A 57,671-nucleotide genomic window follows, 5' to 3' on the forward strand; every position below is an offset into this window, starting at 1 on the left:
CCCATGAGGCCTTAAATGCGTTTATTCAAAATTTCGGATACGACAAAGGCGCTTATCTCACCACTAAAGATATTTATTCGGATGGTCAATGGCATTACCTGTTGCAGAAAGAATTGGACGAAAAGCGTCCGATTCTGTATGGTGGATTGACAGCCAAAGATGCGGGGCATCAATTTGTATTGGATGGGTATAATCAGAGTTTTTATTATCATGTAAACTGGGGTTGGAGTGGTTATTCCAATGGTTACTATTTATTATCCAGTCTGGAGCCAAACTGGCAAGGTATCGGAGGAAATAAAGAAGGAGCCGGTTATTCTTTCAATCAAGATGCGATTATCGGATTACAGAAACCCCAAGAAGGTTCTACTGAAAATTATGAAATCATTTATACCGAAAGAAGAGGAATTGACGTCTGTGGGCTTTTTACCGATGTCGATATCATTAAACGAAACACCCCTTTTACCCTTCATTTCTCTGCGATATACGAATATTCACTTCGTGATTTTGAAGGTTATTTTGGCGCATTACTTATCGGTGAAGACGGAAGTGGGAAAGAACTATTATCCTATTTTAAAAGCGCACTCCCCGGTGGCCAGGCTGTTCATTTGAGTGAAGGACTTTCTATAACGATCAAGTCGGAGGCGGTAAAAGGAGATGTTATTTTGTTTTGTTATAGTCAGGACGGTCGTTCGTGGACGCCTATCCGTGGGCCACAGGGAAGTGTGAATCAGCTTCCAGTCAATGTAAGTCTGACAGCTAATGATACCCCTGAATTGGCACTGGCTCCTGATGTTTTCTTGTCGCCGACGATTGTTGAGTCTGAATTCCAGATACGCACAGAAAACGGAGCACGATTACAGCGTGTTATGATTTACAGCATTTCCGGACAACTGGCAAAAGATCTGAAATTCAATCAGACCGATGATTATACAACCGTTCAGGTGATGGATCTTAAACCGGGGATCTATATTGTTTCCGTACAGACATCGACCGGTAACCGTCAGTTTAAAATTGTCAAGAAATAAAGCATATGATTAACCGTATTTGTTTATATCTGTTTTTAGCTGTTTTGGGGATGGCGTGCTCTTCCAGCAAGCAAAATCAGGCCAAAGGAGAACCTGTGGATGAATTCAGAGGCAATCATGTCAGCATACGCGATTTACCCCCTGTCTTGATCTATAAAACCAAGCAAGATTACAGCCGGAATGTGCCGGTTATCATGAATCCGGATAAGAGTCTGATTGTCTCTTATCCGGCACCAACCGATTTGTGTCCGGGTGGACAGTGCAAGTACCCGACTCCATTAGCTGACGGATTTTGGCTCGACAACCGGGGGATTGGTAAAAACGTGGCTTTCCTTTCATATACCTATGAAGAATATGCAGCCATGTCGGTTCCTCCCTCTGTTGAAGTGATGATGAATCAGATCATCGACCGCAATCCGCTTACCGCGTTGTATCATTGCGGGTTAAAGAATACATTTACCCATACGGTTGAAGAACTGAACGAACTCATCAAAAGCGGCGCTTATAAAGAGAAACAGGATTTGCTGAAATAATACTATTTTTAAGACTAATTAACCTCTTGCTTCTTGTTTATTTACGATCTATTCGTAGATTTGTATCTGTCATCATAGAACAGTATCATGGAAAAACTAACAATACAGGAAGAAGAGGTTATGCGTATCATCTGGGATGTCGCTCCATGTTTTATCAAAGACATTCTCGCGCAGTATGATGATCCCAAGCCTCCGTATACGACAATCGCATCAGTCGTAAAAAATCTGGAACGCAAGAAATATGTCAAACTGAAAAGGTATGGCAATACGTATGAATATACTCCACTGATAGAGAAAGGGGAATATAAACGGACGTTTATGAGTGGGGTAGTGAGCAACTACTTTGCCGACTCTTATAAAGAAATGGTATCTTTCTTTGCCAAGGATCAAAAGATCTCTGCCGATGAGCTGAAAGAGATCATCGCTATGATTGAGAAAGGAAAAGAGTAACCTAACATCTACATCATTATGAATCCGGAGTTTGCCTACTTTTTGAAGGTGAATACAGCCTTTGTACTCTTTTATGCCTTCTATCGGTTGTTTTTTTACAAAGACACCTTTTTCAAACTACGCCGTTTTATCTTGTTATCGTTTTTTGTGATCGCTTTTCTCTATCCGCTCCTTAATATACAGGAGTGGGTCAGCGAACAGGAGCCTATAGCGGAGGCGATTCAGTTGTATACGATGATGTTGCCCGAGGTGGATGTACGTGCAGAGGGAATGGTCGGAATAAGTTGGTTTTCAGTCTTCCGGATATTATCGGTGAGTCTCTTCTTTATTGTTGTTATTATTCTGTTGGTTCGATTCTTCTTTCAGTTGAGTTGTATTATCAGACTGGCCTATAAAAGCCAACAGGGATATATTCAACAGATACCGATTCGTTTATTGCCAAAACCGGCAGGGCCATTTTCGTTTTTCCGATTGATCTTTATACATCCGCAAAGCCATTCGGAGAAAGAGACCGAAGAGATACTTATCCATGAATATACCCATGTATCGCAGTGGCACTCTGTCGACGTTGTCCTTTGTGAACTGGTCAGCATTTTTTGCTGGTATAACCCTTTTGTTTGGCTATTGAAACGGGAAGTTCGTCATAATCTGGAGTATCTGGCCGACAACAAAGTGCTCGAATCGGGTTACGACAGCAAAAGCTATCAGTATCATTTGCTCGGACTGGCGCATCAACCGCAAAGTGGCGGTCTGTACAATCGTTTCAATATGCTGCATCTGAAAAACCGGATTTTGATGATGAATAAGAAGCGGACACACGGTTTGTCGCGAACAAAATACCTGGTGTTTATCCCACTTGCCGGCATGTTAATGTTGTTGAGCAATATGGAAGCGGTAGCTCGTATTACGAAAAATCTGAGCCGGAATGTGACGGCAATAACTGACGATCCGGCAGTTTCCGATATCTCCCAATCAGGAGTAGATGATAACAACACAATCTCGATGGAATACTTTACCGTTGTCGATCAGATGCCCCGATTTCCGGGAGGTGACCAGAAATTGTTGGATTACATCAGCCAGCATATCCGTTATCCGGAAGAGGCTATCCGGGAGCGTATCTCGGGTATAGCCGTCTGTTCTTTTATTGTCGCTAAAGATGGAACGATTCACAACACTGAAATAGTTCGTAGCGTATCTCCTACCTTGGATGCGGAAGCACTTCGGGTGGTTCAAAGTATGCCTGTGTGGGAACCGGGAGTGCATAAAGGCGAAGCTGTGGCTGTCAAATACACCGTACCGATCAATTTCAGATTGCCTGAAAAGAAAGAAACCGAAGCGGATACCGATCAAGTATTTACCGTTGTAGAATCGATGCCGCAATTTCCCGGAGGTGATCAAGAATTACTGAGGTTCATCTCCAGATCGATTAAATATCCGCGATTCGCTCAGGAGCATGGCATTCAGGGAAGAGTTGTTTGCTCTTTCATTGTTCATAAGAGTGGTAAAATCAAGGATTTTGAGATCGTCCGGAGTGTTGATGCGGAGCTCGATCAAGAAGCCTTAAGAGTGTTAAGTCTGATGCCCGAGTGGGAACCCGGCAGACAAAGAGGGAAAGCGGTGTCTGTCAAATATACGGTACCGATTATGTTTCGTTTACAATAAAAAAGCCGGTTAGTACAATAGACTAACCGGCTCTCTTTTCACTTCTACCTGAACAGTTATGAATACTATTCTTTCATTTTATAGCTGATATATGCAAACCGTTTACTATCGGGCGCCCAGGAATTCACGTTGATCGTGCCTTGTCCACCAAAAAGTTCAACGATCGTTTTAGAAGCACCGCCTTCAGCCGGCATTAACCGAAGTTTTACATTTTTATTTGCCGGATGGTCACCTGGTTTCACATCGTCTTTATTGTAGGAGATATAAACGACCTGTTTGCCGTCCGGTGAAATATGTGGAAACCATGAGTTCAGCGTTTCATCATGTGTCATCTGTGTCTGTTCGGAGCCATCTGCTTTCATCCGCCAGGCCTGCATCAGTCCGCTACGAACAGAATTAAACCAGATATATTTTCCGCAAGGCGAATATTCCGGACCATCGTCTAATCCTTCGGCAGTAGTCAGACGAACCTCTTCTCCGCCTTCAGCCGGAATGACATAGACATCGAAATTTCCGTCTCGTTGTGCACAATAGGCCAGTTGTTTTTTATCCGGACTCCAGCCGTGTAGATAACTGGGAGCCAAAGGCGTCACCAAAGTGGGAGTTCCCCCTTCAAAAGGGAACGTATAGATGCGGGATTTACCATCCTCTTTTGTTCCATGGCTGATGGCAATATGTTTACCATCCGAACTGATTACATGGTCGTTGTTGCAACGTGTAGCAAATCCGGTATTGATTTCTATAGGCTCTCCCGGTGAATCGGGAGATACTTTATACAGTTTTCCTCCACTATTATAAACGAGCCATTTCCCGTCAGGTGTCCAGTTAGGCGCCTCTATGTGGTAGGGGAACTCTTTAATAACAACATGTTTACCGGTGGTCGTATCATATATTTCCAGATAGCTGATCACATTTGTCCGTTGCGCAAATGTTGTAGTAGCCATCAGGAAAAGGCCTAAAATAAGAGAAGTTGTCTTTTTCATGATCTACAATTGTTATGTTTAATTCTTAGTTGTTAGTCGTTTTAATCGCATTAAAGCTTCCACATAATAATAATCGGCATAGGTCAAAGGGACATCCACTTCACTGTTTCCCGGCAGATGGCCTGTGCAATGCATAATCGTGAAATAACGATTTGTGCCCGGTTCGGCCAAATAATCCGGAGAAGAGAGTGAGCGAATCTGCTCTTCGGCAAAAGCGAGGCATTGCGCACCGAAATCACCAGTGATCAACTGACTCAATTCGATCAAAGCCGAAGCCATAATCGCAGCAGCAGACGCATCACGATAGGTGTTAGGAATGTCCGGGCTATCAAAATCCCAGTAAGGTACTTTGTCTTCCGGCATACGCGGATGATTCATCAGGAAGAGCGCGATATTACGTGCTTGTTCGAAATATTCCGGTTTGCCTGTTTCACGCGCCATCACCACATAGCCATACAGTCCCCAGGCTTGTCCACGAGCCCATGCCGACTCATGGCTATACCCCTGATGTGTATGTTGCGCGTGCGGAGCCCCCGTGATTGTATCGTAGGAAACAACATGATAACTGCTATAATCAGGACGAAAATGATGATTCATCGTTTTTTTAGCATGCGAATCTGCGATTTCATAAAATTGCTGATCGCCGGTTTCCTTTGACATGACGGTGAAAAATTCCAGATTCATCATATTATCAATAATCACCGGGTATTGCCAGACCTCTTTATTGAAATCCCAGGATCTGATCGCACATACAGTCGAATTATAGCGGGTTGCCAACGAATGAGCGCCTGTAATCATAATTTCTTTATACTGCGGATTTTGGGTAATTCGGTAGCCATTCCCATAACTGCAATAGAGCATAAAACCCAAGTCATGCGTATTGGTCATGTTTTTAGCCGGTTCTACCCGGTCGGTATACATCTCTGCATATTTCTTCAGTTCAGGAGTCGAGCTGTTTTCATACAGATACCATAATTCTCCGGGGAAAAATCCACTGCACCACCAGCCGTAATCGCTGGTTTGTAATGTTCCGTCAGGTTTTATGGTTCGCGGGAAACGTCCCTCTTCCCCTTCCAGTTCTTTCGCCATGAGTACAGATTGCTGGGTGGCGACACTCAGGCCGCGTTCGATCACGTCTGATAGTGGTTCTTTCTTCTCTTCGCCGGTGGAACAAGCTGTAACTATTAACGTGACAGCAACGATAAAAGTGGTCGATAGTTTCATGATATCTAAAGGATAAATTGTGTTTGCGCAAACATACGGATATTTTTTTTATTCTTTATTCATCAGTTAAGTATAAATGTATCAAACGACAAAGAGATGTTTTCTATCTTTACTTCAATGTGCGATTACCAGCTCAACTGTTTAAAGCGCAGCATTATCATTTTGTTATTAAAAACAAACGATTACTGACATAAATCACAAAAAACACCTATTCTATTAACTCGTACTTTGTCTCTTTTTACTCAACCAGGCACCGTTTTGAATCATTTTAGGCCAAACATCGACTATTTATTCCGATTTATTCCTGTTCATCTTTCCAATTTCCCCTGAAGATTTTAAAAATGGTGCAGATGACTTCGGAAGAACATCTAAATGGTTCGGGTCAATCATCAGCATCATTTTTTTTAGGGGTCGAAAACGGGTGAAAAAACGGGCGAAAAAACGGAAATTTCTCTCCAGAAGGAGAATTTTGTCAGATCGTAAAAATAGGCAAGATAAAATGAAAATCAAGCTATCTCTTAAAAATAAACTCCAAATCCTGCCCGTATTTTCAACGGTGCTTGTGGCCTATTTCAAATAGACGAATCTCGGAGGGGGTCAAATGACAAAGTGTAAAAACTGACAGATTGTAACCTTGCTTATTGATGTTGGTTTGTCTTGATTCTTTTAGGGAGGCTCACGGATAAATCACCATTTTTATGTAAGTTTGAGCCATTATTTATCGTTTGATCTAAAATACAGAAACAACATGGCACAATCCGGAAGATTACTCTCGCTTGATGTGATGCGGGGAATTACGATTGCAGGAATGATTATGGTCAACAACCCCGGTTCGTGGGGAACGGTGTACGCCCCTTTACGACATGCCCAATGGGACGGATTAACTCCGACCGACCTTGTTTTTCCTTTCTTTATGTTTATAATGGGCGTATCGATGTTTTTCTCCTTACGCAAATACGACTTCAAACTCTCCAGGGAGAGCGTCTTTAAAGTGGTCAAAAGAACGGTATTGATTTTTCTCGTCGGACTGGGGCTGAATCTTTTCGGGCTCCTACTCAATAACGGATCGTTGGAGAACTTAAGGATTCTGGGTGTTATGCAACGCCTGGCGCTGGCATATGGTGTCGGTTCGTTGATAGGTCTTGCGGTCAATCACAAATATCTGTTGCATATTGCCGCGGGAATTTTGGTTTTCTACTGGGCTTTATTGGGATTGACCGACAGTACTATCTTGTCGGAGCAAAACATCATCGCATGGGTCGACCGTACCTTATTCGGCGCTTCTCATATGTATAAAGATACCATGGCCGATGGCACCCGTATCGCTTTTGATCCGGAAGGTTTTTTGAGTACGATAGGGAGTGTGGCGCATGTGTTGATTGGTTTTTATGTCGGAAAAATGATCATGGATAGTAAAAAGAACAATGAACTGATCATTCGCAACCTGTTTATTTTGGGTACAATCCTTTTGTTTGGAGGCTTGTTACTCCATTACGGATGTCCGATCAATAAAAAAATATGGAGCAGTACGTTTGTGTTGACAACCTGCGGATTAGGTTCCCTGTTTTTAGCGTTACTGATCTGGATTATCGATATCAACGGGAAAAAGAGATGGACCTTGTTTTTCGAATCGTTCGGCATCAATCCACTTTATTTGTATGTACAGGCCTCGTTGTTGGCTACTTTATTCAGTAAGATCGGGTTCTCCGGATTGATGTATAACTCTGTTTTCCAACCGGCGTTTGGAAATTATCTCGGTTCGTTGGTCTGGGCGGTGTTCTTTGTTGTTGTGAACTGGATACCCGGTTATTTCCTTTATAAGAAACAGATTTATATCAAACTCTGATACTATTTTTATACAGGTCTAAAAATCAGATATATGGCAGAACCTTTTAAGAATATGTACAATGAGCAGTTTTTCGATATATTAACGAAAGACTTCATGCTCGTTATCCCCGACTTTGACGCCCGCGCGTTTGTGGCTCAAGTTATGGATGAAGAATGGGAAAACAGAGAACTCAAACAGCGTACTGCACACATTGCAACAGTTCTGAAAAAGTTTATGCCGGCAGATTACAAAGAGGCAATCGCAAAAATACTCGAACTGCTGGATCGTATAGAATCCAGATATCCGCATTGTTCGAAAATAGATGATACGAAGTACGGCTTACTGTTAGAGTATGGGGGGATTTTGGATAATTATGTCGAACAGTATGGACTGGACGATTACGAGACCTCTGTTGAGGCGATAGAGCGCATCACCCAGTTTACAAGCTGCGAATTTGTGACTCATGCATTTATCGTCAAATACCCGGACAAAATGATGGCGCAAATGTTGGCTTGGTCGAAGCATGCGCATTGGGGAGTCAGGCGACTTGCTTCAGAAGGTTGTCGGCCACGCCTTCCTTGGGCAATGGCTTTGCCGAATCTGAAAAAAAATCCTGCGCCGATCATTCCTATATTGGAAAATCTTAAAAACGATCCGGCACGATTTGTGCGACTGAGTGTTGCCAATAATCTGAATGATATTGCAAAAGACAATCCCCAAGTGGTGATTGATTGGGTGAAAAAATGGCAAGGAGAGTCGGATGCAGTCGATTGGATCATTAAGCATGGCTGCCGAACACTCTTAAAACAAGGTCATCCGGAAGTGATGGCGTTGTTCGGTTTGGCTGCTGTAAAGGATGTCCGTATTGAAGATTTTCAGATTTTAACACCTGAAGTGAAGGTCGGTCATTCGTTGGAGTTCCGTTTTAGCCTACTGAATAATAGTGATAAAAAAGCGAAAATACGACTGGAATACGGGTTGTATTACCAAAAGGCGAATGGTACATTGTCGAAAAAAGTCTGTAAAATCAGTGAAAAAGATTACACAGCAAATTCGACTACACAGATTATCCGAAAACACTCTTTTAAAGTAGTGACAACGCGAAAACTTCATCCCGGACTTCATCAGGTTGCTGTTATAATCAACGGGAATGAATTTGAAAAATATGCTTTTAAACTGGTTGAATGACTATGGTAAGAAGAAAGCTGTCCGAATCTAATCGGACAGCTTTTATTCTAATCAATTTTTCCATTTAAGTTCAGGCTAATTCGAATAAGGGCGCTTACATGATACTAAACACGCGACAAGTTGAAATTGTTTAACAAACGACGAAATCTTAGTACATTTTTTGGCTAAGTAGAGAAAAAAAACGACTTTTGTCTGTATGATGAATCAACCTTTAGCAGAACGATTACGTCCGAAAACCTTGGATGATTATATCGGACAGAAACATCTGGTAGGTGAAGGAGCGGTATTGCGTAGAATGATTGAAGGCGGACGGATACCTTCGTTTATCTTATGGGGACCTCCTGGCGTTGGAAAAACAACATTGGCACAGATTATCGCCAATAAACTGGATGCTCCCTTTTATACCCTCAGTGCGATCAGTTCGGGAGTGAAAGATGTACGGGAGGTTATCGAGAAGTCGAAAAATAACCGTTTTTTCAATACCGTTTCTCCCATTCTTTTTATTGATGAGATTCACCGTTTCAGCAAATCTCAACAAGACTCTTTATTGAATGCCGTGGAGAGGGGAGTGGTTACTTTAATCGGAGCGACAACAGAGAACCCTTCTTTCGAAGTGATCCGGCCATTATTATCCCGCTGTCAGGTGTATGTCTTGAAGTCGTTGGATAAGAATGACCTATTGACTTTATTGCATAAAGCGATTACGGAAGATATTGTCTTAAAAGAGAAGGCTATTCAGCTGACTGAGACGACCGCCCTTTTACGTTATTCGGGAGGGGATGCCCGGAAGCTACTCAATATCCTTGAACTGGTCGTCTCGGCCGAGGAAGGAAGCCAGATCGAGATTACGGATGAGAAGGTTGTTGAACGGTTACAGGAAAATCCTGCGGCTTATGATAAAGGGGGTGAGATGCATTATGATATTATTTCAGCCTTTATCAAATCTATTCGCGGAAGTGATCCGGATGCAGCCATCTACTGGCTGGCCAGGATGGTCGAAGGGGGCGAAGATCCGGAATTTATTGCCCGCCGCCTGTTGATCTCTGCTGCCGAAGATATCGGGTTGGCCAATCCGAATGCGCTGTTATTGGCCAATGCCTGTTTTGAAGCGCTCAAAAAAATCGGTTGGCCCGAAGGACGTATTATTCTCGCCGAGACAACTGTCTATCTGGCAACAAGCCCGAAAAGTAACTCGGCCTATCTGGCTATAGACGAAGCGATTGCTGCGGTTTCAAATACAGGTAATCTGCCTGTCCCCTTGCATTTACGGAATGCACCTACCAAATTGATGAAAGAACTGGACTATGGAAAAGAATATAAATATGCACATAGCTATGAAGGGAATTTTGTCAAACAAGATTTCTTACCTCCGGAAATCGCTCATGAACGGTTTTGGAAAGGGCAGCAAAACCCGGCTGAAAGTAAGTTGGTTGAATCTATGAAGCGATTGTGGGGAGAGCGCTACGAATGATAAAATGATTTATATCGATTGATTTTTCTTTCAAAAAGATTGTCGGTGGTGGATAAATATGTACATTTGCTGCCTATTTCAACAATAATAATATTCTAAAAAAGACATGGGTATGAAGAAGCACAATTTTTATGCAGGTCCTTCTATATTGAGTGAATATACGATAAAAAACACGGCTATTGCAGTCGAGGATTTTGCGGGTACAGGGTTGTCGATCCTGGAAGTCTCTCACCGAAGCAAAGAATTTGTGGCTGTATCGGATGAAGCACGGGCATTAATCAAAGAGTTGCTGGATATACCTGCTGGCTACGACGTTCTTTTTCTCGGTGGTGGCGCCAGTATGCAATTTTGTATGGCTCCTTTCAATTTATTGAAGAAGAAAGCGTCTTATCTGGATACCGGCACCTGGGCTTCTAACGCCATTAAGGAGGCGAAGTTTTTTGGTGAGATCGATGTGGTCGCCTCATCCAAAGAGGCCAATTATTCCTATATCCCCAAAGGGTATTCAATCGCCGGGGATTCGGATTATTTCCATTTTACATCCAACAATACCATCTATGGAACAGAGATGCGCTATGACCCGGATTTAAAAGTCCGTCTGGTTTGCGATATGTCTTCCGATATCTTCTCTCGTCCGATTGATATCTCTAAATACGATCTGATCTATGCCGGAGCACAAAAGAATCTGGGGCCGGCAGGTGTGACAGTGGTTATTGTCCGCGAAGAGGCGTTAGGTCAGGTCGATCGTCCTATTCCTACCATGCTTGATTATCGTACACATGTGAAGAAAGAGTCGATGTTTAACACACCTCCTGTTTTGCCAATTTTCTCTGTGTTGCAAACATTGAAATGGTATAAAATGCAGGGAGGAGTGGAAGCGTTGGAGCAGAATAATCTTGAAAAAGCAGCTATCCTGTACGATGAAATAGATCGTAACAAGTTGTTTAAAGGAACAGCTGCTACTGAAGACCGTTCCATCATGAATGTCTGCTTTGTGATGAATGAAGCGTATCAAGAACTGGAAGAGGAATTTGCCAAATTTGCGGCAGCAGCCGGAATGGTCGGAATCAAAGGACACCGTTCTGTCGGTGGTTTCCGTGCATCCATCTATAATGCGATGCCTAAAACGAGTGTAGAAGCGTTGGTTCAAACAATGAAAGCGTTTGAAAAACAACATTAATAAATGGCGAGAATTATTCCTTATACACAAGAACCCAAACAAGTGGAGAAAACCGTTTTCTTCACTGCTGTAAATATAGATAAAATGAAAATTTTAATCGCAACAGATAAGCCGTTTGCACCCATTGCTGTGAACGGCATACGAAAAGTGGTCGAAGACGCCGGAATGGAATTATTTCTGTTGGAAAAATATACAGAGAAAAAACAGTTGTTGGAGGCTGTGGCCGATGTTGATGCTATGATCATCCGAAGTGATATCATCGATAACGAAGTGTTTGATGCAGCTAAAAAACTGAAGATCGTTGTTCGGGCTGGTGCCGGTTACGACAATGTTGATCTGGCTGCGGCAACGGCTCACAATGTAATTGTTATGAATACCCCTGGACAAAACTCTAACGCCGTTGCCGAATTGGTTTTTGGAATGTTGGTTTATGGCGTTCGTAATCTCTTTAACGGTACATCCGGAACGGAACTGAAAGGGAAGAAATTGGGCATCTTGGCCTATGGTAATGTGGGGAGAAATGTTGCCCGTATTGCAAAAGGATTTGGTATGGATGTGTATGCCTATGACGCGTTTACCCCTGTCCAGGCGATCGAGAAGGATGGTGTGAAAGCTGTTGCTTCCACAGAAGAGTTATTCAAAATGACCCAGGTTGTGTCATTACATATCCCGGCAACACCGGAAACGAAAGGGTCGATTAACTTCAATCTGATGAACTCAATGCCGAAAGGAGCTGTTGTTATCAATACGGCGCGAAAAGAGGTGATGGATGAAGCCGGATTGGTTCAAATGTTTGAGGAACGTCCTGACTTTAAGTATCTCTCGGATATCAAACCGGGAAATGATCTTGAGTTGAATGAAAAATATCCGGATCGCTATTTCGCCACTCCTAAAAAAATGGGTGCTCAAACAGCAGAAGCAAATATAAACGCAGGAATTGCGGCAGCCGAACAAATTGTTGATTATCTTAAAAACGGGAATACCACCTTTCAGGTAAATAAATAAAATCACCATGAGAATTAAACCTTTCAAAGGAATACGTCCGCCAAAACAATGGATTGAAGAAGTCGCTTCACGTCCCTATGATGTACTAAATTCGGAAGAAGCGCGTGAAGAAGCAAAAGGGAACGAGAAATCGTTGTACCGCATTATCAAACCGGAAATAGATTTCCCGGAAGGAACAGACGAACATGATCCGGCGGTTTATCTGAAAGCGGCAGAGAACTTCAACTTATTCCAGGAGAAAGGTTGGTTAATACAGGATCAGCAGGATCATTATTATGTGTATGCACAGACAATGGAAGGGCGTACACAATATGGTCTGGTGGTTTGTGCCTGTGTGGAAGATTATATGAACGGGAAAATCAAAAAACATGAACTGACCCGTCGCGATAAAGAAGAAGACCGCATGAAACATGTGCGCATAAATAATGCGAATATCGAACCGGTCTTTTTTGCTTACCCCGACAACAGTGAACTGGAGAAGCTTGTCGCCAAATATACCGCCCGTCGTCCGGAATATGATTTCGTAGCAAAATTGGATAGCTTCGGACATACTTTCTGGATCATTGATGAGGAGAAAGATATGATACGGATCACGGAGTTGTTTGAACAAATGCCGGCGCTTTATATTGCTGACGGACACCACCGCTCGGCTGCAGCCGCTCTTGTTGGTGCGGAAAAAGCGCAGCAGAACCCCAACCATAATGGGGATGAAGAGTATAATTACTTTATGGCTGTCTGTTTTCCAGCCGGCCAATTGACGATTATAGACTACAACAGGGTTGTTAAAGACTTGAACGGTTTAAGTGATGAAGATTTTTTGAATAGACTATCCAAGAACTTTATTGTAGAAGAGAAGGGGCAGGAAATATATAAACCGACTGAACTGCATAATTTTTCGCTTTATCTGTCCGGAAAATGGTATTCGCTGACAGCAAAACCGGGCACATACGATGATAATGACCCTATAGGCGTATTGGATGTGACTATATCTTCCAATTTGATTCTGGATGAGTTGTTAGGTATTAAAGATCTCCGGTCGGATAAACGAATCGATTTTGTGGGCGGAATCCGCGGATTAGGTGAACTGAAAAAACGGGTAGACAATGGAGAGATGAAAGTGGCATTAGCGCTTTATCCGGTAACGATGCAGCAGTTGATGAACATAGCCGATACGGGTAATATCATGCCTCCAAAAACGACTTGGTTTGAACCTAAATTACGATCAGGATTAGTCATTCATAAACTGGATTGAGAATATTTACCGGCAGATTACATACAGCCTATGGCTAAAATAAATATTTTTGTATGCCATTAGGAAAATATGATAACTAATAAAAAATAGGTTGTATGACACATGATGAAATTGCGTGTATTCTTGAACAGGAAGCTGTAGCTATCCGGAATATACCTGTAACAGACCAATTTGATAAAGCGATATCCCTGATCGTTGAATCCGTACATACACAAGGTGGTAAGTTGATTACCAGCGGAATGGGAAAAGCCGGGCAAATAGCTACGAATATTGCTACCACATTTAGTTCTACCGGCACACCGGCTGTATTTCTGCATCCCAGTGAAGCGCAACATGGCGACTTAGGTATTGTCAGAACAAAGGACGTGATGTTGCTGATATCTAACTCAGGTAAGACCCGTGAATTAATTGAATTGATCGAACTTACCCGTGGGTTAGTTCCTGAAATGAATTTTATCGTTATCACAGCCAATCCAAGTAGTCCGTTGGCCTCCGAGGCGAATGTATGCCTTGAAACCGGAGCACCTGAAGAAGTTTGTCCGTTAGGATTAACCCCAACTACCTCTACGACAACGATGACAGTGATCGGCGATATTCTGGTTGTCGGAACAATGAAAAAAATAGGTTTCAATAACAAAGATTACGCCCTCCGCCATCATGGGGGATATCTGGGTTCAAAAAGCCGGGCACAAAGTAAAAACGAATAGTAGCAGAAAACAGTATGCGCAAAGTCATCGGTGTAGGTGAAACCATTCTGGATATTATTTTTAAAGAGAACCAACCTCATAGAGCGGTGCCGGGAGGTTCTGTCTTTAACGGATTCGTCTCACTAAGCCGCTTGGGGCTTCCATTGGCTTTTATCAGCGAATTGGGTGATGACCGCGTAGGAAAGATTATCCGCACATTTATGGAAGAGAACAATCTGACAACAGAGTATGTCAATTGCTTCCCTATTGGGAAAAGTCCGCTCTCATTAGCTTTCCTGGATGAAGAGCACAATGCGCAATATACCTTCTACAAAGATTATCCCTCTCAACGGCTGGATATGGACTTTCCTGAAATCAATGAAGATGATCTATTAATTTTCGGATCCTATTATGCACTAAATCCGGTTTTACGTCCGCGTATAGTTGAACTATTGCAATATGCCAAAGAGCGCAAGGCGATCCTTTACTATGACCCGAATTTCCGCAAAGCACATATGCATGAAGCGATCTCTCTGATGCCTACTGTATTGGAAAACCTGGAACTGGCCGACATTGTCAGAGGATCGGATGAGGATTTTTCCAATCTATTCGGCCATATGCCTATAACTAAAGTCTATAATGATCATATCCGCTACTACTGTCCAAACTTCATTGCAACACATGGAGCAGAAGGAGTTAACCTTTTTACAAAAGAAACGCATAAACATTTTGATGTCGACCGGATTCAGCCGGTAAGTACTATTGGAGCCGGAGATAATTTCAATGCGGGTATTCTCTATGGACTCCTGAAATACGGTATTGGACATGCAGCACTTACGACAATGATAGAGGAAACATGGGATAAGATCATTCGCTGCGGGATCGATTTGGCGTCTGAGGTCTGTCAGAGTTATGACAATTACATTTCAAAGGAATTTGCGTCACAATACCTTCAGTAATATTAAATATCATTAACTGACCGTCCTGGAATGATTGAATTTATTTATCTTTGTGTTTGTTGTGTATTCATCATTAAATACAATGTTTAGAAATATTTTCTTTCTCATTTCCAGTGCAATTCTGTCTGCCGGTTGTTCGGATGATAAACCGAATATTCTTGCGCTTTGTGAGCGTGATGATATAGGAAATTATATTATTAAGTGGGAAACAGAACCTGTGATGACCGGTTCGATGAAGATATATGTCTCCGACTCTCCGGATGTTTTTCCAAATACGAACCCGGTTGTTTATGCCCGTATAGAAGATGGTATTGCACGTTACGTGACTCAGGATAATTTTACCCGTAAATATTTCCAGCTTTCCCTGAATGAGAAATACCATCAGGTGGTCGGTTCCCGGTTTATTGAAATGGAGAGAGTGCAGAACTTGCGTGATCTCGGCGGGTATGCTGATAAACGTCAAAAAAATATACGCTGGGGAAAGATATACCGATCTGGTGATTTGACCACTTTGACCCAATGGGATGAAATGCGACTGACACAACTTGGGATAAAAACGATTATTGATCTTCGAGATGACGACGAAGTCGCTCTTTACGGACCAACAAAATATACCGAAGCCAATGTCATTCGAATTCCTATTGTCGGGAATAATTTGGAACAAATTATCCCACGGATTTACGAAGAACGTATGCGTAAGAGGGATGCACTTATCTATATGCAGGATTTATATCTCAGATATATCCATACCAATATAACTGCTTTTAGGCAGATCTTTGAATTATTTGAAGATCAATCGAATTATCCGATTCTCTTTAGTTGTCAATTGGGAAAAGATCAGAGTGGTATTGTTGCCGCTTTGTTGTTGGCTGCATTAGGTGTGACGGAAGAATCGATCATCCGCGACTATGTGGCATCGAACGATTATATTGATGTTTCGTTACTGCCTTATTCCATACAGGATATGTCGACCGAAACACAGGAGACAGTGACAATTCTCTTATCATCGACCGAATCATTGATGAATTTTACGATACAAAGTATTAACCGGGAATATGGCTCATTGGATCACTATTTAACTGAAGAATTACAACTGACAGATAAAAAGCGAGAAGCCCTGAAAGAGATATTACTTAATTAACACCGTAATACAGGATTATTTACCTACCTTTGTGCCCTTACAATAATTTATAATTTATTTTTTGAAAACATTTGAAGAGTTAGGAGTTGCCTCCTCCATATTACAGGCAATTCAGGAAATGGGTTACGAATCACCCATGCCCGTACAAGAAGAAGTGATTCCTTTGTTACTGGGTGAAGATAACGATGTAATAGCACTGGCACAGACCGGTACAGGTAAAACCGCCGCTTTTGGCATCCCCATTCTACAAAAAATAGAAGTTGATAAAAAATACCCACAGGCTCTTATTCTTTGTCCTACCAGGGAGTTGTGTCTGCAAATTGCAGACGATCTCAACGATTATTCCAAATATATCGATGATCTGAAAGTACTTCCTGTCTACGGTGGTTCAAGTATTGATAGCCAGATAAAGTCTTTGAAACGGGGAGTTCATGTCGTGGTGGCTACTCCCGGACGTTTACTCGACTTAATGAATCGTAAGACGGTCGATCTTGGTAAAATCAGAAACGTCATTCTTGATGAAGCGGATGAAATGCTGAATATGGGTTTCACGGAAAGTATTAACGCCATTCTTGCCGAAGTGCCGGCTTCAAGAAATATGTTACTGTTTTCCGCCACGATGCCGCAAGGCATAGCCAATATTACCCGTAAATACATGAAATCTCCTAAGGAGATTGTGATCGGAAAGAAAAACGAGGGGAATAAAAATATCAAGCATATCTACTATATGGTCAGGGCACAGGATAAATACCTGGCATTAAAACGTATTGCTGACTTTTATCCCAATATCTACGGAATTATTTTCTGCAGAACCCGTAAAGAGACCCAGGAGATTGCCGACAAGCTGATACAGGACGGCTATAATGCCGATTCATTGCATGGTGAATTGAGTCAGGCGCAAAGAGATTATGTCATGCAGAAATTCCGGATTAAGAACCTGCAATTATTGGTTGCTACCGACGTGGCTGCCCGTGGTCTTGATGTGGATGATTTGAGCCATGTGATCAACTATGGACTTCCTGATGACACCGAGTCTTATACACATCGCAGTGGACGTACAGGCCGTGCCGGAAAAACCGGTATCTCGATCTCCATCTGTCATGTCAAAGAAAAAGGGAAAATACGGGAGATCGAACGAATCATCAATAAAACCTTTGAAAAAGGAGAAATGCCCAGTGGCAAGGATATTTGTGAGAAACAATTATTCAGCCTGGTCTCTCAGATTGAGAAAGTGAAAGTCGATGAAGAAGAAATTGCTTCCATCATGCCTTCTATTTTCAGAAAACTCGAATGGCTTGATAAAGAAGATATCATTAAACGTGTCGTGTCCCTGGAATTCAACCGTATAATCGATTACTACAAAGATGCGGATGAAATTGAAGTTGTTGATGAACGTTCGGCACGTATGGAGCGGGATGATCGGAAAAACGGAAAAAGTTCAAATCGTCGTAATAATGAAGCTGAACCGGGATTTACCCGTTTCTTTATCAATTTCGGGAAGAGTGACGGCTTATTCCCCAATCAACTAATCGAACTGGTCAATAAATGCGTTCCAGGCAAAGTCCGTATTGGAAAGATAGATCTGTATGAGAACTTCTCTTTCTTTGAAGTAGAGTCCGAGGAGAGTAAACGGGTGATGACTCGGATGAATGGATTCGAACTCGAAGGACGTAAAATCTCTGTCGAACCTGCTCAAGGGGGATCTTCAAACGGCAGAAACAAACGGAAAGAGGGGCGTTCGACTTACGGCGGAAAACGTAAAGATGAAGGAGGAGATGCGCCTTTCTACAATCGATTCGACAAACAAAAACGGAACAGCGATAAACCTTGGAGACGTTCTTCTTCTGAAAGAAATAGCCGAAAAAGACGATAATATATAAGGAGAGGCTTACAAAGAGAGACGTTCTTTCAATAGCTTATATCCTGAATTACTTGCCTTGAGACTCATACCATTTTTTAATTTAACATGGTATGAGTCTTTTCTGAATAACTCAACACGTAAAATATATTCGGTGTTCACGATTGATGAACGATGAATACGAACAAATGATTCTGCCGGAAGATGTGTCTCGTAATATTTCATCGTTTGCTCCTTAATATATTGTCCCGAATGGGTAAAAAAAGTGACGTAATCCCCACTTGCCTGAATACAGCATAATTCATTCAAATGAATGATATGAATACGTGCACCGTCTTTGATTGAAATTTTATCCAATACCGCCTTGTGCTCAGCTTCTTGTGCCATGATCCTTTCAGTCTTTTCAACTTCAAGTTTTTCGTTCTTCAGCAACAGCTGATACCATTGCAATAAAATGATCCAACTCAAAATACCGATTAATAAGCGCAAGGGTAAGCTCTGTCGGAAAATAGACATATCCTCCATATCCAGAAACAATAAAACAGTAAAACTGACTCCCAGACAAATCACCTGCGACAGGATAGCGATTAACACATGTGCCTGCCAGACAGACACAAAATGAATCATGTACCACATGAAAAAACCGGCAGTAGCTAATAGGCTAATGGTGATTACACTATCTGTCAGGGCTATCTGCGAAGGCATATCGGTGTAATACACAAACAATCCCCACTGTACCACAATGACAGCGAATACCAGTAAAATACCTGTCAGTTTTTTGTTGAAAGATTCAGTAAACGGATGTGGCAACATAATTAATTTTTAATTTCAATACCACTGAACGTAATATCACCGCGAATAATTAATTTATGGGTATAGTCAATCTCTTGACTTACCAAACGTTTATCATCAATTCCACTCATTGTCGTATCCGCTTCAATAAACAGATTCCATGTAGAAGGGATAAAAATCTCTATGCCGCCAAACGAAGCATCGATATCGATGAAAGTCAACTCCCCTTCCAACTTTGTCCTGCGTAAATCCAACGAAACGGAACCAAAAGAAACGTCAATATCGGCCCCTTTAAAAAACGGGTCAAGCACAATATGTTTAGTGCCTCCGAAACTCACATCAGAGAAAATAAAGCCATCCTCCGTTTTATAATTATTCTCTTGCTTTTCTTCTCTATGATGGTGGTTGCTTTTATGTCTTTTCCGGGGCACTAATTTCAATAGAATAGCGATCCCTACTAAAATCAGCATCACAGGCCAGAAAGAATATGCCCATTCAAAACCTAAAGAGAGTTCGGGAAGAAGAAAATAAAAACCGACTCCTATTAGAATGAATCCACCTACGATATTGCGTTTGATCAGCATCACTGATCCAAGAACCACTAACAACATTTGCCATGAAACAATAACCCCCACAATAAACGGATCAAATAAACCCATTTCGCGTCCCATAAGCAAGAGGCCGACAACGATAAAAACCAGGGCAGTCACAACAATATTGAGTTTACGATGCCAATGCGGATGTTCAAATCGATTAGATACCATAATTATTTGTATTAAATTTTTACTACAAATATACGTGCATCCCTCGTATACTGCCAACCCAAAACCGCTTGATTTCATAACATTCCCGACCAATACCCGATTATTCCCGTTAAAAACAGAGATTATCCTGAGGCAATTGTCGACAAATAGGCAAAAAAAAGAAACAATAAAGAGAGATTTGAGGTTACTCAAATTAAAAGTCTTACATTTGCGGCCGAATTGGTTTTAATATCCTGCTGTCGCGGATATAAATTAAAAGGGAATCGGGTGAAAATCCCGGACAGTCCCGCTGCTGTGAAGCTCTGTTAATATCCTGAAAAACACCTTGGCCACTGGGCAAATTGCGAAAAGCAATTTGCAATGGACAATTGACAATTGATAATTGACAATTAAATCTCCCGGGAAGGCATTCAGGATTGGAGTCAGTCAGAAGACCTGCCATTCAATCTAAGGCTGTTTTTCTCGTGGGTTAGAAATATAGTTCACTTAATTATAATAAAAAGCGATTTTGATCGCCGGTTAGTATGGATTGGATAAATGATTTATTATGGGGAGAGGGAATTGCACATTCCATCCTTATCCTTGCTGTGACAATCGCAGTAGGCATTCAATTGGGTAAAATAAAATTGTTTGGAGTCTCTTTAGGAGTGACACTCGTTCTTTTTGTCGGTATTCTGTTAGGCCATTTCGGATTTCAGATAAATTCTCAGATACTCCATTTCTTCAAAGAGTTCGGTTTGATTCTCTTTGTTTTTTCTGTCGGTATGCAGGTAGGACCTGGTTTCTTCTCTTCTTTCAAAAAAGGAGGGATTACATTGAATCTGTTAGCCACAGCCATTGTCCTTTTAGGAGCCGTAACGACAGTCATTATCCATTTTACAACAGGTATTCCAATGGCTACTATGGTCGGGATTATGTCGGGGGCGGTGACCAACACTCCTGGTCTGGGTGCTGCTCAACAAGCATATACTGATCTGTTTCATGCCCCTGATGAAACCATTGCATTAGGATACGCCGTCGCCTATCCGTTAGGCGTAGTCGGTATCATTCTTTCCCTCTTATGTATACGATACATTTTCCGTATCCGTTTTGAAAAAGAGACTACAGAGATCGAAAAAGAAGAAAACAATCAGACACATGGTGCCACTCCGATCTCGCTCGTTGTTAAAAACCCGGCTATTTTCAATAAAAGTATCGGAGAACTTTGTACTTTACTCAAACACCGTGAGTTTGTCATCTCACGTATTATGTATAAAGCGAATAACCTGATCGAGATAGCCAAAGCAGAAACCATCCTGCACGAAGAAGACCGTATCTTTATTATCACTACCGAAGAGGATGCCGAAACCATAAAAACATTTATCGGTGAGGAGATTCAAATGGATCGTAAACAATGGATCCCTGCTGATACACAATTTATCAGCCGACGTATTCTGGTCACCAAACCCGAACTGAACGGGAAAAAACTGGGAGACCTGCAACTAAGGCGTCTTCATGGTATCAATATCACACGCCTTAACCGGTCGGGAGTAGACCTGGTAGCTACCCCGGGATTGAACCTGCAGGTCGGCGACCGTTTAACCGTTGTCGGAAGTGAGGTCGCTGTCAATAAAGTAGCTACCCTGTTAGGAAACTCTTTAAAACATCTGAACGAACCCAACCTGATCACCATCTTTATCGGTATCGCATTAGGGGTTATTCTGGGTAGTATCCCTATCCAATTCCCGGGAATCCCACAACCCGTCAAATTAGGGTTGGCAGGAGGACCATTGATTGTCGCTATCCTGATCAGTCGTTTTGGATACCATTACAAACTGATTACCTATACCACCCAAAGTGCCAATCTTATGCTTCGCGAAGTAGGGATAACGATCTTCCTGGCTTGTGTCGGCTTGGGGGCAGGAGAGGGCTTTGTAGACACCATCATTAACAAAGGAGGGTATACCTGGGTCGGATACGGATTCATCATTACGACCTTACCTTTGTTGATTATAGGTAGTATAGGGCGTTATTTTTTCAAAATCAATTATTTCACCCTGATGGGATTGTTAGCCGGAAGTACGACCGATCCTCCGGCACTGGCTTATTCGAATGCAACAGCCGGAAACGATTATCCGGCCGTAGGATATGCAACGGTCTATCCCATCACCATGTTTTTGCGCGTATTGACAGCCCAACTATTGATCCTCCTTTTTTATGCATAAAAAGGAGGATTACCACATCTTGATCTGAATATTGCGTGAATTAATTACCGGATAAAGTAAATACTGAGGTTCCAGTCGACGCTGTAAGTGATTGTATTCATAATTAACCCCTACGCCCAGACCGAAATTCTCATTAATCTTAAATTCAGCCGCTCCTCCTACATTGGTGTGATAATAAAACGGGTTCATCATCAAATGGGGATTCTTGCGTTCATCACCATAATGCGTATAAGTACCCCAGCCGCGTAAAGTCATCCAATCCGTCAGTTCATAGCCCAGACGCAACTCCGCACCTCCGAAAAGTTCAGGACTGGAATTAAACGGGGTATAAAAACGACCCGCAAAACCGCCCCCGTAAACCGTCAGATCACCTGTTTTCCATAGCATTCCCGAACTGATAGTCGTTACCCCTCCGGCACCAGGCCAGGTCTGCTGCTGTCCTGTGGTAAGCCATGTTGTACGCTCCGTCAAAGTAACCATCGATGTCTCATGAAAATCGAACGCCATAGGAGAAACGCGGCGCAGCATCGGCGCATATACGTTGAAGAACGGCTGATAAGCCCCCGATAAGACACGCATATCCATCGGACGATCCATCACAGACGTCTCGAAAATATCCGGACTATATGCCCGAAGCATAGAATCCATGCGGAGATTCATCGAAGGAGTATAGGTTGGAATCGCAGGTTCGGGAAGATGGAAGTTAAAAATCTTTTTAGGAGGAATAAACAGATCCTTCCCCTCGTGATTTATTGTCATGGTCGAGCCCGACTGAGCCTGTACAACAAACATACAACATAAAAACAGTACAACCAACCAATATCTTTTCATAGCAACCTCCTGTTTTTTGTCGCAATTTACAGGATATAACCGAAATACACAAGTGTCATCAAGTACGGGAACAGATATTCTCATTTGCACTCTGTTAAAAAAACACCTTTGGATTCGTCCGAAGATGCCGCGTTTCGTCTGTAAATTCTCGTCAAAAAACAACAGATGCAGAAGCGTTAATTTTATTAGATATGTCTATCAATGCACTCCGTAACACTCCTAATTCGCTTTTTGTGAATTGTGCGGGTTTTCCGTTTACGATGTTACCGTTTAAGCGTTGATAAAACCACTGAGGGCTTTTTTTGAAGTACGTTTTAGCAAGATAGGATACGGATATGACAGGCAATACGGCATTTAATTTGTCGCGTATCAATTCCGCATTTGTATCCCTCACACTTTCAAGTGCTGCAACTGCAACTGCATTTGCATCCTTGTCACAGAGCAACCGTATTTCTTCCTGAATCGTTTCAAATTCTTTATCGGTTTTCGCTTGAACATATTTTTCTTTTAATGCATCTATTTTATCTCTCATACTTATTTGTTTTACAGCCTCCTAAAGGCGTATTTTACATCTGTTTTAAAATCTCTATGAGCTTATCAATTTCATCGTTTAAAAAGCTAAGGGTTTTTTGTGCTCCTTCACGCCCTTTGAGTTCGTTAAAGAGCGCGAGGTAAAAAAGCAACTCCTTTTCGTACTTTCTTCTTTCTTTTGTTTTCTGTTTCATCCATTGCTTTTTGACTACACAAATATAATAACAATTATGTTATTAATAAGCCATTTCAGCAACTATTTTCATGCTTTATAACACAAAACGTCCCGGCCTTCACAAGGCCGGACGTTTAGTGCGGGAACAATCTGTGTGATCTTTACATTTTCTTCCATTTGAAACTAATATAACTCACATTAAATCACGATCGCATAGAAATAAAAACATGATTTTAATGTGAGTTTGATATAAAAGATGAGTTTCAAATGGAAGAGTACTTGAAGATATTTAGAGGTTAGTGCCCTTTTATCTATTGGCTAAGGCCGATCTCCGATTGCCGGGGTGCCTTCAGCCTGTCTTTCTATCTCTTGCCGGGGTGCTTCAGCCCCCGGTTGACAATTTCATGAACACAGTTCATTCCTATGTGGGCTTTAGCCCCCAACTAATCATCAGGGGTTGAAACCCACATAGGATTTTTATTATTTATTCTTCACTGTCCGGGGGCTGAAGCGCCCCGGCAATAGATATAAAACTGCTATCTGGAATGATCAAATCTTACACAATCTGTCAGTTTTAACAATTTGTCATTTGACCCCCTTTGTGACTTCCCTATTTGGAGGCAACTACAGACCTCTCCGAAGAAATCGCAAGGATTTGGGATTTATTTTTAGGAGAGGTGTTGATTATCATGTTTTCCTTCCGGTTTTTGTGAGTCTGAAAAAATCACCCTTTTGGAGAGAAATTTTCGTTTTTTTGCCCATTTTTTCGCTCGTTTTCGACCCTCTAAAAATTCATCTGCATGACTGAGTGAAACTATTTAGATGTTTCTCCAAGGTTATCTGCATGATTAAAAAAATCATTTAGATAAATTCAACGTGTGATGCAGAAGAAATAGGCAAACACCAGCACCGTTTTGGTAAAAAAGCAAGAAAAGACCACCTGTTTGATCCAAATCTGCCAAAATGCGAGTTCGTGGAAAATGAACTTTTGTTTATTTATGTCACAAATATACTGTTTTTGACGACAAAATAACAGAATCAATAAGCCGTGCGAATCGATCGTTTAAACTGTACCGCTAACAGCAAAATGATACGGTATTTTTTATCGATTTATCCTGGATATGATCAAAAGTCATTATATTTATGAACTTTAAATCTATCTAATCATGAGAAAACTAGTATGCATGGCCCTGTGGATAATGACATCCACAACTATTATGCTGGCACAGGGCAGCCAGATTTTTGAGACGCGTACCATCAAAAGTTCCATTCTTAATGCAGAACGCAATTATGCTGTCTATCTCCCTCAGGGATACGATCAAACCGATCAGAGTTATCCTGTATTATACCTCTTGCATGGAGGAGGGGATGATCATACGGGATGGGTACAATTCGGGCAAGTACAACACATTGCCGACAAAACAATCGCTGAAGGAAAGGCCGGGCCTATGATTATTGTTATGCCCGATGCCAATACGGGTAAACGTGGTTATTTTAATGATATACAAGGGGATTTCAACTACGAAGATTTTATCTTCCAGGAACTGATCCCGCACATTGAAAAAACATATCGTGTACGTTCGGAAAGACGATACCGTGCAGTTGCCGGGCTATCCATGGGAGGGGGAGGAACCATTTTCTATGCCCTGCGTCATCCCGAACTCTTTGCAGCAGCAGCTCCCTTAAGTGCATCTACCGGTAGCTGGGATATCGAGCAAGTCAAAACCCGTTTTGCCAATGCCCAACCGAAGCTAAATAACAAACAGATCGAGGCGTATTTCAAAAATAATAACATTGAAAGCGTTCTCGATGCAGCATCAAAAGAGAATCTCGAACAGATCAAACGGATACGCTGGTACATCAGCTGTGGAGATGACGACTTCCTTTATGAAGGCAATAGTATGATGCACATCCTGTTCAAAAAGAGAGAAATCCCTCACGAATATAGAGTTAAAGACGGTGCACATACTTGGACGTATTGGCGTATGGAACTCCCACTTGTATTGGAGTTTGTAGCCAAATCATTTATGCAACATTGATCAAAGTAACCCTCATTTTTCTTCTTATATAGGACTAAAAAACATTCATCTCTTTCCCCTCTCTTTTGTGGAGAGGGGACGGGGGAGAGGTTTAAAGTCGATTTCCAGCTGTCGCGGTCCTTCCGGTCCGACTTTTTCCCCATGACTGATCGATAATCCCATTAACCGGATTTTCTTTTCACTCTCCGTCTGCATCAATAACTCCTTGGATGTGCTCCAGAACACCTGAAAATCTACGACAAAAACCGGCAATGTACGACTGCGTGTAATGACCTCAAAATCGGCATATTTTACTTTCAATGTAATTGTGCGTCCACGGAATCCATCTGCTTCAACCCGCTCCCATACCCTGCGCGCAATATGATACAACTCTACATTCAGCGTTGTCGATTTCTCCAGATCTTTCTCAAAGGTATTCTCTGCACCAACAGATTTACGGATACGGTCCGGAATAACTTTCCGTTCATCGATACCTCTTGCATGATCATAGTACATCCGTCCCGCCTTACCGAAAAGGCGTGTTAAGCCATCCAGGCTCATCCGTTTCAAATCAACGCCCCTGTGAATCCCATTCAGATGCATCTTCTCTGCCGTGACCTTGCCTACGCCAAAGAAACGCTCGATCTCCAGTCTCTCTACAAAAGCTTCCGACTCTTCGGGACGAATCACAAATAAACCATTCGGTTTATTGTAATCGGAAGCTATTTTAGCCAAAAACTTGTTCGTCGCAACACCCGCAGAAGCTGTCAAACCGGTCTGCTCTAATATACGGGTTTTAATCTCCTGTGCTATACGTGTTGCCGAACGGATACCCTTATGATTCTCCGTCACATCCAAAAAAGCCTCATCCAATGAAAGGGGTTCCACTAAATCGGTGTATTCCAAAAAAATAGCCATGATCTGAGAGGAGACTTCTTCGTAAACCTCAAAACGCGGAGAGACAAAAATCAAATGCGGACATTTTCGCAAAGCTGTCGTAGAGGGCATCGCCGAACGAACCCCATAACGCCGTGCTTCATAACTTGCAGCCGCTACAACACCACGCGCTTCGCCATACCCTACGGCCAATGCTTTCCCCCGGTATTCGGGGTGATCCCGCTGCTCCACTGAAGCATAGAAGGCATCCATATCGACGTGAATAATCTTGCGCATACTTACAAAGGTAATTCATTTTAAAGCAAAAACATTCAATCTGTATTTCCCGATGATGCGCTACCTGCTTTAGTTTCTAAAATGATTTACTATTTTTGTATGCAAAACAACTCAATGAATTTTCCCTGGAGTACCCGGACTGCGTTATTATTGGGTGATGATCGGTTGGCCGAATTGTCACAGAAGAATGTATTGGTCGTTGGTTTGGGCGGAGTAGGGGCTTATGCAGCGGAATTAATATGCAGAGCCGGAGTTGGGCAGATGACCATCGTGGATGGTGATACGGTACAAATAAGTAATCTGAATCGACAGATTCCGGCTTTACATTCTACGTTGGAGCAGCCGAAAGCGGATGTTATGGCCAATCGTTTATTGGATATCAATCCGGAGTTGCGTTTGACCTCCTTGAATGAATTTCTGCGCGATGAGCGTACTGAAGAGGTCTTGTCGGAACAAAAATATGACTTTGTCGTAGATGCAATCGACTCGTTAAGTCCTAAAGTATTCTTGTTGTACCATGCCGTACAGAAAGGAATTCCGGTTGTTTCATCCATGGGGGCGGGAGCAAAGGTCGACCCTTCGGCTGTTGCGTTGGCGGATATTTCCAAATCATACAACTGTGCGCTGGCGAAGGTGGTCAGGAAACGATTACGGGCAAAAGGGATTCATAAAGGAGTACCGGTTGTTTTTTCAACAGAAATGGCTAATCCCCATGCGGTAGTGGAGGTAGACAATGAAGTGTGTAAACGTACAATGACAGGTACAGTGTCGTATATGCCGGCTATCTTTGGCTGTTTTCTGGCATCGTATGTCATACAACACATCTAATAACGTAATATACAATAACAATGATTCAAACGAAAGGTATCACAAAAAGTTTCGGTGCGTTACAAGTACTGAAAGGAATTGATTTGTCTATCAATAAAAGTGAGGTTGTGGCCATCGTCGGTCCGAGTGGTGCCGGAAAAACAACGTTGCTTCAGATTATTGGGACTTTAGATAGCCCGGATAGTGGTTCGTTGATGATCAATCAGACAGAGACGAGCCGGTTGAACGATAAAGACCTGGCAGCCTTTCGGAATAAGAATATTGGTTTTGTTTTTCAGTTTCATCAGTTATTACCCGAATTTACAGCACTCGAAAATGTCATGATCCCAGCGTTGATCGGAAAAGAGAAACCGGCGGTTGCCGAGAAACGCGCCAAAGAGATGTTGGATTTTATGAAACTGTCGGATCGAATGGAACATAAGCCGGCAGAGTTGTCCGGTGGTGAAAAGCAACGTGTGGCTGTTGCCCGAGCCTTAATTAATCAGCCGGCTGTTATTTTGGCCGACGAACCTTCGGGTAGCCTGGATACAAAAAATAAAGAGGAGTTGCATGCGCTGTTTTTTGAACTTCGTGATCAGATGAAACAGACATTTGTGATTGTGACACATGATGAGCAGTTGGCGATGCATACCGACCGGGTGATTCACCTGAAAGACGGAGTGGTCATCGATTTATAATACATAAAAACGTTTCGGGATATGGGACAGAATGAGCGGGTAACCTTTGGGAGTAAATTGGGTGTTATATTGGCCACTGTGGGTAGCGCCGTGGGGCTAGGGAATATCTGGCGTTTCCCTTATATGCTTGGCGAGAACGGTGGTGCTGCCTTTTTATTGGTTTATTTTATCTGTATTCTTATTCTCGGGTTGCCGGTTATGCTCACGGAGTTTTTTATAGGAAGACATACCCATCGAAATGCGGCTGGGGCATTTAAGGCAATGGTACCCGGTACGAAATGGAGCCTGATCGGTTATAATGGTGTTTTAGCCGCTTTTCTGATTCTCGGGTTTTATTGTGTGATCGCCGGGTGGACATTGGAATATATCTGGCAATCGGTTACAGGTGGTATGCATGGGAAGGGTGCCGACCAGTTCAAACTCGAATTTGAGACCTTTTCGACGGGAGTCGTGCGACCGATCGCATGGACAATCCTGTTTTTAGGTCTCACGCATGTTATTATTGTTTCGGGCGTGAAGAACGGTATCGAAAGGGCCTCAAAAGTGATGATGCCTTTACTGTTTTTGATTATGGCTGTTTTATGTATTCGTTCGGTGACTTTAGACAATGCAGCGGAAGGACTTGCCTTTTTATTCAAACCCGATTTTACGAAACTCGACTCTTCTGTCATCCTGAGTGGGATGGGGCAGGCGTTCTTTTCATTGAGTATCGGGATGGGGTGTTTGATCACTTACTCTTCTTATTTCAATAAACAGACCAATTTGCAGACCACTGCTTTGCAGGTCACTGTTTTGGATACATTGGTAGCGGTATTGGCAGGGGTGATGATTTTCCCAGCGGTCTTTAGTTTTGGTATTGCTCCGACGGCGGGGCCGGAATTGGTTTTTATTACCTTGCCTAATGTGTTCGGGCAATTGCCTTTCGGATCACTATGGTCGTTTATCTTTTTTGTTTTACTTGGTCTGGCGGCGTTGACATCTACGATCTCTTTGCATGAGGTGGCCACTGCTTATGTGCATGAAGAACATCATATGTCGAGAGGTAAAGCGGCATTACTTGTCTCGTTGGGCGTCTTGATTTTAGGGACAATCAGTTCGTTGTCTTTTGGTGTTCTGAAGACGTATACGGTTATGGGGCTTACTTTCTTTGATTTATTGGATTATGTGACGGCAAAAATAATGCTTCCTTTAGGCGGAATGATGATTTGTGTGTTTGTCGGTTTACGTGTGGACAGGAAAATCCTTAAAGCGGAGTTGACTAATGAAGGAACAATCCCTTTCTATTTCTTTAATACTTACGCTTTTTTCATGAAGTACATCGCTCCCATAGCTATCGGCGTGATTTTTTTGAATGAGTTGGGTCTGATCAAGTGGATGAAAGGATTCTTCTAAAAAACTTAATCCAACCATGGTTCAGGATTTAATTTTGTCCGTTCTTTCCATATCTGGAAATGGAGGATGGTGGTATTGTTATCTTCGGTATCGGTATATATTTTGCCAATGGACTGACGTGTTTTAACCTGGTCTCCGGCTTTAACGTATACCTGGCTTAAATTGCTATAGACCGTCAGATAATTACCATGTCGGATGATGACGGAGTTGTTGTATCCCGGTACGACAAAGACACGGGTGACGACTCCGTTGAAAACCGTTTGGGCATCAGTGCCCGGAGTTGTTTGAATATCAATCCCATTATTATTCGTGCGGACATAACGTAGCTCCTGATGTTGTTGTTCGCCGAAATGAGCTACAATCAGATAATGGCCGGTCAGTGGGAAAGGAAGACGTCCTTTGTTACTGGCAAAATCGGCGGCCAGTTGGCGTTCTGCTTTTGTCATGGCGTACCCTCCGGTGACATCGGCCACACGTTCCTCTTCACGCGGTGCTGTGGGTGTTTCTTTACCTTCCTCTGCTGCTTTCTGGGCGGCACGTCTGGCTCGTTCACGTTCTGCTTTGGCTTCCGCCTCTGCATCAGCGATCTCTTTGGCGATCTGACTTTCTATCTGTCGGTTCAGGGCATCTGCCTGTTTTTTCTTTTGATTCAATTCGGCTCTCAGGTCTTTTTGTTTTTTATCCAGTTCCTGAACTTCTTTCTTCTGGTTGCGTTCTTCGTCTTGTAACTTCTTGTTTTCTTCTTCGCGTTCATTTAATAATGACTGCTTCTCTTTTCTTGTTTGTTGAATCTCCTGTTGTTTGGCAAGTATCTCTTTACGTTTATCGATAATGTCGTAGGATTGTTTTTTTTGCCAATCGGCATATTCCCGCAGGTAACGCATCCGGCGGAATGATTGTGAAAAATTATCAGCAGAAAGAATGAAAAGAAGTTTGTCTTGTGAGTTACGGCGTTTGTAGATATGTTGTGCCGAAGTTTTATAATTCTCTTGTTTATTTTTTAGTTCTTTCTCCAGTTGTCCGATATCTTTTTGCAACTGGTAGATCTCTTTGTCGATCGCATTGATTTCCTGACTCAGTAGGTTGATCACTTTTTTTCGAGCCAGTAGTTGCTGTGAGAGCAGATTGAGCCTGTTTAATGAGTTGCGTGCGGTTTGGGCGGTAATCTGGAGCATCTGGTTCGTCATTTCAATGTCGGCAAGAGCCTGTTTCCGCTGTTGTTCCAGCTGCTGTAGGGTCGCAGATTGTTGTCCGAAAACGATCAGTGTCGGTAAAATAAGTATAACAATCCACAAAAACCTCCTCATTGACTATCTGTTTTTATTGAAAGCACGAATAATCTCCGCAAAGGTAATACGTTTATATTTATCAGGAATAGAAAAATCCATATTCACTGGAATATTCGTCTGTATTCGGGCAAAATTGAGTTGAATATGCCCTTTTGACAACCCTTCGGATAATACTTGTATAACCATTAACATCGGAAAAGGTTGTCCGTCGGTTATCCTGAAATCGGCGTATTCCCATTGTATCGCATGCCGCTCTTTCGCATCGGTCACAAAGGTAGACAACAGTTTTTCTTCACCGTCGACGGTAAAGGTATATGTTAAATCCATCGCATCTTTGGTGCGGACTTCGGCTGTTGAGCCTTCTTGTTGCAATTGAAACTGACGATATTGAACCGGGGAAATCGTCTGTTGTCCGGGCAAGAACAGGTGATTGATGAAAAGCGCCTGTAGATTGTAAAAGTTGAAATCGATCGGCGTTTGCCCTTTCAGGTTGGCATAACTTTCATCTACAAAACGTTTGTTTATCCGGTCGATAATCCGGATATGTTCTTGATCCAGGATGATTCGTGCGACTTCTACCCCCAGAAAAGGTTGTATGGAAAAGATCAGCGCACTGTCTTTAACGATTTTCAGGTCGACGCGTGAACTCATTTCCGAACCTGAAAAATGAAGTTGGGCATTCACCCGTGCGGAGAGTGTTTGGAAATGAAATGCTTTTTCTTTCATTGCATCAAAAAACTCCGCATGTTCTTTGGCTGTTCCTATGTCAACGGTTCCTACTTTTTTTGTTGTCTTACAACCGGCTAGGAATATCACAGCCAGTCCGAATGATAAGATTATTTGAATACTTCTTCTTCTCATTATTCTTTGACTTCTTCTATATATCTTTCTTCTGCAATTTTGCGATCGAGCACCTCACTCTCTTTACCTAACTCTTTTGCTTTTTTCCATTGCAATACGGCTTCTTCTTTTTCTCCTGTCATAAAGAGGATATCTCCGTAGTGGTCGACTAACTCACTGCTGTTTGTCTTATCATTCTCAATCGCCCGTTTGATATAGATTTTAGCCAACGAATAATCACCTTGCACAAAGAAGATCCAACCATAAGTATCCAGGTAAGTGGCGTTGTTCGGCTCCATTTGTATGGTTTGGGCACTCATTCGCTCTGCCTTCTTCAACTCTTTTTTATCAAGCGACAGAAAGTAGCTGTAGTTATTCAATACGGCAATATTCTTTTCGTTAAACTTTAGGGCCTCGTCATACGTTTCATAGGCTTTATCCATCTGTCCCATCTGATAATAGATATCACCTATTTGCCCGTAGAAATCGGACTTAAGCGCAGGATTCTCAGTCGGAATGATTGCTATTCCGGCATAATAGGTATCTAACGCTTTCTGGTACTCTTCTTGTTGGTAGTAGGCAATACCCAGATAAAAATAATATTCGGGTGAATCAGGGAATAATTCCATACACGTTTGACAAATCCGGATCACTTCCGGAATATCTTCAGAACGCAAAGCCATATTCAATAGTTGTTGCCAGGCAGAAGCATTTCCCGGCTCCATTTCCGTTACCAGCTGGAACTGAAATTTGGCCTCTTCACTTTTTCCTTGCGAGTTCAATAGATTTCCATACATCATTTTCAGATCGGTATCTTCCGGATGTTGCTCCAATAGGATCTCAAATAGCGAGTTACCACTACCCAACTCTTGTTGTGTCTGTTGTAATCTGACCAGATAACGGGATAAAATATTCAGTTTGGTCTCGATATCCAGATTCTCGTTCACCAACGCGTTGTGTATTTGTGTCTCGGCTAAACTCTTATCTCCAATAACCTCATAATAATTGGCCATAGAGACAATATAATAGGGATTGGCCGGATCAATTTCTTTGGCCTTATTATAGCAGACTAAGGCTTTTTCTGGCGCATTGTTTTCCAGATGCAAGTCGCCCATCATAATCTGATAGCGCGATTCCATGGGGTATTTTACGGCCAGTTTTTCGATCTCCTTAAACGCATTCTCTTTTTCGTCTAAACGAATGAACAGCTGAAACTTTTGCATGGTCAACGATTCATTCATCCCCATAATCGATTCCAGCGTATCGAATGCTTCGATCGCTTTCACAATTTCACCGGATTGAGCCAGTGATTCCGCCAGATAATAGTTCAATTCATATTTTCCGGGATATTGTTTGACTAATTCTTCAAACTCTTCGGCCGCTTCTCCATACATTCCCATATTACGTGAAATACTGGCCAGCGCCATCCGGTATGTATAATTGGCCGGATCATGAGATACCGCTTGTCGCAACATCTCTATCGATTTCTCCGGACGATTCAGTTGAAGATAAAAAGAGGATAGTTCGAAAAGAACAGGAGCCGCTGTCGAGTCAATGGCCAGGCAATGAGTAAACGCATCAAAAGCTGCGTCATATTTTTCGGCAGCTTTCAGATTCAATCCCTCATAAAAGAAGTAATCGAACTTGCGTTGTTCTTTAGCGGATAGTTTCCCCAGATCAGCCGGTGTCTCTTTTTCTATCCCTGTTGCGTAAACAGGGTTTATTGAGAGACAAAATAAGGCAATAATGAAATATTTATATGTATGAATCATTCTGAAAGAATCTCTCTACTTTTTTCCTGTATGACCGAATCCGCCTGCACCTCGCTCTGTCTCATCTAAGATCTCTACCTGTTCCCACTGTACGTGACTGTGCGTGGTAATGACCATCTGACAAATCCGTTCGCCATCATTCACGGTGAACGCTTCAGCTGATAGATTCACAAGAATAATACCGATCTCTCCCCGGTAATCCGCATCGATGGTACCGGGAGTATTCAGTAAAGAAATACCGTGTTTGAGGGCTAAGCCGCTGCGCGGACGCATTTGAGCTTCGTAGCCTTCCGGAAGTGAAAGGTATAAACCGGTAGGGATCAGTTTGCGTTCCAACGGTTTTAAAACGACCGGTTCAGATAAATTGGCACGGATATCCATACCGGCCGACAAAGGGGTCGCATACTCTGGCAACGGATGATGCGATTTATTGACAATCTTAACTTTCATAGGTTATTATTCTATTTCTCTATAGCTATTTTGAATACGAAGATAGTACAAATATTAATTCTTCCAGTCTCCGTTCTTTTTTATTAACTCAACTAAACGTTCTACAGCTTCTTCCTCGGGGATGTTTTTCAGGATACATCTTTTCCCTTTGTATAGGCTGATACGTCCTCTTCCTGCACCCACATACCCATAGTCGGCATCGGCCATTTCTCCCGGGCCGTTTACAATACATCCCATAATGCCTATTTTCAACCCTTTGAGGTGTGACGTTGCTTTTTTCACTTTGGCAATAGTCTCCTGTAGGTTGAATAAGGTTCTGCCACAACCGGGGCAGGAGATGTATTCCGTTTTACTGATCCGGACACGAGCCGCTTGTAGAATACCAAACATACAACTATCGATGAATCTGTTTTTGCTTTTTTCGTTGTATAACATAAGCCCATCCCCAAAACCATCCAACAATAACGTGCCTAAATCGATTCCCGCTTTAATCTGTAACGATTCCATATCTGTTTCGTGGTAATCTCTCTGGAGAATAACCGGTACGTCACAACCGGCAATCATCAACTTATGCATCGCCGCGCGTTGTTCTCCCACTCCGTTTATATGGTGCGTACTGAGTACGACTACAGCCGATTGGTCGTTTTTCAACAGTTCCAGCATCTGGTCGTTCAGATCGGCCAACGTTAATCGGATAAATTTAAGTGCGGCATGAAAAGCAGCCATTTCTTTGAACTCAGAAGCGATAAAGAAAGGATATACATTCGGACTGTTTTTCCAAAAAGCAGCGTCAACCAGTAAAGACAGATTATCCGGCAGATTATCCGGATCTTCCTGTCCGATGTAGATATAATCAGGCAGACAGGAATGATCGAATTCGTAGTCGTCGTTTGTCCGGTCGGAGATCACCACAGGAGGCTGCCCTCCACCGATATTTTTTACTTTCCGGCTTTTTCTGCGACTGGGTTTGATGGGATCGTATCCGGGAAATGATTCGGCAATAATAGGGGAATGACCTTCACGTTCACGGATATAATTGACCAGTTTACGGGCAACAGGCATTTCCGCCTCCGGCTCTTCGCTTAAGGAGACCCGGATGGTATCCCCAATCCCATCCGACAGTAAAGCACCGATCCCAACAGCACTTTTTATACGCCCGTCTTCTCCGTCTCCTGCTTCAGTCACGCCCAGATGAAGTGGGAATGGCATCCCTTCCGTAGCCATCGTTTGAATCAGTAAACGGACTGTTTGCACCATAATCACCGTATTGGACGCTTTAATCGAAATCACAACATCCGTAAAATCCTCCTCCACACAGATCCGAAGAAATTCCATACACGAAGCAACCATGCCTTCGGGTGTATCTCCATACCGGCTCATAATCCGATCGGATAGTGAACCGTGATTGACTCCGATACGGATTGCTGTTCCCTGTTTTTTACAGATATTCAGGAACGGCACAAAACGCGCTCTGATCTTTTCGATCTCTTCACAATACTCATCATCGGTATATTCCAGTAGGTCGAACGTTTTCACGCGATCGACATAATTCCCCGGATTGATACGCACCTTATCCACCGTTGTTGCAGCCACATCGGCCGCTTTTGGGTTGAAATGGATATCCGCAACAAGCGGAGTGATGAATCTTCGCTGATTAAGCCCTTCCCTGATCGTCTTGAGATTATGCGCTTCGCGTTCTCCTTGCGCTGTAAAACGAATATATTCGGCACCAGCCTCTATCATCCGTATCGCTTGGTGTATAGCCGCTTCGGTATCCATCGTCGACACATTCGCCATCGACTGGATACGTATGGGGTATTTGCCTCCCATGGGTGTATGACCTATATGGACAATGGATGAGAGACGTCGTTTGTAATTGAACATGGAACTAATTATTGTCAAGAAACACTCTTCTTTATTTGCATCAAAGGTACCTAAAAAAGGAGAATAATGAGTAAATGACTTAGTCTTTTGAGTGTTTAGCGTATTAAGGATGTGTATAAAGTAAAGGTGTATCAAAAGCCTCTTTTAATATCTCTTGATTGGAAGTATAATACATGATATAGAATTTTCCATCCATTTGCTGGAGGGGTATTTTTTCTCCTTCGCACCAATAATAATCGGTTGAATCGTCAGTTGCTTTATTCAGATAATCATCATTCTCTTTACTGCAAGCCGAGGCAAAGATGAGTAACAGAAAGAATAAGGGCTTTAATCGTTGTTTCATTTTTATAAAGTTTTATTCTGTTAATCATTAAATAGATAAGAATATGCAATTGTTAATCTCAATCAAAACCAGTTCCACCTACCGTACTCGGTTCAGCTGCTTCAAACAGTCCACTGCTGTAAAACAGGTTTGCCATTTGCAGAGAATTTCCTTTCGATTGGTTGGTGCAAACCAGAATAAACCAATCTGGGGAAAATCGATCTCTGCCTATGATCTCCACCCCATTTACTTTGGCCAACTTTTTTAATTGTTTTAGTTTGGTACCGCTTTTAAACTTGACAAAGAACTTTTCTGTAACGCCTATCTCCATATTTTTCAATCGTTCATTAATCAGATAGTAATTTCCCCAGTAAATCGTAGAAGCTAATATATCGGCACATTTTTCATAGTCTCCTTCAATGGTTTCCGTCTTGAAATTGGTGTATTTCCACGCAGCCGGACCACTCATGTCACAACTGTAACTCGAATGGTTTTTCCATTCAAAGCTATCCTTCGCTTCAAGTGTGACTCCCACTTTGGCAAATGCTTCTTTTAATCGTTCTTGATCAGCCGTGTAATACATCACATAGAATCTATCTTTTATAGGTAGAAGAGGAATCTGTCTATCTCCGCCCCAGTAATAATCTGTAGAATCATCTGTTGCCCTCTCCAGATAATCTTCATTCTCTTTCTCACAGGCTGGTAGAAGGATTAATAACAATAGGGATAGGATGCTTAAGCGCGTTTTCATTTTTAAGAGTTTTAAATTGTAGATAATCTATTCTCAAATAGGGATCGTATGTCGCACACACCTTACGTTCTATTTTAGAAAACTAAATTTGATCTGGTAATTGATTGGTTTTGAAACAAAAATATTTTTCTTTTTTTTAATGTGCAAGTTTTATAGAATAAAAATTAGGATAGCTTTTATTGAAGTGTAGAATGAATTTGTTTGTTCTTCCTCTCTTGTGGATAGAGGATTTTTATCTTTTATTTAATTGCCATGAGTTTTGATATAAAACATGAGGTTTAAATGGAAAAAATGTGAAGATGTAAACGTAGCGACCAGTACTATCTTGGCTCCTCTCCTGGCCAGGAGAGGGGTACCGCCGTTTGCGGGGGTGGAGAGGTTGTGTTTTGGGGTTAAATATCTATTGCTAAAATACTTGCAACACTATCAACCACTCCACCGCTGCGGGGCAGCGGTCCCCCTCGCCTGTCCAGGCAAGGAGTAGAGAATGTCCACTTGCTAATTTTGAAATCTTCCAATCTTACACCAATTAAAGATTATTTTATATCACGTTAATGTAAGTATTCCATGAACGAACCCAAACAAAACCCATCACGTCGCTGTCGGTTTATTTGAGGCATTAGAAACACTTTTTTGTTAGAGGTACCTCTAAATTGTTTTACACCTACCTCTAAACGGATTTAGACGTACCTCTAAATTATTTTAGACGTACCTCTAACAGAAAACGGAGGTAGGTGTAACAAAAAAACAGTCCGAATGATGTTTTTATAGCCTTAGGATGATGTTGAAAAAGGATGTGATTATTGCAGATTGTTTTATTGTATCCGGATACTCACAGAAGCCTCCTGTAAATGATCCGTATTTACTTTTACGTTAAGCGTACCTTTTTCTCCATTATTTTGAACGACTACAAGCGCTTTCCCGTTAAACAGATGTCTTTCCGGTTTTTTCAGACTGATGGAATCATTCTGATCGCCATTGTCTGTGCCGGCGATAAAGCCGTTGCCTTCGACAGAGAAACGCAGGAGTTGGTTGGCGTGCGGTACCAGATTGCCGTCTTTATCTACCGCTTCAACGGTGATGAAGGAGAGGTCGGTTCCGTCTGCCTGAATGGTCGAACGGTCGGGGGTTAATACCAAGCGATCGACCTCGCCTGCCGTATGTATCTCGCGGGTCATAATCTCTTGACCGTTTTTGCGGGATACCGCCTTCAGTGTTCCGGGAGTAAACGGTACGCGCCAGGAGACGTGGAAAGCCGTGTCGGTTTTACTTTTTGTGCCTAAACTTTTCCCGTTGAGAAATAGTTCGACCTCGTCGGCTTGGTTGTAATACGCCCAGATGTCCACTTCTTCTCCTTCCGACCAGTTCCAATGGGGGAAGAGATGAAGGGTCGTTTGCTCGGTCCATTCACTTTGATACATATAGTATACATCTTTGGGGAATCCGGCCAGATCGACCACTCCAAAGAAACTGCTGCGGCTTGGCCAGCCATAAGGGGTTGGTTCGCCCAGGTAATCGAAACCGGTCCAAATGAATAATCCGGAGACATGGGGGAGGCGTTTTACTTCACGCCAGGTCGTTTCATGCGTTGATCCCCAGGGTACATGACAATTGTCGTAAGCCGAACAAACATGTACCGGCAGATCGAATGGGATATCCCACCGGTCGGGTCGAATATAGGTCTGATCGGAAGGCATTTCGTAATATCCTCTGGTCATTAAACCGGAAGTCGATTCACTTACGATAAAGTTTTTACCGGGGAAATTTTCAGGAAATGGCTCGAATGATTCGTGGTGATAGTTGAAGCCATAAACATCCAGAACGTTTGCCCGGAAAAGGTGATTGCCCGGACTGACTTCATTATTCCCAGCTGTAACTACCCGGGTGGTATCTAGTCCTTTTACAATGTTAGTAAGCGTATGGGTGATCAGCGATTGTACCGACATTGTTGTATCTTCAAGCAGTGCCGGGTCAATGGCATGCCCGGCGTTCAGGATCAGATTGGCTTCTTGCAGGCTTAATGTGTCGGCAGCTGCATGGGTCCATTGTTCGAGTACTTCATTTCCGATGCTCCACATAAAGAGCGACGCATGATTCCGATCGCGTAAGATCTGATCTTTCAGATCGCGTTCATGCCATGCATCAAAGTATTGGGCATAATCGTAACGGGATTTGCGGCGACGCCACATATCAAAGGTCTCATCCTGTACCAGTATGCCCATCCTGTCACAAATCGCCAGAAGCTCGGGTGCAGGTGGATTATGGCTGGTACGAATTGCATTGACGCCCATCGCTTTCATGATTTCCATTTGTCGTTCAAGGGCACGTTCGTTGATTGCCGCTCCCAAACAACCCAGATCGTGATGCATACATACACCAAGTATTTTAGTCGGTTTCCCGTTTAAATAGAATCCCGTTTCCGGATCCCAGTGAAAACTCCTTACCCCAAAGGTAGTTTCATAGGTGTCGGTCAATTGATTGTTTACTTTCACTTCTGTCACAGCCGTATATAAGTGTGGATTCTCCAGACTCCATAGTATGGGGTTTTTAATCGCTGTGTTTTGTTTCAATAATGTCGTTTCACCTTGAGGGAGTTGGATGGTGTTTATACATTGTGCAACAACCTGTCCGGATTGGTTTTTTATTGATGTTTTCAGTTCGGCTTCGGTTGGTTCCGCGAGGTTTTTAAGTGTTGTTTCGATATGTACCACTGCCTTTTCAACATCGATCTCGGGTGTAGTGATATAGGTACCCCAATGATCGACATGTCTTTTCCCGGTTTTCACTAACCAGACATTCCGGTAAATACCAGAGCCGGAATACCAGCGCGAATTGGGCTGCTCTGAATTATTTGCCTGTACCACCAACACATTTTCTTTTGATCCGAAATGCAGATAAGGGGTTAAATCATAACGAAAAGAGATATACCCGTTCGGACGGAATCCTAATAAATGTCCATTTATCCACACTTTGCTGTTGCAGTAAACGCCATCGAAATCGATATAGATCATTTTCTCTTTATCGGCTTCAGCCAGTTTGAAATGTTTGCGGTACCATCCGTTTCCGCCGGGGAGTGCACCTCCTCCGGGAGTAGCAGGGTAGGAGGCCGAAAAATCAGCTTCAATACTCCAGTCGTGCGGCAGGTCTAATATACGCCAGTCTGAATCATCCAGTTCAGGCGCAGATGGTTCGGTTGGCTCTTCGATTAAAGCGAAACGCCAATCAACATTCAATAAGATGCGTTCGCGCCCTTCTCTGTTGGCCGTGTTGCAGGCCGTAGATAATCCGAGAAAAAGAGAGGCTGTAAGCGCAAATTTCAGTAATGTCACTAATTTCATGATTGTGGAATGTTTATGGGATGCAATTGATAAAAGTCTGTTAGAACGTTTCTGTCGGATCAGGGATTACTTTTTCCATAATAAGCTGATGCCGGCATTGAACCCCGTTCTCAAAAATCGGTTCTTTGTAGTGATGTACGAAGTAGTTGTATTCAACATTTTTCAGGTCAAACCCTTCCTGCTGGTAGAGCATAAATGGACCGGGAGCGGAAGTGCCGGTACGGATAATCAACCGGGTGATATATGCTGTCGCAGCCCATTGATTGGTTATGTATCGTAACAGTTTACGGGCAATTCCCCGGCGCTGAAAAGATTCGTCTACGGCCAGATTCATAATTTCAGCTGTTTTCTCTGATTGTTTTTGAACGACAATAACCCCAACTGTTTGCCCATTGAGTGTGGCAACAAAGCAGTCTGAATTTTTTAGGTATCCATCCACTTTCTCTTGCTCGGGATCTGCCAGTAGAAGTAGCGGATAAGGGTATGATGTTGCCGGTTTGATTTCGACCTCTTTATGCGCCACGATTTCGATCAGGTTGCCGTCCGGATCCAGTACGCTTCCCTCATAGAATCCGTCTCCCGTAAAGCGAGGTGTTGAGGGAATAGACAGACCTGCTTCACTGAACTTGTCGATCAGGTGATCTACCGCTTCCTTGGAACAGACCGAGAAAGCGATATGGGTAAAGCCAATACGATTGTCGGGAAAAGAGGCCGTGATATCCGTTCGTTGCATGATCTCCAATGCAATACCGTTGTCGAATGTGATGAAATACGAGGCAAATCCTTTTGTCGGATTGACATATTTCTCGTTGCTTTTTCCGTTGAACCAGGTGATGTAAAATGTTCTGGAGCGCTCCAGATCGGTAGTCCAGAGCGCGATATGTGTTAGTTGCATAAAAAATCAATTACATATTTGGCAACCGGCACACCGGGCCAGTTCACCTCTGAATCGTTTTTCCACCAAAGCTTGCAAACGGTCTTTTAACACATCCAGGCGTACATGTTCAACGACATCTGCTGTAAAAGCCACACTGAGCAACATCCGGGCTTCTTCTTTGGGGATTCCTCTGCTCTGCATATAAAACAAGGCGTTTTCGTCGAGTTGTCCGGTAGTCATACCGTGCGAACATTTCACATCATCGGCATAGATCTCCAGTTGAGGTTTGCTATGCATTTGTGCTTCAGCAGTCATACAGAGATTGCGGTTTGTCTGATATGCTTCTGTTTTTTGGGCATCTTGTTCGACCAGTATGCGACCGCTGAATACACCGATGGCCTGATCATCCAGTACATTCTTAAACAGTTCGGTGCTTGTACAATGCGGAACAGCATGCGTAATATGACTATATGTATCTACCTGCTGTTTTTTATCGAGCACCGACATCCCGCAAAGAGTCGTTTCCGCATTTTCTCCGTTCAGGTCTATATAGTAATTGTTTCGTGTCAATCCGTTATTCAATGTAATGCCATTGATCAATACGTTCGAGGAGGCTTCCTGTCTAACGTGTACGGAAGAAAAGCGGGTCGTAGAGATCGTACTCTCTTCCAGGTCGTAATAGTCAAAATATGCACCTTCTGCGGCGAAAATCTCAATGACTTGTGTACTTAGGAATTGAACTTCATCAACACTGTGGTCGCAGACCAGGAGTTTGGCCTCCGAATGTGCTTCCATAATGATCAATATCCGTCGGTTGGCCATGGTATGCACATCGCTTCTGAAAATATTGATCAGTTGTATCGGACGTTCTACTTTGATGTTTTTAGGAACATAGATCACGAATCCGTCTTGAGCCAGCAATGTATTCAAGGCAATAATGCCATCTTTTTCGCTGGATGCCGCTTGGCCATAATAGCGGCCAGCTATATCGGGATGCAGTTCGGCAAACCGCTTCAACCCTCCGGCAAATACGCCTTCCGGTAGATTCCCTTTGGGTTGTCCTCCTTCGTAAAAGGAATCGTTTACAATAAAGTAGAGCGATGTGCTTAGATTGGGCACATCACACCTGAACACATCGTAGGGATTAACTGGTATATCGACACGGTTAATATTAATGCCGTAATCCGTATTAAATGCTTGTGCGACATCGGTGTATTTATAATCTTCGTTTTTAGAGGTCGGAAAACCAAGTTGTTCGAAGTCGGTGAGCGCTTTATCTCTTAATGCATTCATAATAGGTGCACTATGACGACAGACCAGGTCTTTGTGTTTGTTGTAGAGATCAATATATTGTTGTTCTGCTTTCATGTTTCTTAATGATTAATTATGAATGTTTAATGATTAATTGTCTAATGATCAACGTTTTTTAATCATTAAACATTAATCATTCATTATCGTTTTCTTTCAGCCAATCATACCCTTTTTCTTCTAACTCCAGAGCAAGTTCCGGACCGGCTGATTTGACAATACGGCCTTTGTAAAGGACATGGACAATATCGGGTTTGATGTAATCCAATAAGCGTTGGTAATGTGTAATAACGATAGCTGCATTCTGAGGGGTTTTCAATTGATTTACCCCGTTGGCAACGATCCGGAGTGCATCGATGTCGAGGCCGCTATCTGTTTCATCGAGAATGGCTAACGTCGGTTCCAGCATCGCCATCTGAAAAATTTCATTCCGTTTTTTTTCTCCTCCCGAAAAACCTTCATTCACGCTGCGACTGGCCAGTTTATTGTCCATTTCGACGATGGCACGTTTTTCGCGCATCAACTTCAGGAAATCGGTTGCTGACAGTGGAGGAAGGTTTTTATATTTGCGGTGTTCGTTTAATGCCGCACGCATAAAATTAACCATACTGACTCCGGGAATCTCTACCGGATACTGAAAGCTGAGGAAAATACCTTCACGGCTTCGCTCTTCCGGTTCCAGTTCCAACAGATTTTTTCCTTGATACCAGACTTCTCCTTCGGTGACTTCGAAGGCCGGATTGCCAACTAATACACTACTTAACGTACTTTTTCCGGACCCATTTGGTCCCATGATCGCATGGATTTCACCTGCTTTAACGGTGAGGTCGATCCCTTTCAATATCTCTTTGCCATTGATGGTGGCGTGTAAATTCTTTATATCTAATAACATGTTATGTAATTGTTAATGTTTAATGATTAATGATTAATCCCTTTTTTGTAATCAACCATTAACCATTCATCATTCATAATTAAACATTATTTTATCCGACGCTTCCTTCTAAGGAAATACTCAGGAGTTTTTGCGCTTCAACAGCAAACTCCATAGGGAGCTTGTTCATGACTTCTTTGGCGTAACCGTTGACAATCAGACCAACGGCCTCTTCTACAGAGATTCCTCGTTGTTGGCAGTAGAACAGTTGCTCTTCGCTGATTTTGCTGGTTGTTGCTTCATGTTCAACGATAGCCGTCTCGTTTTGTATATCGACATACGGAAAAGTATGCGCACCACTGGTTGAACTTAATAAAAGGCTGTCGCATTGGCTATGGTTACGGGCGCCCGTTGCGCGTGAAGCGACTTTCACCAATCCGCGATAACTGTTTTGACTATGTCCGGCTGAAATTCCTTTGGAAACGATTGTACTTCTGGTATTCTTCCCTAAATGGATCATTTTGGTTCCGGTGTCGGCCTGCTGGTAGTTATTGGTCACAGCAACGGAGTAGAACTCCCCAACAGAGTTGTCTCCGGCAAGTATACAGCTTGGATATTTCCAGGTGACGGCAGAACCGGTCTCTACTTGTGTCCACGAAATTTTACTTCCTTCTCCTTTACATAATCCGCGTTTGGTCACGAAGTTGTATATACCTCCTTTTCCCTCTTTGTCTCCGGGGTACCAGTTCTGAACGGTCGAGTATTTGACCTCGGCACGTTCCATGGCAATGATTTCTACGATAGCAGCATGCAGTTGGTTCTCATCACGCATAGGTGCTGTACATCCTTCCAGATAACTCACATACGATTCATCATCGGCCACAATCAAAGTCCGTTCGAATTGTCCCGTATTGGCCGCATTGATGCGGAAATAGGTGCTTAATTCCATCGGTGCCCGGACTCCTTTGGGGATATACACAAAAGAACCGTCGGAAAAGACAGCCGAGTTGAGAGCGGCAAAAAAGTTGTCGCGGTAGCTGACAACACTTCCCATATATTTTTGTACCAGATCGGGATAATTCTGAACAGCTTCACTGAATGAACAGAAGATAATCCCTTTTTCGGCCAGTACCTCTTTGAAGGTTGTTTTTACGGATACACTATCCATCACAGCATCTACAGCCATTCCTGCCAGTTGTGCCCGTTCATGTAATGGGATGCCCAATTTATCAAATGTTTTTAATAACTCAGGGTCTACCTCGTCCATACTTTTGGGTCCCTCTTTCTTTTTAGGAGCAGCATAATAAATGATCTCCTGATAATCAATAGGGGGAATGTCGAGATGTGCCCATGTGGGCATTTCCAGTGTTTGCCAATGACGAAAGGCGTTTAGTCTGAATTCAAGCAGCCAGTCCGGTTCATTCTTTTTGGCAGATATGATACGGACAGTCTGTTCATCCAATCCGCGGCGAATAGTTTCCGTTTCGATATCAGTAACAAAACCGTATTTATAATCATTCGTTGTTACTTCGTTAATAATGGCATTTGAGTCTTGCATAGTTATACTTTGTTCTACTGAGTCGCTCATTCTCCTAATGCGAATAAGTTATGGGGAAAAACAGTCGGTATAATCTCTTTTATCGGATAATAGAGGCGTGATTCCATTTTCGTATGCATAGGGATCAATGTAGAACTCGTATCTATCAGCTCGAATAAATTGAAACAGAGGCTGGCGAAAAGGGCCATGACGATAACCCCAAAAAAAGCGCCTGCCAGATGGTTCAATACACTCAAGGGAGTCGCACCGATCACTCGGTGAATAATTTCTCCGGCTACTAATATTACGGTAATCACGATGATGAATCCGAGTATATAACTAATAATGGACACCCAGCTTTCGGAGAACCAATCTAAAGCGATGATATATCCTTTTAGCCAGGCTGCCGCTTTCCCACATAAGATAATCCCAATGATCAGGGCAATAAGCGAAATAACCTGTTTGATGATTCCATCAAACAGGCCTTTCATTAATCCTATTACTGCCAGACACAATAATATGATGTCTAACCAGTTCATATTTATAGTGTTTTCTTGATTTCCGTTTCTTCGTATGCTTCAATAATATCGCCGACCTGAATATCGTTGAAATTTTTGATATTCAAACCACAATCTTGTCCGGATACGACCTCTTTCGCATCATCTTTAAAACGTTTCAGCGATTCCAGTTCTCCTGAATGGATCACGATACCGTCGCGGATCAGGCGCACTTTATTGGTACGTTTGATTTTACCTTCCCGTACCATACATCCGGCAATTGTTCCGACTTTGGTAATCTTGAATACCTGAAGTACTTCCACATTGGCAGTAATCTCTTCCCTGATTTCCGGAGAGAGCATCCCTTCCATTGCACTTTTCACCTCTTCAATCGCATCGTAGATGATCGAATACAGACGGATTTCAACTCCGTCCTTTTCTGCATTTCTACGTGCAGCCACTGAAGGACGTACCTGGAATCCGATGATAATTGCATTGGAAGCAGCGGCAAGCACCACATCCGATTCGGAGATTTGTCCGACAGCTTTGTGAATCACATTGACCTGGATCTCTTCGGTCGACAAGCGAATCAAAGAATCCGATAATGCTTCCACAGAACCGTCAACGTCACCTTTAACAATCACATTCAATTCCTGGAAATTTCCAACAGCAATACGGCGGCCGATATCGTCGAGCGTCAACATCTTTTGAGTACGCAGTCCGAGTTCGCGTTGCAATTGTTCACGACGTGTAGCAATTTCGCGAGCCTCCTGATCTGTTTCCAATACATTAAACGTATCACCGGCCTGAGGCGCTCCGTTGAGACCGAGAATAAGTACCGGTTCGGACGGTCCCGCCTTTTCAACCCGTTGATTACGTTCGTTGAACATCGCTTTGATGCGGCCGTAATGTGTTCCGGCCAGTACGATATCACCCATTTTCAAGGTGCCGTTTTCTACCAGTATCGTAGAGACATATCCACGTCCTTTATCCAGTGTCGATTCAATGATCGAGCCGACAGCCCGTTTTTGAGGATTGGCTTTGAGATCGAGTAGATCAGCTTCGAGTAATACTTTCTCCAATAACTCCTCTACGCCGACTCCTTTTTTAGCCGATATTTCCTGACTTTGATACTTACCACCCCAATCTTCAACGAGGTAGTTCATATTGGCCAGTTCCTCTTTAATCTTCTCCGGATTGGCACTTGGTTTGTCGATCTTATTGATCGCAAATACAATAGGAACACCTGCTGCCGAGGCATGATTGATCGCTTCGATCGTTTGTGGCATCACATTGTCGTCTGCTGCTACTATAATGATCGCGAGATCGGTCACTTTGGCTCCACGTGCACGCATCGCCGTAAAGGCTTCGTGACCTGGGGTGTCGAGGAAGGTGATACGTCTGCCGCTGGATAGTTTTACGTTATATGCTCCGATATGCTGCGTGATACCTCCGGCTTCACCGGCGATCACATTGGCATTACGGATGTTGTCGAGTAATGATGTTTTACCATGGTCGACATGTCCCATAACTGTTACAATCGGCGGACGTGCTATCCAATCTTCTTCATTATCTATTTCGTCGTCTTTGATCGCTTCGACAACCTCTGCACTGACATATTCGGTTTTAAAACCGAACTCATCTGCTACAATATTAATTGTCTCTGCATCCAGACGCTGATTGATCGAAACCATGATGCCTATACTCATACAGGTCGCAATAACCTGTGTGACCGGAACGTTCATCATATTGGCCAAGTCATTAGCCGTAACGAATTCGGTCAGTTTAAGTACTTTGCTTTCCTGTTCTTCCTGAGCGAGTAATTCATTTTCGCGTTTGACTGCAGCATCACGTTTATCCCGGCGATATTTAGCACCTTTCCCTTTATTTCCTTTATTGGTCAGACGCGCTAACGTCTCTTTAATTTGCTTTTGAACATCCTCATCGCTGACTTCGGCTTTCACCGGTTTTTTCAGACGCGACTTCCGGTTGTCATCTCTGTTGGCGGCCGGACGCTGGATGTTTGTACCAGGTGTATTATTGATGTCGATACGATCTTTTTTGATCCGTTTCCGTTTTTTCTTGGCATCTCCATCTCCGCCAGCAGCAGGAGTGGTCGAAGATTGTCCGTCTTGTTTCCCTGCAGGATGGCTTTTAAACGGTCCGCCTTGTCCGGCCGGTTTACTGCCGGTCTGTTTATTTTTTTCGTCACGTTCTTTACGCTTCTCTTCTTTGGTCTTTTTCTTAGGCCTTGTCGACTGGTTGATTGAGGTCAGGTCTATCTTACCGGTCACCTTTATATGCGATTCGAACTTTGGCGTTTTTAAACGAAATGGCGTATCATCCTGACGCTCTTCTGCGGTCACTACTTCTTCTGTCGTTGTCGTTGATTTTGAAGTCTCTGTTTCAGGTTTTTCAGCCTCAATAGTTGCTTTCACTTTAGGACTTTCTGCTATATTAATGTTTGCTTTATCTTCTTCTTTCGGAGCAGGTTTTTGTATGGCCGGCTCTTCGGAAACAGGCTTAACCTTGTCGATTTTCTTTTCGACAGGTTGAATCACCTCAGGTTCTTTCTTTTCTTCAACAACAACTTCTTCTTCCTGGATTTTTTTAGGCTGCTCATCTAAGTCGATATGGCCTTTTGTTATGATTTTAGGTTTAAGATCTTCCGGTATTTCCGTTTTGATCTCTTCCTTTTTTTCAGATTTAGGCTGAACAGGTTCTTTTTTAGGAGGGGCTGGGGATGTGATCTGACGGTCTTTTTCCGGTAGATCTTTCCCAAACTCTTTTACGAGCAAAGCATACTCTTCATCACTGATCCGCGTATTGGGATTATCCTCAATCGTGTGACCGTTTTTGTGCAGAAACTCAACAACGGTGTTGATCCCTACGTTTAATTTTCGTTGTACTTGTATTAATTTAATAGGCATATCTAACTTTGTCGTAATACTTATTCGTTTTCTTCGTCTTCAAATTCCGCAGCTAAGATAGCAATAAGATCATCCGCTGTCTGTTCTTCCAGATCGGCACGCTCGATAATTTCATTTCTATCCATTCCCAATACAGCTTTTGCAGTATAACAGCCAATATTTTTCAACGCTTCAATTACCCAAGCATCAATTTCATCTGCAAATTCATCCAAGTAGATATCCTCTTCATCAGCTCCATCGATATCGCGGAATACATCTATGGTATATTCTGTTAGCATACATGCTAATTTGATATTCAATCCTCCTTTACCAATAGCCAAGGAGACTTCTTCCGGGCGGAGGTATACTTCAGCTTTTCGTTCTTCTTCATTGATCCGGATCGAAGAGACTTTAGCCGGACTTAATGCCCGTTGAATGAATAAGGATACGTTTGATGTGTAATTGATTACGTCGATATTTTCGTTACGCAACTCACGAACAATACCATGAATACGTGATCCTTTCATCCCCACACAAGCCCCTACCGGGTCGATTCTGTCATCATAGGATTCTACCGCCACTTTGGCACGTTCACCCGGAATACGGGCAATTGCTTTGATGGTGATTAATCCATCGTTGATCTCAGGTACTTCCAGTTCAAACAACCGCTGAAGGAAGACCTTGTCGGTACGTGAGAGTATAATTTTCGGATTGTTATTGAAATTATCTACCCGTTGTACGATGGCACGCACGGTTTCACCTTTGCGATAGAAGTCGGAAGGTATCTGTTCCGATTTAGGAAGAAGCAACTCGTTTCCTTCATCGTCTAAGAGAAGAATCTCTTTTTTCCATACCTGATAAACGTCGGCTGCAATGATTGTACCGATACGCTCTTTATATTTAGCATATAAATTATCTTTCTGTAATTCAAGTATTTTTGAGGCTAATGTCTGGCGCAGGTTCAAAATGGCTCTACGTCCGAATTTGGCAAAATGGACTTCATCAGTGACCTCTTCTCCCACTTCACAGTCGGCATCGATGGTTCGTGCTTCCGTTAAAGTTAATTGAAGATTCGGATCTTCCAGCTCATCATCAGCGACAACAGTACGGTTTCTCCAGATTTCAAAATCCCCTTTTTCCGGGTTAATAATGACATCATAATTTTCATCAGTACCGAACATTTTGGCGATCACGTTTCGGAAAGATTCTTCCAATACGCTGATCATTGTATCTTTGTCTATGTTTTTCAACTCCTTGAATTCCGCAAGGGTATCAATCATGCTGATAGTTTCCTCTTTCTTGGCCATAGTTTTTTACTTGAATCTTATTAAGTATTTTGTATATTTTATTTCGTCAAAAGTATATGATAACTCTTCCTGTACGATGACTTTTCGTTTTGCTCCTTCAGGTTTTACTTTCTTTTCGATGGAAAGAATCACCCCCGATTCATCAGCCGATTTTAAGACTCCGGTCAGTTTGACACCGCTTTTCAGAAGCATCTCCACTTCATTGCCGACATTTTTCGTGTACTGACGTAACACTTTAAAAGGCGCAGTGATACCGGCAGATCCGACTTCTAATTCAAAGTCTTCTACATCCCGGTCGAGGTGTGCTTCGATGTGGCGACTCAATGCCACACAATCATCTATGTTTACTGCTTCATCATGATCGATCTCAACAATGATCAGGTTGCCAGGTTTTACAACGACATCAACCAAATAGTACTCAGAAGCGATTAATTTCTCTTCTACTATTTTTATAATGTTTTGTTTATCAATCATATACCTATTGTTATAACAGAAGGAGGGGACTATCGCCCCCTCCTCATCTTCTCTTAATCGAGTGCAAATATACAAAAAATCAATGATATTCCAAATCATCGGTAGATTTATATGTATGAAGAGCGAGATCTTTTTAAATTTCCCGGAACACTTTTTGTCAGCATGCTGTCTGTTTTTTTGTTACACCTACCTCTGTTTTTTGTTAGAGGTACCTCTAAATAATTTTAGACGTACCTCTAAACGGATTTAGACGTACCTCTAAATTGTTTTAGACGTACCTCTAACAGAAAAGTGTTCGTTCGATTTCAAATAAACCGACAGGGTGTTGTGAATAAATCATTACGGATTATTGCTTTTTTGCTGTGAATCAGTCGTTAAAATTGTTTGTTCGGCTTCAAAAGGAGTGCGATCGCATCGACAGGTCTCTTCCTGTTGTCTAAAGTTGTTCGCAAGTGAATCAAAAAGAGATTAACAACATCACATTATTTGTTAAAAAAAGGGTAACTCATTGTCGAAAACCGGCTTTCGTTAACAATTTTTGCTATTTTTGTTAACGCTTATGAGGTTTTCACGGCTTTTAGGTTTTTTAGTCTTTTATTTCAACCAATTTTATAAAGAAATTATCTATGTTTCATAATGCAGAAGAGGTATTATTAATAGCTTCCGTTATTCTGTTTTTAAGTATTTTCGCCGGAAAGGCCGGTTTCCGTTTCGGGCTGCCTACGCTGTTGATCTTTCTGGGTGTTGGTATGTTATTCGGGAGTGATGGGTTTGGTATTCAATTCAATGATCCGTCTATCGCTCAGTTTATAGGTATGCTGGCGCTTAGTATTATTCTCTTTTCGGGGGGGATGGATACAAAGATTTCCGAGATTAAACCGATCGCAGCCCAAGGGGTGGTTTTGGCGACGGTCGGGGTTTTGGCGACGACATTTATCACAGGAGGATTTATTTACTGGATGTCATCGTTGTTGGGCGACCATTATCTACGTATGTCATTGCCGGAGTCTCTGTTGTTGGCTGCCGTTATGTCGTCGACCGACTCAGCTTCCGTATTCTCCATTTTACGCAGTAAAGGGGTCTATCTGAAGGAGCGGCTGCGGCCGACGTTGGAACTTGAGAGTGGGAGTAATGACCCGATGGCGTATATGTTGACCTTATTGTTGATCACTTATATCCAAATGGGCGGTATGAATATTGGGGAGGCCATTTTCTCTTTAGTTGTTCAATTGGGTTTAGGTGCTTTAGCGGGATTTGTACTGGGGAAACTGACGGTTGTGATTATGAATAGGATCAATATCGATAATGCATCGTTGTATCCGATCTTATTGATGGCAATCACTTTCTTTACTTTTGCTGCGACCACGTTGTGTAAAGGAAATGGATACCTGGCGGTATATATCGCGGGGCTGGTTGTCGGTAATTCAAAAATTATTCATAAAAAAAGTATCGGAACGTTCTTTGACGGATTTACCTGGTTGTGGCAGATCGTCATGTTCTTGGCGCTGGGACTTCTGGTGAATCCGCACGAATTGCTTCCTGTGGCTCCTATCGGGTTGACTGTCGGGGTGTTCATGATTCTTTTTGCACGTCCGATCAGTGTGTTTCTCTGTCTGATTCCTTTCCGGAATTTTACAACAAAAGCGAAGTTGTATATCTCCTGGGTCGGTCTTCGTGGAGCTGTTCCGATTATTTTTGCCACCTATCCTCTGATCGCCGGAATAGAAGGGGCAAGCATTATTTTCAATGTGGTGTTCTTTATTACCATTTTGTCGTTATTGATTCAGGGCACGACCGTGACTCAGGCTGCGAAATGGCTCGGGTTGGTTGATGAGCCGGAACGTAAAGATGCTTTCGGTATCGATTTGCCAGAAGAGATAAAGAGTGCTATGAGTGAGATCGAGATCACCCCGGCGGTCTTAACGCATGGGAATAAATTGATGCAATTGACATTGCCCGACCATACGCTTGCTGTTATGGTCAAAAGGAATGGGCGTTATTTTATTCCGAAAGGGAATACAGAACTCCAGGAGAATGATAAGTTATTGATGATTTCTGACAACGATGATGCCCTGTTGCAGGCGTATGAATCACTCGGAATCACCGACTATACGATGAAGAAGAATTGATCGATTCCTGTCGAATGCGTAAAAACCTTTGGTCAAATATTCTCATCTTCAATAATTAGCTATATCTTTGCCTTCTATTATTAGGATGACGGGATGTCAAAGGAAGATGTAAAAAAAATCATAGATGTTGAACAGGTACTGCAAGAGAAGGCGCCTTCAATTGCCCGAAAACTTCCTGCTTTTGTTCTCAATTATCTGATCCGTATTCTTCACCAAGATGAGTTGAATTATATTCTCACGCATTATGAAAATGAAGATGGTGTTGATTTTATGAGTAAGTTAATCGACTATTTTGATTTGACCCTGAGTTTACACGGCGAAGAGAATCTGTCGGAAAGCGGAAGGTATCTTTTTGCCTCTAATCACCCATTAGGCGGGTTGGACGGTATTTGCCTTTCTGCTGTTCTGGGAGAGCGGTATAAAGGAAAAATCAAATACCTGGTCAATGATCTGTTGCTTTTTATTCCGAACCTTCGTTCGATATTTATTCCGATAAATAAACATGGCCGACAAGGAAAAGCGAATGCGTTGTTGACGGATGAAGCATTTGCTTCGGAGAATCAGATCATCACTTTCCCGGCCGGGTTATGCTCCAGAAAGATCAGAGGAAAAGTGGTTGATCTGGAATGGAAAAAATCATTTGTTCAAAAAGCGGTAGAGTATCAGCGAGATGTTGTGCCGGTCTATTTTGATGGAAAAAACTCGAACTTTTTTTATCGTCTGGCCAATCTGCGGAAATCGTTGGGCGTAAAGATGAATTATGAAATGCTCTATCTGTCGGACGAAGTATTTAAAAGTAAACATGCCGTATACCAGATTTATTTTGGAAAACCTATTCCATGGCAAACATTCGATACGAGTAAAAAACCAATAGAATGGGCCGAATGGGTCAAAGAAATTGTCTATAAATTGAAAAAATAACACACCATATATGCAGGATATCATTGCACCGATCGCACCGGAAGTTCTCAAGGCGGAGTTGACAAATGAGAAAATGCTCCGCAGTACGAATAAATCAAAAAATGAAATTTATATTGTTACTGCTCATGACTCACCGAATGTGATGCAGGAAATCGGACGTCTGCGTGAGGCCGCTTTCCGTTATTACGGAGGGGGAACGGGGTGTCCGGTCGATATTGACGAGTTTGATACGATGGAAGATGCCTATCGGCAGTTAATCGTCTGGAATCCGGAAGATGAACAGATCTTAGGCGGATATCGTTTTTTATGTGGATCGGATGTCCGGTTGGATAGTGTGGGTAAACCGATACTGGCAACCTCTCATCTGTTTAATTTCTCAGAACAGTTTATCAAAGAGTATCTGCCTTATACGGTAGAACTGGGACGTTCTTTTGTGACGTTGGAGTACCAATCTACCCGTTCAGGAGCAAAAGGTCTGTTTGTTTTAGACAACCTGTGGGATGGCTTGGGAGCCATGTCGGTGATCGATCCGGAACTCAGGTATTATTTCGGAAAAGTGACTATGTATAATACCTATAATACAGAGGCACGCAATATGATCCTTTATTTTCTGAATTTGCATTTCCCGGATCCTGAATGTCTGATCACGCCGATCTGTCCTTTGGAAACAGGTACTGACCTGGAAAAAATGAAAGCGCTTTTTCATTATGACAATTTCAAAGAGAACTACAAGGTGTTAAACCAGGAAGTTCGGAAATTCGGTATCAATGTGCCTCCTTTGGTTAGTGCCTATATGAGCCTTTCTCCTAAAATGCGCACATTCGGTACGGCCGTGAATCATGGTTTTGGTGAAGTGGAAGAGACAGGAATCTTAATCGCTATTGACGAAATCTTGGAAGACAAGAAAAAACGTCATATAGAAACGTATTTGGAAACAGAATATAAAGGAGCTGATCTGTTACGCAAACTATAAGTCGCCGGTTTATTGGTATATTCCGGAATCCTTATTACCTTAGCCTCCATAGTGTCTAAACAATGCAAAACGTATGATTGCAGCTATTCAGATAGGAACAATCGTAGGGACCGTTTTTACCCTTTTATATACCATCACTATCCTCGGATTAATTCTGGTTGTGATTCTGGAAAATCGAAATCCCTTAAAAACACTTTCCTGGGTGATTGTGCTCCTGTTTGCACCGGGTATTGGATTGATCTTTTATTTCTTCTTCGGACAAGATAACCGGAAGCAGCGAATCATCTCGCGCCGTATCTATAAACGCATCATGAAACGTCCGTTGGAAGGACAGCCTTCGCAGGATCGTTGTACGGTGCCCGATCAATATAAACCTTTAACCCATCTGTTGAGTAATAGCAGTCATTCGGCACTGCTTTATGGTAGCCGGCTTACCTCTTATTCGAGCGGTGATGAGAAATTCGACGATTTATTGATAGAAATCGATAAGGCTACCCATCATATCCATCTTCAATACTATATTTTCTGTGATGATGATATCGGAAACAAAGTGAAGGCGGCTTTAATAAAGAAAGCACGTGAAGGGGTAGAGGTGCGTGTGTTATATGATGATGTGGGGAGTTGGAATGTAAAACCTCAATTCTTTAAAGAGATGAAAGAGGCTGGGGTGGAGGTTTTTCCCTTCTTGAAAGTCGTATTTCCAATCTTTACCAGTAAAGTGAATTATCGGAATCACCGTAAAATAGTTGTCATTGACGGTCAGATCGGGTTTATCGGCGGAATGAATATTGCTGACCGTTATTGTAAAGGAACCTCTTGGGGAAATTGGCGAGATACCCATTTTAAGATAGAAGGAAAAGGGGTACATGGACTTCAATCCATTTTTATGATCGACTGGTATGTGATTAGTAAACAGCAGTTGAAAGGAAAGATTTACTATCCGCAGGCCACAATATATACGGAGAATATCATGCAGGTGGCAACCAGTGGGCCAGTCGGTCAGTGGCGGGTATTGTTACAGGCGACTGTTCACATGATTTCTATTGCCAAGAAATACATCTACATTCAAACGCCTTATTTTCTGCCTACGGAAGGATTGAATCAGGTATTGCAAACAGCAGCACTGGGGGGTGTTGATGTGCGTTTAATGCTTCCCAAGCGATCGGATACGCGTACAGCCAACATGGCCAGCCATTCTTATCTGGATGATATGATCAAAGCGGGGGTGAAGGTTTACTTTTATCAATTGGGTTTTTTACACGCTAAGCTGATCGTGAGTGATAATGCATTGACCTGTGTCGGATCAGCCAATATGGATTTTCGAAGTTTTGAGCATAATTTTGAAGTGAATGCCTATCTCTATGATCCGACTTTTGCTGTGCAGATGAAAAAAAGATTTTTCCATGATATGCAATATTGTGAAAGAGTCGTTCCAGCGAAATGGCTTAAACGTCCGATCACCCAACGTTTTGCAGAATCTTTTATGCGTTTGTTTTCTCCGCTTCTTTGATGAAGATACTGAAATTGACAGACCCATACTCTCTATGCTGGGAAAAGTAGGGTAATTCTGAGAAATCATAGGTCTTAGGGTGTTCCATGATCAAAATACCACCTTCGCAAAGCAGGTCTTTTTCAATGATAATCGTTGGTATTTGGGGTAACTCTTTGAGGTTATAAGGGGGGTCGGCAAAAATCAGATCGTAACTTTGAATAGATGCGTGCTGCAAAAAACGAAAAACATCTCCGCGGATTAACAACAAGTCGTCTGTTTTTAACTCCTGAGCGACTTTCTGGATAAAATTGGCGTGGGCATTTTTCATCTCTACGGTTGTCACCTGTCGACATCCCCGGGATAATAATTCAAAAGAGATACTTCCTGTGCCTCCGAAAAGATCTAATGCGTTGAGTCCTTCCAGATCGATCAGATTGCCGATCACATTAAAAATATTTTCTTTGGCAAAGTCGGTCGTAGGTCTTGCGCTGAAAGAGGAGGGGACAGAGAATCGCCTTCTTCCGTATTTGCCGCTTATAATTCGCATACGGATAAAGCAATTAAATCCATGGGAGCATGGGCTACCTCATTGCCTAACAAAAAGGCTTCCGAAGGTATTTCTACCGAATGGATATATTTGATATAGATTTCAAAGACTTTGGTCAATGTGTTGCACAGGTTGGGTTCTCCAAACAGAAACAGTTGGTCTTTGTCCTGATTGAATCCGATTTGTTTCCAAGCATATAATACATAGTATAATATCTCATTTCTCTGTTCCACGGAAAAGCTGTTTACGAAAAGCAATTTACCCTGTTCCACCCCAATGATATCGATCATTTTGTCGTGTAATACGACATACATATTGCGTTGTGGACTCGATAAACTCTCCTTTTTCCAATATGACAATAGAGGGGTAATATGATTGATAAACGTCGGTTTGATGAATGAGCGCGAACAGAATTCAAACACTTCATTATCCATACCGAAGAGTACCTCTTCTGATTTTTTGCCTTTCAATTTATTGTGCATACATCGTTTCTGCGGAGTAGAAAAGGGGAAGTTAAGCAACTCTTCTTTCCTTTTTTCATCATACAACTCCTCCGGCACAAGGGTGTATAATGGAGAAACATAGATGATGTTGATATGCTTATACATCCAGGTCAGAAAGTCGTGGGCGAAGAAAAATTCTTTTAAAGCGGACTCTATATTCTGGTCGCTGTTGAACTTCGTCTCCCTATAAAAGAAACTCCTTCCGACTGATGGTGAATAACCCGAAAAAGAAAGTCCATCCGAATCGAGTCGGATGGACACTATATAGTTTATCGAATTATCGATTGTCAACGTATCAGGAATGCTGATAGTCATCATAATTTGAATGGATTATTCCCAGTTTCCTGCGTTGTTGTTGATCTCTTCAAGAGAACCGACGCGTAATCCAGCATATTTACCTTGCTTTTCTGCCTTGTCGATCAGATTGTAACGCAACTGCGCATCCATTCCACGTAAGTAATCTTTGAATGCTACACCAGCTTCAAATACTTTAATCTGATAACCAGAACCTGAATACAGTGTGGCTGTGTCCATTGAGAACTGAATACGTTCGTCAGGAATACCAGGCACATAACGCATGTCGGCAACATTATAATTGGCATTAAACAAAGTATCTTTTGCAAGTACCCAGACAGTATCACGTTTGATCAAGCCTAGTTTTACAGCTTCCTGTTCAGTCATCCCTTTTTCAAGTTGCTCATCAGTCAAGTTTCCTTCTTTTCTTAAGAATGGAAGTTTTTCTTCATTCAGGAACTTGCCTAGTTCATCAAAATTAGCAGCATGTACTTTGTGGATATTTTTGTATTCGATCTGCGCTTTACGAATATCGATCAACCGTTCAATGATCGCA

General features: G+C 42.4%; 50 protein-coding genes, 1 pseudogene and 1 riboswitch (2 of these 52 cut by a window edge). Of the genes and pseudogenes, 23 read left to right on the plus strand and 28 right to left on the minus strand.

Annotated features, from left to right (window positions below; translation table 11 throughout):
• The 4 genes from M2135_RS03470 to M2135_RS03485 form a co-directional block, all read left to right on the plus strand.
• Positions 1-1,025, plus strand: partial view of a thiol protease/hemagglutinin PrtT gene (locus M2135_RS03470; protein WP_280747206.1) — the 3' portion only. It extends 817 nt beyond the left edge of the window; 1,025 of the gene's 1,842 nt are visible here — the last part of the coding sequence; its start codon lies beyond the left edge, outside the window; it ends in the stop codon at positions 1,023-1,025.
• Positions 1,026-1,030: 5 nt separating this feature from the next.
• On the plus strand, positions 1,031-1,558 hold the full coding sequence (locus M2135_RS03475) for a hypothetical protein (RefSeq protein WP_280747207.1): 528 nt from the start codon (positions 1,031-1,033) through the stop codon (positions 1,556-1,558).
• Between the two features lie 87 nt (positions 1,559-1,645).
• Complete coding sequence (locus M2135_RS03480) at positions 1,646-2,008, plus strand: BlaI/MecI/CopY family transcriptional regulator (protein WP_280747209.1); 363 nt, start codon at positions 1,646-1,648, stop codon at positions 2,006-2,008.
• Positions 2,009-2,026: 18 nt separating this feature from the next.
• Positions 2,027-3,670, plus strand: a complete 1,644-nt coding sequence (locus M2135_RS03485) for a M56 family metallopeptidase (protein ID WP_280747210.1) — start codon at positions 2,027-2,029, stop codon at positions 3,668-3,670.
• A gap of 65 nt (positions 3,671-3,735) precedes the next feature.
• Here the strand turns inward: M2135_RS03485 and M2135_RS03490 are convergent, their stop codons facing one another.
• On the minus strand, positions 3,736-4,653 hold the full coding sequence (locus M2135_RS03490; RefSeq protein ID WP_280747211.1) for a transporter: 918 nt from the start codon (positions 4,651-4,653) through the stop codon (positions 3,736-3,738).
• A gap of 18 nt (positions 4,654-4,671) precedes the next feature.
• A complete protein-coding gene (locus M2135_RS03495; protein ID WP_280747212.1) occupies positions 4,672-5,877 on the minus strand; it encodes a glycoside hydrolase family 88 protein in 1,206 nt (401 codons plus the stop codon).
• Positions 5,878-6,625: 748 nt separating this feature from the next.
• Between M2135_RS03495 and M2135_RS03500 the strand changes: the two genes are divergently transcribed.
• From M2135_RS03500 to M2135_RS03545, 10 genes are all read left to right on the plus strand, one after another.
• A complete protein-coding gene (locus M2135_RS03500) occupies positions 6,626-7,723 on the plus strand; it encodes a DUF5009 domain-containing protein (RefSeq protein ID WP_280747213.1) in 1,098 nt (365 codons plus the stop codon).
• 33 nt (positions 7,724-7,756) lie between these two features.
• A complete protein-coding gene (locus M2135_RS03505; protein ID WP_280747214.1) occupies positions 7,757-8,893 on the plus strand; it encodes a DNA alkylation repair protein in 1,137 nt (378 codons plus the stop codon).
• A 196-nt stretch (positions 8,894-9,089) separates the two neighbouring features.
• The gene (locus M2135_RS03510; protein ID WP_280747215.1) at positions 9,090-10,364 is read left to right on the plus strand and encodes a replication-associated recombination protein A; all 1,275 of its coding nucleotides are present in this window, start codon (positions 9,090-9,092) and stop codon (positions 10,362-10,364) included.
• Between the two features lie 112 nt (positions 10,365-10,476).
• Positions 10,477-11,544 carry a 3-phosphoserine/phosphohydroxythreonine transaminase gene (gene serC, locus M2135_RS03515; RefSeq protein WP_280747216.1) on the plus strand — a complete coding sequence of 356 codons (1,068 nt, stop codon included), beginning with the start codon at positions 10,477-10,479 and terminating at the stop codon, positions 11,542-11,544.
• An 84-nt stretch (positions 11,545-11,628) separates the two neighbouring features.
• A complete protein-coding gene (locus M2135_RS03520) occupies positions 11,629-12,549 on the plus strand; it encodes an NAD(P)-dependent oxidoreductase (RefSeq protein ID WP_280747335.1) in 921 nt (306 codons plus the stop codon).
• 7 nt (positions 12,550-12,556) lie between these two features.
• Positions 12,557-13,801 carry a DUF1015 domain-containing protein gene (locus M2135_RS03525; protein WP_280747217.1) on the plus strand — a complete coding sequence of 415 codons (1,245 nt, stop codon included), beginning with the start codon at positions 12,557-12,559 and terminating at the stop codon, positions 13,799-13,801.
• 95 nt (positions 13,802-13,896) lie between these two features.
• Complete coding sequence (locus M2135_RS03530) at positions 13,897-14,508, plus strand: SIS domain-containing protein (protein ID WP_280747218.1); 612 nt, start codon at positions 13,897-13,899, stop codon at positions 14,506-14,508.
• A gap of 14 nt (positions 14,509-14,522) precedes the next feature.
• The gene (locus tag M2135_RS03535; RefSeq protein WP_280747219.1) at positions 14,523-15,446 is read left to right on the plus strand and encodes a carbohydrate kinase; all 924 of its coding nucleotides are present in this window, start codon (positions 14,523-14,525) and stop codon (positions 15,444-15,446) included.
• Positions 15,447-15,528: 82 nt separating this feature from the next.
• Positions 15,529-16,587, plus strand: coding sequence for a tyrosine-protein phosphatase (locus tag M2135_RS03540; protein ID WP_280747220.1), 1,059 nt, complete (start codon positions 15,529-15,531; stop codon positions 16,585-16,587).
• A gap of 118 nt (positions 16,588-16,705) precedes the next feature.
• Complete coding sequence (locus tag M2135_RS03545) at positions 16,706-18,460, plus strand: DEAD/DEAH box helicase (RefSeq protein WP_280747336.1); 1,755 nt, start codon at positions 16,706-16,708, stop codon at positions 18,458-18,460.
• Between the two features lie 15 nt (positions 18,461-18,475).
• Here the strand turns inward: M2135_RS03545 and M2135_RS03550 are convergent, their stop codons facing one another.
• Both M2135_RS03550 and M2135_RS03555 read right to left on the minus strand, forming a co-directional pair.
• A complete protein-coding gene (locus M2135_RS03550) occupies positions 18,476-19,258 on the minus strand; it encodes a LytTR family DNA-binding domain-containing protein (protein ID WP_280747221.1) in 783 nt (260 codons plus the stop codon).
• Positions 19,259-19,260: 2 nt separating this feature from the next.
• Positions 19,261-20,001, minus strand: coding sequence for a DUF5668 domain-containing protein (locus M2135_RS03555; RefSeq protein WP_280747222.1), 741 nt, complete (start codon positions 19,999-20,001; stop codon positions 19,261-19,263).
• A gap of 203 nt (positions 20,002-20,204) precedes the next feature.
• A riboswitch (cobalamin riboswitch) is annotated at positions 20,205-20,459 on the plus strand.
• A 66-nt stretch (positions 20,460-20,525) separates the two neighbouring features.
• Here M2135_RS03555 and M2135_RS03560 point away from each other — a divergent pair.
• Positions 20,526-22,205: a putative transporter gene (locus tag M2135_RS03560; protein WP_280747223.1), complete on the plus strand. Its 1,680-nt coding sequence runs from the start codon at positions 20,526-20,528 to the stop codon at positions 22,203-22,205.
• Between the two features lie 9 nt (positions 22,206-22,214).
• On the opposite strand, the gene M2135_RS03565 is transcribed toward M2135_RS03560, so the two are convergent.
• From M2135_RS03565 to M2135_RS03575, 3 genes are all read right to left on the minus strand, one after another.
• A complete protein-coding gene (locus tag M2135_RS03565) occupies positions 22,215-23,036 on the minus strand; it encodes a hypothetical protein (RefSeq protein WP_280747224.1) in 822 nt (273 codons plus the stop codon).
• A gap of 151 nt (positions 23,037-23,187) precedes the next feature.
• On the minus strand, positions 23,188-23,568 hold the full coding sequence (locus M2135_RS03570; RefSeq protein ID WP_280747225.1) for a DUF5053 domain-containing protein: 381 nt from the start codon (positions 23,566-23,568) through the stop codon (positions 23,188-23,190).
• A 34-nt stretch (positions 23,569-23,602) separates the two neighbouring features.
• Entirely contained in the window at positions 23,603-23,761 is a 159-nt protein-coding gene (locus tag M2135_RS03575) for a hypothetical protein (RefSeq protein ID WP_280747226.1), read from the minus strand.
• 1,147 nt (positions 23,762-24,908) lie between these two features.
• On the opposite strand from M2135_RS03575, the gene M2135_RS03580 reads away from it, so the two are divergent.
• On the plus strand, positions 24,909-25,781 hold the full coding sequence (locus M2135_RS03580; RefSeq protein ID WP_280747227.1) for an alpha/beta hydrolase-fold protein: 873 nt from the start codon (positions 24,909-24,911) through the stop codon (positions 25,779-25,781).
• A gap of 45 nt (positions 25,782-25,826) precedes the next feature.
• Here M2135_RS03580 and dinB read toward each other — a convergent pair whose 3' ends face one another.
• Positions 25,827-26,933, minus strand: coding sequence for a DNA polymerase IV (dinB, locus tag M2135_RS03585; RefSeq protein WP_280747228.1), 1,107 nt, complete (start codon positions 26,931-26,933; stop codon positions 25,827-25,829).
• Positions 26,934-27,047: 114 nt separating this feature from the next.
• Between dinB and M2135_RS03590 the strand changes: the two genes are divergently transcribed.
• From M2135_RS03590 to M2135_RS03600, 3 genes are read left to right on the plus strand one after another with little or no spacing between them, the layout of a single operon-like run.
• The gene (locus M2135_RS03590; protein WP_280747229.1) at positions 27,048-27,761 is read left to right on the plus strand and encodes a tRNA threonylcarbamoyladenosine dehydratase; all 714 of its coding nucleotides are present in this window, start codon (positions 27,048-27,050) and stop codon (positions 27,759-27,761) included.
• 20 nt (positions 27,762-27,781) lie between these two features.
• Positions 27,782-28,438: an ABC transporter ATP-binding protein gene (locus M2135_RS03595; protein WP_280747230.1), complete on the plus strand. Its 657-nt coding sequence runs from the start codon at positions 27,782-27,784 to the stop codon at positions 28,436-28,438.
• Between the two features lie 21 nt (positions 28,439-28,459).
• Complete coding sequence (locus M2135_RS03600) at positions 28,460-29,830, plus strand: sodium-dependent transporter (RefSeq protein WP_280747231.1); 1,371 nt, start codon at positions 28,460-28,462, stop codon at positions 29,828-29,830.
• A gap of 5 nt (positions 29,831-29,835) precedes the next feature.
• On the opposite strand, the gene M2135_RS03605 is transcribed toward M2135_RS03600, so the two are convergent.
• From M2135_RS03605 to rimP, 17 genes and pseudogenes are all read right to left on the minus strand, one after another.
• Positions 29,836-31,137: a peptidoglycan DD-metalloendopeptidase family protein gene (locus M2135_RS03605; protein WP_280747232.1), complete on the minus strand. Its 1,302-nt coding sequence runs from the start codon at positions 31,135-31,137 to the stop codon at positions 29,836-29,838.
• A gap of 3 nt (positions 31,138-31,140) precedes the next feature.
• The gene (locus M2135_RS03610) at positions 31,141-31,980 is read right to left on the minus strand and encodes a DUF4292 domain-containing protein (protein ID WP_280747233.1); all 840 of its coding nucleotides are present in this window, start codon (positions 31,978-31,980) and stop codon (positions 31,141-31,143) included.
• On the minus strand, positions 31,980-33,731 hold the full coding sequence (locus M2135_RS03615; RefSeq protein ID WP_280747235.1) for a tetratricopeptide repeat protein: 1,752 nt from the start codon (positions 33,729-33,731) through the stop codon (positions 31,980-31,982). The genes M2135_RS03610 and M2135_RS03615 overlap by 1 nt, the downstream gene beginning before the upstream one ends.
• 15 nt (positions 33,732-33,746) lie before the next feature.
• Positions 33,747-34,181 carry a dUTP diphosphatase gene (gene dut, locus M2135_RS03620; protein WP_280747236.1) on the minus strand — a complete coding sequence of 145 codons (435 nt, stop codon included), beginning with the start codon at positions 34,179-34,181 and terminating at the stop codon, positions 33,747-33,749.
• Positions 34,182-34,235: 54 nt separating this feature from the next.
• On the minus strand, positions 34,236-36,065 hold the full coding sequence (locus M2135_RS03625) for a 4-hydroxy-3-methylbut-2-en-1-yl diphosphate synthase (protein ID WP_280747238.1): 1,830 nt from the start codon (positions 36,063-36,065) through the stop codon (positions 34,236-34,238).
• Positions 36,066-36,168: 103 nt separating this feature from the next.
• Positions 36,169-36,408: a hypothetical protein gene (locus M2135_RS03630; protein ID WP_280747239.1), complete on the minus strand. Its 240-nt coding sequence runs from the start codon at positions 36,406-36,408 to the stop codon at positions 36,169-36,171.
• Positions 36,409-36,466: 58 nt separating this feature from the next.
• Positions 36,467-37,138, minus strand: a complete 672-nt coding sequence (locus M2135_RS03635) for a hypothetical protein (RefSeq protein ID WP_280747240.1) — start codon at positions 37,136-37,138, stop codon at positions 36,467-36,469.
• Positions 37,139-37,953: 815 nt separating this feature from the next.
• The gene (locus M2135_RS03640) at positions 37,954-40,476 is read right to left on the minus strand and encodes a sugar-binding domain-containing protein (protein ID WP_280747241.1); all 2,523 of its coding nucleotides are present in this window, start codon (positions 40,474-40,476) and stop codon (positions 37,954-37,956) included.
• A 40-nt stretch (positions 40,477-40,516) separates the two neighbouring features.
• Positions 40,517-40,999 (minus strand): GNAT family N-acetyltransferase, encoded by a 483-nt coding sequence (locus M2135_RS15540; RefSeq protein WP_348537104.1) that lies wholly within the window; start codon positions 40,997-40,999, stop codon positions 40,517-40,519.
• Positions 41,000-41,371: pseudogene (locus M2135_RS15545) on the minus strand (VOC family protein); the annotation flags it as partial.
• A 6-nt stretch (positions 41,372-41,377) separates the two neighbouring features.
• A complete protein-coding gene (gene sufD, locus M2135_RS03650; RefSeq protein WP_280747243.1) occupies positions 41,378-42,721 on the minus strand; it encodes a Fe-S cluster assembly protein SufD in 1,344 nt (447 codons plus the stop codon).
• A 76-nt stretch (positions 42,722-42,797) separates the two neighbouring features.
• Positions 42,798-43,553, minus strand: coding sequence for a Fe-S cluster assembly ATPase SufC (sufC, locus tag M2135_RS03655; RefSeq protein WP_280747244.1), 756 nt, complete (start codon positions 43,551-43,553; stop codon positions 42,798-42,800).
• A gap of 91 nt (positions 43,554-43,644) precedes the next feature.
• Positions 43,645-45,090, minus strand: coding sequence for a Fe-S cluster assembly protein SufB (gene sufB / locus M2135_RS03660; RefSeq protein ID WP_280747245.1), 1,446 nt, complete (start codon positions 45,088-45,090; stop codon positions 43,645-43,647).
• 26 nt (positions 45,091-45,116) lie between these two features.
• Positions 45,117-45,608, minus strand: coding sequence for a CvpA family protein (locus tag M2135_RS03665; protein ID WP_280747246.1), 492 nt, complete (start codon positions 45,606-45,608; stop codon positions 45,117-45,119).
• A 2-nt stretch (positions 45,609-45,610) separates the two neighbouring features.
• The gene (gene infB, locus M2135_RS03670; protein ID WP_280747247.1) at positions 45,611-48,496 is read right to left on the minus strand and encodes a translation initiation factor IF-2; all 2,886 of its coding nucleotides are present in this window, start codon (positions 48,494-48,496) and stop codon (positions 45,611-45,613) included.
• 20 nt (positions 48,497-48,516) lie between these two features.
• The gene (gene nusA, locus M2135_RS03675; RefSeq protein WP_280747248.1) at positions 48,517-49,782 is read right to left on the minus strand and encodes a transcription termination factor NusA; all 1,266 of its coding nucleotides are present in this window, start codon (positions 49,780-49,782) and stop codon (positions 48,517-48,519) included.
• Between the two features lie 6 nt (positions 49,783-49,788).
• Positions 49,789-50,256 carry a ribosome assembly cofactor RimP gene (gene rimP / locus M2135_RS03680; protein WP_280747249.1) on the minus strand — a complete coding sequence of 156 codons (468 nt, stop codon included), beginning with the start codon at positions 50,254-50,256 and terminating at the stop codon, positions 49,789-49,791.
• A 626-nt stretch (positions 50,257-50,882) separates the two neighbouring features.
• On the opposite strand from rimP, the gene M2135_RS03685 reads away from it, so the two are divergent.
• The 4 genes from M2135_RS03685 (at position 50,883) to cls (ending at position 55,789) form a co-directional block, all read left to right on the plus strand.
• Positions 50,883-52,385 carry a potassium/proton antiporter gene (locus M2135_RS03685; RefSeq protein WP_280747250.1) on the plus strand — a complete coding sequence of 501 codons (1,503 nt, stop codon included), beginning with the start codon at positions 50,883-50,885 and terminating at the stop codon, positions 52,383-52,385.
• A gap of 93 nt (positions 52,386-52,478) precedes the next feature.
• On the plus strand, positions 52,479-53,306 hold the full coding sequence (locus M2135_RS03690) for a 1-acyl-sn-glycerol-3-phosphate acyltransferase (protein ID WP_280747251.1): 828 nt from the start codon (positions 52,479-52,481) through the stop codon (positions 53,304-53,306).
• Between the two features lie 10 nt (positions 53,307-53,316).
• Complete coding sequence (locus M2135_RS03695) at positions 53,317-54,279, plus strand: GNAT family N-acetyltransferase (protein ID WP_280747252.1); 963 nt, start codon at positions 53,317-53,319, stop codon at positions 54,277-54,279.
• Between the two features lie 73 nt (positions 54,280-54,352).
• Entirely contained in the window at positions 54,353-55,789 is a 1,437-nt protein-coding gene (gene cls / locus M2135_RS03700; protein WP_280747253.1) for a cardiolipin synthase, read from the plus strand.
• Here cls and M2135_RS03705 read toward each other — a convergent pair.
• The 3 genes in view from M2135_RS03705 to M2135_RS03715 are tightly spaced (at most 12 nt apart) and all read right to left on the minus strand, a layout consistent with a single transcriptional unit that may run on beyond the window.
• On the minus strand, positions 55,761-56,318 hold the full coding sequence (locus tag M2135_RS03705; protein WP_280747254.1) for an RsmD family RNA methyltransferase: 558 nt from the start codon (positions 56,316-56,318) through the stop codon (positions 55,761-55,763). The genes cls and M2135_RS03705 overlap by 29 nt on opposite strands.
• Positions 56,306-57,139 carry a DUF3822 family protein gene (locus tag M2135_RS03710; protein ID WP_280747255.1) on the minus strand — a complete coding sequence of 278 codons (834 nt, stop codon included), beginning with the start codon at positions 57,137-57,139 and terminating at the stop codon, positions 56,306-56,308. Before M2135_RS03710 ends, M2135_RS03705 begins: the two co-directional genes overlap by 13 nt.
• A 12-nt stretch (positions 57,140-57,151) precedes the next feature.
• On the minus strand, positions 57,152-57,671 hold the 3' portion of the coding sequence (locus M2135_RS03715; protein ID WP_280747256.1) for a hypothetical protein. 116 nt of this gene lie beyond the right edge of the window; 520 of the gene's 636 nt are visible here — the last part of the coding sequence; its start codon lies off the right edge, out of view — the gene reads right to left on this strand; its stop codon occupies positions 57,152-57,154.

Source organism: Parabacteroides sp. PF5-9 (assembly GCF_029893105.1).
In the GTDB taxonomy this organism is placed as follows: domain Bacteria; phylum Bacteroidota; class Bacteroidia; order Bacteroidales; family Tannerellaceae; genus JARXWG01.

Coding starts and splice junctions, on each gene's coding strand:
- M2135_RS03575 (WP_280747226.1), bottom strand. CDS start 23,761: ATGAAACAGAAAACAAAAGAAAGAAGAAAGTACGAAAAGGAGTTGCTT.
- M2135_RS03565 (WP_280747224.1), bottom strand. CDS start 23,036: ATGAAAAGATATTGGTTGGTTGTACTGTTTTTATGTTGTATGTTTGTT.
- M2135_RS03590 (WP_280747229.1), top strand. CDS start 27,048: ATGAATTTTCCCTGGAGTACCCGGACTGCGTTATTATTGGGTGATGAT.
- M2135_RS03685 (WP_280747250.1), top strand. CDS start 50,883: ATGTTTCATAATGCAGAAGAGGTATTATTAATAGCTTCCGTTATTCTG.
- M2135_RS03535 (WP_280747219.1), top strand. CDS start 14,523: ATGCGCAAAGTCATCGGTGTAGGTGAAACCATTCTGGATATTATTTTT.
- serC (WP_280747216.1), top strand. CDS start 10,477: ATGAAGAAGCACAATTTTTATGCAGGTCCTTCTATATTGAGTGAATAT.
- dinB (WP_280747228.1), bottom strand. CDS start 26,933: ATGCGCAAGATTATTCACGTCGATATGGATGCCTTCTATGCTTCAGTG.
- M2135_RS03560 (WP_280747223.1), top strand. CDS start 20,526: ATGGATTGGATAAATGATTTATTATGGGGAGAGGGAATTGCACATTCC.
- M2135_RS03615 (WP_280747235.1), bottom strand. CDS start 33,731: ATGATTCATACATATAAATATTTCATTATTGCCTTATTTTGTCTCTCA.
- M2135_RS03550 (WP_280747221.1), bottom strand. CDS start 19,258: ATGTTGCCACATCCGTTTACTGAATCTTTCAACAAAAAACTGACAGGT.
- cls (WP_280747253.1), top strand. CDS start 54,353: ATGATTGCAGCTATTCAGATAGGAACAATCGTAGGGACCGTTTTTACC.
- M2135_RS03490 (WP_280747211.1), bottom strand. CDS start 4,653: ATGAAAAAGACAACTTCTCTTATTTTAGGCCTTTTCCTGATGGCTACT.
- dut (WP_280747236.1), bottom strand. CDS start 34,181: ATGAAAGTTAAGATTGTCAATAAATCGCATCATCCGTTGCCAGAGTAT.
- M2135_RS03500 (WP_280747213.1), top strand. CDS start 6,626: ATGGCACAATCCGGAAGATTACTCTCGCTTGATGTGATGCGGGGAATT.
- M2135_RS03580 (WP_280747227.1), top strand. CDS start 24,909: ATGAGAAAACTAGTATGCATGGCCCTGTGGATAATGACATCCACAACT.
- M2135_RS03495 (WP_280747212.1), bottom strand. CDS start 5,877: ATGAAACTATCGACCACTTTTATCGTTGCTGTCACGTTAATAGTTACA.
- M2135_RS03510 (WP_280747215.1), top strand. CDS start 9,090: ATGATGAATCAACCTTTAGCAGAACGATTACGTCCGAAAACCTTGGAT.
- M2135_RS03485 (WP_280747210.1), top strand. CDS start 2,027: ATGAATCCGGAGTTTGCCTACTTTTTGAAGGTGAATACAGCCTTTGTA.
- infB (WP_280747247.1), bottom strand. CDS start 48,496: ATGCCTATTAAATTAATACAAGTACAACGAAAATTAAACGTAGGGATC.
- M2135_RS03540 (WP_280747220.1), top strand. CDS start 15,529: ATGTTTAGAAATATTTTCTTTCTCATTTCCAGTGCAATTCTGTCTGCC.
- M2135_RS03520 (WP_280747335.1), top strand. CDS start 11,629: ATGAAAATTTTAATCGCAACAGATAAGCCGTTTGCACCCATTGCTGTG.
- M2135_RS03710 (WP_280747255.1), bottom strand. CDS start 57,139: ATGATGACTATCAGCATTCCTGATACGTTGACAATCGATAATTCGATA.
- M2135_RS03610 (WP_280747233.1), bottom strand. CDS start 31,980: ATGAGAAGAAGAAGTATTCAAATAATCTTATCATTCGGACTGGCTGTG.
- M2135_RS03635 (WP_280747240.1), bottom strand. CDS start 37,138: ATGAAAACGCGCTTAAGCATCCTATCCCTATTGTTATTAATCCTTCTA.
- rimP (WP_280747249.1), bottom strand. CDS start 50,256: ATGATTGATAAACAAAACATTATAAAAATAGTAGAAGAGAAATTAATC.
- M2135_RS03625 (WP_280747238.1), bottom strand. CDS start 36,065: ATGTTCAATTACAAACGACGTCTCTCATCCATTGTCCATATAGGTCAT.
- M2135_RS03605 (WP_280747232.1), bottom strand. CDS start 31,137: ATGAGGAGGTTTTTGTGGATTGTTATACTTATTTTACCGACACTGATC.
- M2135_RS03695 (WP_280747252.1), top strand. CDS start 53,317: ATGCAGGATATCATTGCACCGATCGCACCGGAAGTTCTCAAGGCGGAG.
- M2135_RS03530 (WP_280747218.1), top strand. CDS start 13,897: ATGACACATGATGAAATTGCGTGTATTCTTGAACAGGAAGCTGTAGCT.
- M2135_RS03600 (WP_280747231.1), top strand. CDS start 28,460: ATGGGACAGAATGAGCGGGTAACCTTTGGGAGTAAATTGGGTGTTATA.
- M2135_RS03545 (WP_280747336.1), top strand. CDS start 16,706: ATGGGTTACGAATCACCCATGCCCGTACAAGAAGAAGTGATTCCTTTG.
- M2135_RS03665 (WP_280747246.1), bottom strand. CDS start 45,608: ATGAACTGGTTAGACATCATATTATTGTGTCTGGCAGTAATAGGATTA.
- M2135_RS03525 (WP_280747217.1), top strand. CDS start 12,557: ATGAGAATTAAACCTTTCAAAGGAATACGTCCGCCAAAACAATGGATT.
- M2135_RS03555 (WP_280747222.1), bottom strand. CDS start 20,001: ATGGTATCTAATCGATTTGAACATCCGCATTGGCATCGTAAACTCAAT.
- sufB (WP_280747245.1), bottom strand. CDS start 45,090: ATGCAAGACTCAAATGCCATTATTAACGAAGTAACAACGAATGATTAT.
- M2135_RS03630 (WP_280747239.1), bottom strand. CDS start 36,408: ATGAAACAACGATTAAAGCCCTTATTCTTTCTGTTACTCATCTTTGCC.
- M2135_RS03595 (WP_280747230.1), top strand. CDS start 27,782: ATGATTCAAACGAAAGGTATCACAAAAAGTTTCGGTGCGTTACAAGTA.
- M2135_RS03570 (WP_280747225.1), bottom strand. CDS start 23,568: ATGAGAGATAAAATAGATGCATTAAAAGAAAAATATGTTCAAGCGAAA.
- M2135_RS03640 (WP_280747241.1), bottom strand. CDS start 40,476: ATGAAATTAGTGACATTACTGAAATTTGCGCTTACAGCCTCTCTTTTT.
- sufD (WP_280747243.1), bottom strand. CDS start 42,721: ATGAAAGCAGAACAACAATATATTGATCTCTACAACAAACACAAAGAC.
- M2135_RS03690 (WP_280747251.1), top strand. CDS start 52,479: ATGTCAAAGGAAGATGTAAAAAAAATCATAGATGTTGAACAGGTACTG.
- nusA (WP_280747248.1), bottom strand. CDS start 49,782: ATGGCCAAGAAAGAGGAAACTATCAGCATGATTGATACCCTTGCGGAA.
- M2135_RS03480 (WP_280747209.1), top strand. CDS start 1,646: ATGGAAAAACTAACAATACAGGAAGAAGAGGTTATGCGTATCATCTGG.
- M2135_RS03475 (WP_280747207.1), top strand. CDS start 1,031: ATGATTAACCGTATTTGTTTATATCTGTTTTTAGCTGTTTTGGGGATG.
- sufC (WP_280747244.1), bottom strand. CDS start 43,553: ATGTTATTAGATATAAAGAATTTACACGCCACCATCAATGGCAAAGAG.
- M2135_RS03505 (WP_280747214.1), top strand. CDS start 7,757: ATGGCAGAACCTTTTAAGAATATGTACAATGAGCAGTTTTTCGATATA.
- M2135_RS03705 (WP_280747254.1), bottom strand. CDS start 56,318: ATGCGAATTATAAGCGGCAAATACGGAAGAAGGCGATTCTCTGTCCCC.